The 56055-nt window shown below is 72.1% G+C and carries 57 protein-coding genes and 2 pseudogenes (2 of these 59 only partly in view); 31 read left to right on the forward strand and 28 right to left on the reverse strand.

What is annotated here, in order from left to right; all coding sequences use genetic code 11:
* From ACWC97_RS19235 to ACWC97_RS19255, 5 genes are all read right to left on the reverse strand, one after another.
* On the reverse strand, positions 1-230 hold the 5' portion of the coding sequence (locus ACWC97_RS19235) for a gas vesicle protein (RefSeq protein WP_450650465.1). It extends 238 nt beyond the left edge of the window; only the first 230 of its 468 coding nucleotides appear in the window; its start codon is at positions 228-230; the stop codon falls past the left edge of the window.
* Between the two features lie 96 nt (positions 231-326).
* Positions 327-581 (reverse strand): gas vesicle protein GvpG, encoded by a 255-nt coding sequence (locus tag ACWC97_RS19240; protein WP_352274489.1) that lies wholly within the window; start codon positions 579-581, stop codon positions 327-329.
* Between the two features lie 27 nt (positions 582-608).
* Positions 609-1322 (reverse strand): GvpL/GvpF family gas vesicle protein, encoded by a 714-nt coding sequence (locus ACWC97_RS19245; RefSeq protein WP_450650467.1) that lies wholly within the window; start codon positions 1320-1322, stop codon positions 609-611.
* Between the two features lie 3 nt (positions 1323-1325).
* The gene (locus tag ACWC97_RS19250) at positions 1326-1778 is read right to left on the reverse strand and encodes a gas vesicle structural protein GvpA (RefSeq protein ID WP_385213422.1); all 453 of its coding nucleotides are present in this window, start codon (positions 1776-1778) and stop codon (positions 1326-1328) included.
* An 81-nt stretch (positions 1779-1859) separates the two neighbouring features.
* Positions 1860-2216, reverse strand: coding sequence for a gas vesicle protein GvpO (locus ACWC97_RS19255; RefSeq protein ID WP_392281255.1), 357 nt, complete (start codon positions 2214-2216; stop codon positions 1860-1862).
* Positions 2217-2403: 187 nt separating this feature from the next.
* On the opposite strand from ACWC97_RS19255, the gene ACWC97_RS19260 reads away from it, so the two are divergent.
* Positions 2404-2961, forward strand: coding sequence for a PadR family transcriptional regulator (locus ACWC97_RS19260; RefSeq protein ID WP_450650469.1), 558 nt, complete (start codon positions 2404-2406; stop codon positions 2959-2961).
* Between the two features lie 55 nt (positions 2962-3016).
* On the opposite strand, the gene ACWC97_RS19265 is transcribed toward ACWC97_RS19260, so the two are convergent.
* The 3 genes from ACWC97_RS19265 to ACWC97_RS19275 all read right to left on the reverse strand — a co-directional run bounded on the left by ACWC97_RS19265 (position 3017) and on the right by ACWC97_RS19275 (position 5230).
* Positions 3017-3214, reverse strand: coding sequence for a DUF397 domain-containing protein (locus ACWC97_RS19265; protein ID WP_450650471.1), 198 nt, complete (start codon positions 3212-3214; stop codon positions 3017-3019).
* Positions 3215-3479: 265 nt separating this feature from the next.
* Positions 3480-4412: a hypothetical protein gene (locus tag ACWC97_RS19270; protein ID WP_450650473.1), complete on the reverse strand. Its 933-nt coding sequence runs from the start codon at positions 4410-4412 to the stop codon at positions 3480-3482.
* Positions 4412-5230: a phosphatase PAP2 family protein gene (locus tag ACWC97_RS19275; RefSeq protein WP_450650749.1), complete on the reverse strand. Its 819-nt coding sequence runs from the start codon at positions 5228-5230 to the stop codon at positions 4412-4414. Before ACWC97_RS19275 ends, ACWC97_RS19270 begins: the two co-directional genes overlap by 1 nt.
* Before the next feature lie 165 nt (positions 5231-5395).
* On the opposite strand from ACWC97_RS19275, the gene ACWC97_RS19280 reads away from it, so the two are divergent.
* From ACWC97_RS19280 to ACWC97_RS19295, 4 genes are all read left to right on the forward strand, one after another.
* Positions 5396-6019: a TetR/AcrR family transcriptional regulator gene (locus tag ACWC97_RS19280; RefSeq protein ID WP_352274481.1), complete on the forward strand. Its 624-nt coding sequence runs from the start codon at positions 5396-5398 to the stop codon at positions 6017-6019.
* Between the two features lie 247 nt (positions 6020-6266).
* Positions 6267-7280 (forward strand): SPFH domain-containing protein, encoded by a 1014-nt coding sequence (locus ACWC97_RS19285; RefSeq protein WP_352274480.1) that lies wholly within the window; start codon positions 6267-6269, stop codon positions 7278-7280.
* On the forward strand, positions 7277-8176 hold the full coding sequence (locus ACWC97_RS19290) for a hypothetical protein (protein ID WP_450650475.1): 900 nt from the start codon (positions 7277-7279) through the stop codon (positions 8174-8176). The genes ACWC97_RS19285 and ACWC97_RS19290 overlap by 4 nt, the downstream gene beginning before the upstream one ends.
* Positions 8177-8245: 69 nt before the next feature.
* The gene (locus ACWC97_RS19295) at positions 8246-8740 is read left to right on the forward strand and encodes an FBP domain-containing protein (RefSeq protein ID WP_450650477.1); all 495 of its coding nucleotides are present in this window, start codon (positions 8246-8248) and stop codon (positions 8738-8740) included.
* 76 nt (positions 8741-8816) lie between these two features.
* On the opposite strand, the gene ACWC97_RS19300 is transcribed toward ACWC97_RS19295, so the two are convergent.
* The 6 genes from ACWC97_RS19300 to ACWC97_RS19325 form a co-directional block, all read right to left on the reverse strand.
* Positions 8817-10040 (reverse strand): outer membrane protein assembly factor BamB family protein, encoded by a 1224-nt coding sequence (locus tag ACWC97_RS19300; protein ID WP_450650479.1) that lies wholly within the window; start codon positions 10038-10040, stop codon positions 8817-8819.
* 388 nt (positions 10041-10428) lie between these two features.
* Positions 10429-11082, reverse strand: a complete 654-nt coding sequence (locus ACWC97_RS19305; RefSeq protein ID WP_352274476.1) for a response regulator transcription factor — start codon at positions 11080-11082, stop codon at positions 10429-10431.
* 68 nt (positions 11083-11150) lie between these two features.
* Positions 11151-12677 carry a sensor histidine kinase gene (locus ACWC97_RS19310; RefSeq protein ID WP_450650481.1) on the reverse strand — a complete coding sequence of 509 codons (1527 nt, stop codon included), beginning with the start codon at positions 12675-12677 and terminating at the stop codon, positions 11151-11153.
* A gap of 85 nt (positions 12678-12762) precedes the next feature.
* Positions 12763-14004 carry a Clp protease N-terminal domain-containing protein gene (locus ACWC97_RS19315; RefSeq protein WP_450650483.1) on the reverse strand — a complete coding sequence of 414 codons (1242 nt, stop codon included), beginning with the start codon at positions 14002-14004 and terminating at the stop codon, positions 12763-12765.
* A 123-nt stretch (positions 14005-14127) separates the two neighbouring features.
* Positions 14128-15102 (reverse strand): DNA polymerase Y family protein, encoded by a 975-nt coding sequence (locus ACWC97_RS19320; protein WP_450650485.1) that lies wholly within the window; start codon positions 15100-15102, stop codon positions 14128-14130.
* 6 nt (positions 15103-15108) lie between these two features.
* The gene (locus ACWC97_RS19325; protein WP_450650487.1) at positions 15109-18549 is read right to left on the reverse strand and encodes a DNA polymerase III subunit alpha; all 3441 of its coding nucleotides are present in this window, start codon (positions 18547-18549) and stop codon (positions 15109-15111) included.
* Positions 18550-18779: 230 nt separating this feature from the next.
* On the opposite strand from ACWC97_RS19325, the gene ACWC97_RS19330 reads away from it, so the two are divergent.
* Complete coding sequence (locus tag ACWC97_RS19330) at positions 18780-19184, forward strand: hypothetical protein (RefSeq protein ID WP_352274471.1); 405 nt, start codon at positions 18780-18782, stop codon at positions 19182-19184.
* Between the two features lie 196 nt (positions 19185-19380).
* Here ACWC97_RS19330 and ACWC97_RS19335 read toward each other — a convergent pair whose 3' ends face one another.
* On the reverse strand, positions 19381-21510 hold the full coding sequence (locus ACWC97_RS19335; RefSeq protein WP_450650489.1) for an MMPL family transporter: 2130 nt from the start codon (positions 21508-21510) through the stop codon (positions 19381-19383).
* A gap of 78 nt (positions 21511-21588) precedes the next feature.
* On the opposite strand from ACWC97_RS19335, the gene ACWC97_RS19340 reads away from it, so the two are divergent.
* Positions 21589-22077 (forward strand): MarR family winged helix-turn-helix transcriptional regulator, encoded by a 489-nt coding sequence (locus ACWC97_RS19340; RefSeq protein ID WP_352274469.1) that lies wholly within the window; start codon positions 21589-21591, stop codon positions 22075-22077.
* A gap of 86 nt (positions 22078-22163) precedes the next feature.
* On the opposite strand, the gene ACWC97_RS19345 is transcribed toward ACWC97_RS19340, so the two are convergent.
* The 3 genes from ACWC97_RS19345 to ACWC97_RS19355 all read right to left on the reverse strand — a co-directional run bounded on the left by ACWC97_RS19345 (position 22164) and on the right by ACWC97_RS19355 (position 24342).
* Positions 22164-22331, reverse strand: coding sequence for a hypothetical protein (locus tag ACWC97_RS19345; protein ID WP_352274468.1), 168 nt, complete (start codon positions 22329-22331; stop codon positions 22164-22166).
* A gap of 155 nt (positions 22332-22486) precedes the next feature.
* The gene (locus ACWC97_RS19350; RefSeq protein WP_259928450.1) at positions 22487-23122 is read right to left on the reverse strand and encodes a response regulator transcription factor; all 636 of its coding nucleotides are present in this window, start codon (positions 23120-23122) and stop codon (positions 22487-22489) included.
* The gene (locus ACWC97_RS19355) at positions 23110-24342 is read right to left on the reverse strand and encodes a sensor histidine kinase (protein ID WP_450650492.1); all 1233 of its coding nucleotides are present in this window, start codon (positions 24340-24342) and stop codon (positions 23110-23112) included. Before ACWC97_RS19355 ends, ACWC97_RS19350 begins: the two co-directional genes overlap by 13 nt.
* Before the next feature lie 169 nt (positions 24343-24511).
* Here ACWC97_RS19355 and ACWC97_RS19360 point away from each other — a divergent pair, with 169 nt between their 5' ends.
* From ACWC97_RS19360 to ACWC97_RS19375, 4 genes are all read left to right on the forward strand, one after another.
* On the forward strand, positions 24512-25246 hold the full coding sequence (locus tag ACWC97_RS19360) for an ABC transporter ATP-binding protein (protein ID WP_385213479.1): 735 nt from the start codon (positions 24512-24514) through the stop codon (positions 25244-25246).
* Positions 25243-27660 (forward strand): FtsX-like permease family protein, encoded by a 2418-nt coding sequence (locus tag ACWC97_RS19365; protein WP_450650493.1) that lies wholly within the window; start codon positions 25243-25245, stop codon positions 27658-27660. The genes ACWC97_RS19360 and ACWC97_RS19365 overlap by 4 nt, the downstream gene beginning before the upstream one ends.
* 349 nt (positions 27661-28009) lie before the next feature.
* On the forward strand, positions 28010-28426 hold the full coding sequence (locus ACWC97_RS19370; protein ID WP_450650495.1) for a hypothetical protein: 417 nt from the start codon (positions 28010-28012) through the stop codon (positions 28424-28426).
* A gap of 491 nt (positions 28427-28917) precedes the next feature.
* Positions 28918-29328, forward strand: a complete 411-nt coding sequence (locus ACWC97_RS19375) for a hypothetical protein (RefSeq protein WP_450650497.1) — start codon at positions 28918-28920, stop codon at positions 29326-29328.
* Positions 29329-29435: 107 nt separating this feature from the next.
* Here the strand turns inward: ACWC97_RS19375 and ACWC97_RS19380 are convergent, their stop codons facing one another.
* The gene (locus tag ACWC97_RS19380; protein ID WP_450650499.1) at positions 29436-29912 is read right to left on the reverse strand and encodes a hypothetical protein; all 477 of its coding nucleotides are present in this window, start codon (positions 29910-29912) and stop codon (positions 29436-29438) included.
* Positions 29913-30051: 139 nt separating this feature from the next.
* Here ACWC97_RS19380 and ACWC97_RS19385 point away from each other — a divergent pair.
* Positions 30052-30986: pseudogene (locus tag ACWC97_RS19385) on the forward strand (ADP-ribosylglycohydrolase family protein).
* A 71-nt stretch (positions 30987-31057) separates the two neighbouring features.
* On the opposite strand, the gene ACWC97_RS19390 reads toward ACWC97_RS19385, so the two are convergent.
* From ACWC97_RS19390 to ACWC97_RS19415, 6 genes are all read right to left on the reverse strand, one after another.
* Entirely contained in the window at positions 31058-31366 is a 309-nt protein-coding gene (locus tag ACWC97_RS19390) for a DUF7677 family protein (RefSeq protein ID WP_450650501.1), read from the reverse strand.
* Positions 31367-31409: 43 nt separating this feature from the next.
* Positions 31410-31736: a DUF1330 domain-containing protein gene (locus ACWC97_RS19395; RefSeq protein WP_352274461.1), complete on the reverse strand. Its 327-nt coding sequence runs from the start codon at positions 31734-31736 to the stop codon at positions 31410-31412.
* A gap of 347 nt (positions 31737-32083) precedes the next feature.
* Positions 32084-32497: an ATP-binding protein gene (locus tag ACWC97_RS19400; RefSeq protein WP_450650503.1), complete on the reverse strand. Its 414-nt coding sequence runs from the start codon at positions 32495-32497 to the stop codon at positions 32084-32086.
* A complete protein-coding gene (locus ACWC97_RS19405; protein ID WP_352274459.1) occupies positions 32497-32907 on the reverse strand; it encodes a pyridoxamine 5'-phosphate oxidase family protein in 411 nt (136 codons plus the stop codon). The genes ACWC97_RS19400 and ACWC97_RS19405 overlap by 1 nt, the downstream gene beginning before the upstream one ends.
* Positions 32907-34628 (reverse strand): SulP family inorganic anion transporter, encoded by a 1722-nt coding sequence (locus ACWC97_RS19410; RefSeq protein ID WP_450650505.1) that lies wholly within the window; start codon positions 34626-34628, stop codon positions 32907-32909. The genes ACWC97_RS19405 and ACWC97_RS19410 overlap by 1 nt, the downstream gene beginning before the upstream one ends.
* The gene (locus ACWC97_RS19415; protein ID WP_450650507.1) at positions 34625-34966 is read right to left on the reverse strand and encodes an ArsR/SmtB family transcription factor; all 342 of its coding nucleotides are present in this window, start codon (positions 34964-34966) and stop codon (positions 34625-34627) included. Before ACWC97_RS19415 ends, ACWC97_RS19410 begins: the two co-directional genes overlap by 4 nt.
* A 126-nt stretch (positions 34967-35092) precedes the next feature.
* Between ACWC97_RS19415 and ACWC97_RS19420 the strand changes: the two genes are divergently transcribed.
* From ACWC97_RS19420 to ACWC97_RS19475, 12 genes are all read left to right on the forward strand, one after another.
* The gene (locus ACWC97_RS19420; RefSeq protein WP_352274457.1) at positions 35093-35446 is read left to right on the forward strand and encodes a zinc ribbon domain-containing protein YjdM; all 354 of its coding nucleotides are present in this window, start codon (positions 35093-35095) and stop codon (positions 35444-35446) included.
* 139 nt (positions 35447-35585) lie between these two features.
* Positions 35586-36239, forward strand: coding sequence for a DUF7691 family protein (locus tag ACWC97_RS19425; RefSeq protein ID WP_352274456.1), 654 nt, complete (start codon positions 35586-35588; stop codon positions 36237-36239).
* A gap of 208 nt (positions 36240-36447) precedes the next feature.
* On the forward strand, positions 36448-36891 hold the full coding sequence (locus ACWC97_RS19430; protein ID WP_450650510.1) for an NUDIX hydrolase: 444 nt from the start codon (positions 36448-36450) through the stop codon (positions 36889-36891).
* A gap of 623 nt (positions 36892-37514) precedes the next feature.
* Complete coding sequence (gene ureA, locus ACWC97_RS19435) at positions 37515-37901, forward strand: urease subunit gamma (protein ID WP_352274454.1); 387 nt, start codon at positions 37515-37517, stop codon at positions 37899-37901.
* A gap of 179 nt (positions 37902-38080) precedes the next feature.
* The gene (locus ACWC97_RS19440; protein WP_352274453.1) at positions 38081-38509 is read left to right on the forward strand and encodes an urease subunit beta; all 429 of its coding nucleotides are present in this window, start codon (positions 38081-38083) and stop codon (positions 38507-38509) included.
* A gap of 32 nt (positions 38510-38541) precedes the next feature.
* Positions 38542-40410: an urease subunit alpha gene (ureC, locus tag ACWC97_RS19445; protein ID WP_450650513.1), complete on the forward strand. Its 1869-nt coding sequence runs from the start codon at positions 38542-38544 to the stop codon at positions 40408-40410.
* Between the two features lie 8 nt (positions 40411-40418).
* Entirely contained in the window at positions 40419-41072 is a 654-nt protein-coding gene (locus ACWC97_RS19450; protein ID WP_450650515.1) for an urease accessory protein UreF, read from the forward strand.
* A gap of 25 nt (positions 41073-41097) precedes the next feature.
* The gene (gene ureG / locus ACWC97_RS19455) at positions 41098-41823 is read left to right on the forward strand and encodes an urease accessory protein UreG (protein ID WP_450650751.1); all 726 of its coding nucleotides are present in this window, start codon (positions 41098-41100) and stop codon (positions 41821-41823) included.
* A complete protein-coding gene (locus ACWC97_RS19460) occupies positions 41820-42608 on the forward strand; it encodes an urease accessory protein UreD (RefSeq protein WP_450650516.1) in 789 nt (262 codons plus the stop codon). Before ureG ends, ACWC97_RS19460 begins: the two co-directional genes overlap by 4 nt.
* 326 nt (positions 42609-42934) lie before the next feature.
* Positions 42935-44086 carry a cytochrome P450 gene (locus tag ACWC97_RS19465; protein ID WP_450650518.1) on the forward strand — a complete coding sequence of 384 codons (1152 nt, stop codon included), beginning with the start codon at positions 42935-42937 and terminating at the stop codon, positions 44084-44086.
* Between the two features lie 100 nt (positions 44087-44186).
* On the forward strand, positions 44187-45800 hold the full coding sequence (locus ACWC97_RS19470; protein ID WP_450650520.1) for a carbonic anhydrase: 1614 nt from the start codon (positions 44187-44189) through the stop codon (positions 45798-45800).
* A gap of 171 nt (positions 45801-45971) precedes the next feature.
* Positions 45972-46409, forward strand: a complete 438-nt coding sequence (locus ACWC97_RS19475) for a hypothetical protein (RefSeq protein ID WP_450650522.1) — start codon at positions 45972-45974, stop codon at positions 46407-46409.
* Positions 46410-46542: 133 nt separating this feature from the next.
* Here the strand turns inward: ACWC97_RS19475 and ACWC97_RS19480 are convergent, their stop codons facing one another.
* On the reverse strand, positions 46543-47193 hold the full coding sequence (locus ACWC97_RS19480) for a helix-turn-helix domain-containing protein (protein WP_450650524.1): 651 nt from the start codon (positions 47191-47193) through the stop codon (positions 46543-46545).
* Positions 47194-47344: 151 nt separating this feature from the next.
* Between ACWC97_RS19480 and ACWC97_RS19485 the strand changes: the two genes are divergently transcribed.
* The gene (locus tag ACWC97_RS19485; RefSeq protein WP_450650526.1) at positions 47345-48331 is read left to right on the forward strand and encodes an alpha/beta fold hydrolase; all 987 of its coding nucleotides are present in this window, start codon (positions 47345-47347) and stop codon (positions 48329-48331) included.
* A 96-nt stretch (positions 48332-48427) separates the two neighbouring features.
* On the opposite strand, the gene ACWC97_RS19490 is transcribed toward ACWC97_RS19485, so the two are convergent.
* Positions 48428-49600, reverse strand: a complete 1173-nt coding sequence (locus ACWC97_RS19490) for a hypothetical protein (RefSeq protein WP_450650527.1) — start codon at positions 49598-49600, stop codon at positions 48428-48430.
* Between the two features lie 367 nt (positions 49601-49967).
* Positions 49968-50776, reverse strand: a protein-coding gene (locus ACWC97_RS19495) for an IS5 family transposase (RefSeq protein WP_450650529.1) whose coding sequence is annotated in 2 segments (ribosomal slippage) — positions 49968-50437 and positions 50437-50776 — 810 coding nt in all. Because the reading frame shifts where the segments join, the coding sequence is not laid out codon by codon here.
* A 274-nt stretch (positions 50777-51050) separates the two neighbouring features.
* On the opposite strand from ACWC97_RS19495, the gene ACWC97_RS19500 reads away from it, so the two are divergent.
* The 6 genes and pseudogenes from ACWC97_RS19500 to ACWC97_RS19525 form a co-directional block, all read left to right on the forward strand.
* Complete coding sequence (locus tag ACWC97_RS19500; RefSeq protein WP_450650531.1) at positions 51051-51581, forward strand: ABC transporter substrate-binding protein; 531 nt, start codon at positions 51051-51053, stop codon at positions 51579-51581.
* 27 nt (positions 51582-51608) lie between these two features.
* Positions 51609-52438 (forward strand): IS5 family transposase gene (locus ACWC97_RS19505; RefSeq protein ID WP_450650753.1). Its coding sequence is split into 2 segments (ribosomal slippage): positions 51609-51950 and positions 51953-52438, totalling 828 coding nucleotides; the frame shifts between segments, so codons are not numbered across the junction.
* Positions 52439-52464: 26 nt separating this feature from the next.
* Positions 52465-52908 (forward strand): annotated as a pseudogene (locus tag ACWC97_RS19510) (ABC transporter substrate-binding protein); the annotation flags it as partial.
* 209 nt (positions 52909-53117) lie between these two features.
* Complete coding sequence (locus tag ACWC97_RS19515; protein WP_450650532.1) at positions 53118-53546, forward strand: hypothetical protein; 429 nt, start codon at positions 53118-53120, stop codon at positions 53544-53546.
* Positions 53546-54532 (forward strand): ABC transporter permease, encoded by a 987-nt coding sequence (locus ACWC97_RS19520; RefSeq protein ID WP_450650534.1) that lies wholly within the window; start codon positions 53546-53548, stop codon positions 54530-54532. Before ACWC97_RS19515 ends, ACWC97_RS19520 begins: the two co-directional genes overlap by 1 nt.
* Positions 54533-54534: 2 nt before the next feature.
* Positions 54535-56055, forward strand: partial view of a dipeptide/oligopeptide/nickel ABC transporter permease/ATP-binding protein gene (locus ACWC97_RS19525; RefSeq protein WP_450650755.1) — the 5' portion only. It continues 381 nt past the right edge of the window; 1521 of the gene's 1902 nt are visible here — the first part of the coding sequence; the start codon lies at positions 54535-54537; its stop codon lies off the right edge, out of view.

Consider the following 56055-nt stretch of genomic DNA (forward strand, 5'->3'; position numbering starts at 1 on the left):
ATTCCCATCTCCTTCGCCTTGTCCACCGACGCGACCAGCAGACGCAGCTTGATGGTGAGGAGTTCGATGTCCAGGAGGTTGATCCGTATGTCGCCCGCGATGACGATCCCCTTGTCCAGGACCCGCTCCAGAATGTCCGCGAGGTTGGCCGAGGTTCCCTGGCCGTAGGGTCCGTACGGGGTGGACCGGGACGGCAGGTCTCCCAGGCTCCTGGCGACGGGTTCGGTCACAGCCGCTGCACCTCGTTTCCGCTGTTTCCGCTGCTGACCCGGCGCGTCGGCGGACGCGCCGGCCGTGTCGGCCCTGCGAGGGAATGCCGGTCCGGCTCAGCCGGCACTCCGCGGGGGACGGGCCGCCCTGATCTCGTCCAGTCGGTCCAGGAGTTCGTCCTCCCGCCGGTCGAAGGTCTCCTCGTCGATCTCGCCCGACAGCAGCTGCTGTTCGAGGTCGGCGAGTGCGCGTTCGACCGGCCCGGGGTCGTAGTACTCGTCCTCCGCCGCCTGGACGACGCGTTCGATCACCCATGCCGCCCCGCGCACCGGGGCCAGGGGAAGCGTGACCAGTTGCGTGAGCAGTCCCATTCCTCGCCTCCTCGGCGGACCGCGCTGCTAGACGAAGCTGTACGCGGCCAGCGGCCCGCGCAGCCGCAGGTCGTAGTCCGGGCCGAGCTCTTCCGCGAGTTCTCGCTCCGTGGCGAGGAACGGCTTCTCCTTCTCCCGCTCCACCAGGAAGGACACGTTGAGGAAGTCGTCCCCCAGGGGCTGCGAGGTGTGTTCCTCCCGCGCGAAGCCGCGCAGCGACTCCACGATCGCGGCGGCTGTCCGGCCCTCGCGGACCTGCACTTCGCCGGAGACCAACTCGCCCAGCATGACCGGAAGGTTCGGGGCGCCGTTGCCGCTCCTGATCTCGTCGTTGAGCCTGCGCGCCTCCTCGGACTCACCCAGGATCTGCCGCAGGACCGCGTCCTCGTCCTGGCTCGCCTTCAGGTTGTACTCGACGCATCCCTCCAGCGCCCGCAGACGTTCGAGGAACCACTCGGCACGCTGCTCCAGCACCGTACGCACCGCGTCGTCGTCCGTCGTGACGAACCCGAACTGCAGGGGGAGGACCGTGCCGTCCTCCATCAGGTGCTCCTGGACGGCGTGGTGGGCGGCGAGATCGCGGCGTTTGGGCCGCAGGTCCTCCGGCGCGTCACCGACGACGGCGGACAGCTTCTCCGCGTGCACGGCGCGGAGCCTGGTGGGCGGGTCACCCACGCCGGGCACGTCGTCCAGGCGCTGCGGATGCGTCCTTTCGACCACTGCGTAGACGTACACGGCCATGGTTCATTCCTTCCGGCGCCGGGCAGTGGGCCGGCGCCTCGGCCGCTCCTGCCTCTCCTCGGTCTCTTCCACGCCCTCGTCGTCCTCGTCGCTCCCCCGGCCTCCTCTGAGGGCGTCGCCGACCATCTCGGCCGCGCCGCTCAGGGCGCCCTTCGTCTTGCCGCGGGAGCCGCTCTCGGTCACCTCTCCGACGACGTCGGTGAGTTGGGCGGGCGCCTTGCGCCCCGCCTCCAGGTCGAGGCGGTTGCACGCCTCCGCGAAGCGGAGATACGTGTCCACGCTGGCCACGACGACGCGGGCGTCGATTTTCAGGATCTCGATGCCCACCAGTGAGACACGCGCGAAGACGTCGATGACCAGGCCACGGTCGAGCACCAGATCGAGGACGTCGTAGAGGCTGGCGGTGCCCCCGCCGCCCGTGGCGACGGTTCCCGCGCCTTGCGGCACCATAGTCATGGTGCCTCCCTTCAAAGGATGGCTTCGGCCCCGGGGACGTGCCGCCCGTTCCTCGGGTACGACGCGCCGCGGGCCGACATGTCAACCGCCCCGGTCCACCCGGCCCCGCGTGTAGCGGCGGGTGCGCTCGTACGCCATCAGCTCGCCCTCGCCGTCCAGCAGGACGCGGTAGCTCGCCATGACGCTGGTGGTGGCGGGGACGCGTTCCAGTTCCAGCACTTCGACGTCCGCCTGCCAACCGTCATCGGTCGGCTTGACCGCTGACACCGATTCCGGTGCCCGGCCCAGCAGATCCCTCAACTGATCGGCCGCGCGCCTCATGGCCTGCGGCGCGGACACACGGTCCCGCCGGTCACCGGCCTCTTCGGCCTCTTCGGCCGACCCGCTGTCCGAGGACCGCCGACGGCGCCGCTTCTCTTCTTCTTCGGCTGCGGCCATAGTCATCCTCCGAACGGGGAGACAACGTACTGTCCTCACCACAAAGCAGCGCTCATTTCATGATATAGGGCTTTACCTCAACATTTCGGCGGGAAACAGCTCCCGCAATTCGCTTCACGCAGGTGCGGGAAGCCTGCCGCCTGCCGGACGACGACGGCAGCGTGACGGCAGACCCTAGGATGCGCCCATGTCACTCCCCTACGCGATCCTCACCGCCCTCCTGGAGAAGCCGTCGTCGGGGCTGGAGCTGACCCGCCGGTTCGACCGTTCGATCGGCTACTTCTGGTCCGCCACGCATCAGCAGATCTACCGGGAGCTGGGAAAGCTGGAGCGGGCCGGGCAGATCCGGGAGCTGCCGGCACAGCGCCCCGCCCGGGGCCGGAAGAAGGAGTACGAGGTGCTGCCGGCGGGCCGCGCGGCCCTCACCGCCTGGGTGGCGCGCCAGGAGGACCCGAAGCAGGTCCGTGATCCGCTGCTGCTGCGCATGCGGGCGGCGGCGGTCGTCGGCGCACCCGGCCTGGACGCGGAGCTCCGCCGCCATCTCGGACTGCACCGCCGCCAACTCGCGGAGTACCTGGAGATCGAGGAGCGGGACTTCCCGCCCGAGCGGGACTCCGAGGAGGACCGGCTGCGCCACCTCGTCCTGCGCGGCGGCATCGATCTGGAGAACTTCTGGATCGGTTGGCTGACCCGGGCCCTGGGCGAGGACGGGGAGCCGGGCCCCGGCCGGCCGGACATTCCGTAGGGACGTGTCCCGCGTCCCTACGTGGCACACGGTCCCGGCCGGACGAGATCCGCGCTCAGGAGCGGGGAGAGTCGAGCGCCCCGAGGAACGTGCGCCAGGCGGGGCCGGAGACCGTGAGCGGTCGGCGGTCGGCGTCCTTGCTGTCGCGGACGAGCACCCCGCGGGTCCCTCCGTCCGCACGGGCCTCCACACACGCGTCCTCGAAGTCGCCGCTGTAGCTGCTCCTGTGCCATCCGATGGGCGGGAGCGCCATGACCATGCCTCCTGACGGTGAGGGAAACGACCGGGGCACGGCCGCGGGCAGGGAAGTCTGCGGAACATCGCACCCGATCGCACAGGTGCCGGTAGGACCGTTCCGGCCCGGCCGCCGACCTCCCGAAGACGGCACGGGAGCGCGGTGGCCGACCGTCCACCGCGCTCCCGTGCCGTGACCCGCCGGGGGCCGACGCGGCTCTGCGGACGGACCGCCGCGCACCGCGACGACACGCGCGGAGGGCGCCCCGTTCCGGGAATCCGGGTCAGGCCCCGCCCACCGGCGCCTGTTCCAGCTCCGGCAGCAGCCGGCCGTCCAGCGGCCCGGCAGATCCCGCCACCACCCGCGACGGCTGTTCGGCGTCGCGGGGCGCGTTCCGTGCCTGGGCCCGGCTGAGCAGTACGACGCCGCGCACGGCGGCCGCCGTACCGAGCAGTGCGAGGACCAGACTGACGGCCCCGCCCTGGAGGCGTTCACCGAGCAGGGCCAGGCCGATGGCGGCGGCCGCCACCGGGTTGGCGAGCGTGACGACCGCCAGCGGCGCGCCCAGCCCGCCCCGGTAGGCGGTCTGGGAGAGGAGCAGCCCGCCCATCGCGAACGCGGAGACCAGCAGCGCGACGACGAGGAGTTCCCAGCTGAAGAGCGGACCGGTGCGGTCGGTGACCGAGACGGTCAGGGTCTGGGTGAGCGCGGAGGCCACCCCGGAGGTGATGCCGGAGGCCGCCGCGTGCCTGAGGCCGGGGCGGGCGCCCGGGCGGCTCAGCCCGGCGACGACGGCCATGGTGCCGGCGCCGACGGCCAGTGCCTCGGGCAGGCTGAGGACCTCGTGCGGGGCGCTGCCGCCCGCCGTCAGCAGCAGGGCGCCGAGCCCGAGGAGGGTGAGGACGGTGCCGCGCCATTCGATCCGGCTGACCCGCCGCCCGGCGGCCCGCGCGCCGAGCGGGACGGCGGCGACGAGGGTGAGCGCGCCGAGGGGCTGCACGAGCGTGAGCGGACCGTACTTGAGCGCCGCGACGTGCAGCAGCGCCCCGCCCGCGTTCAGTGCGACCGCCGACCACCAGGCGCCCCGGCCGAGCAGGCGCAGCAGCCCGGTACCCGGCTCGGTGCGCCCGGCGAGCCGGGCCTGCGCCACCGCGGCCGAGGCGTAGGCGCCGGCGGAGACCAGGGACAGCGCGACGGCGATCAGGGTGGCGTTCATCACGGGGCTCCGGACGAGGCGTATCCGGTGGCGGGCCGCGCCCCGGTGCGGCCGACCGCCGCGGACGGCCAGGGAGGAGGGGCCGGTACCGGTTCCGCACGCGGCAGCCGCAGTGCCGCGAGGGCCAGGGCGAGCAGCGCGGTGACGACGATCGAGTCGAGCCAGTAGTGGTTGGCGGTGCCCACTATCACCAGCAGGGTGAGGAGCGGGTGCAGCAGCCACAGCCAGCGCCACCGGGTCCGGGTCGCCACGATCAGCCCGACGGCGACCATGACGGACCAGCCGAAGTGCAGCGAGGGCATCGCGGCGAACTGGTTCGCCATCGAGTCGGTCGCCGGGGTGTCCCCGTACACCGTCGGCCCGTAGACCTGGCCGGTGTCGACGAGCCCGGTGGCGGCCAGCATGCGGGGCGGGGCGAGCGGGAAGAGCAGGTGGAGGACGAGCGCGGCGCCGGTGAGGGCGGCGAGGACGCGGCGCGACCAGACGTAGTGGCGCGGGCGGCGCCAGTACAGCCAGGCCAGGAAGAGCAGCGTGGCCGGGAAGTGCACGGTCGCGTAGTAGGTGTTCGCGAGGTGGATCAGCGTCTCGTTGTGCAGCAGCAGGTTCTGCACCAGGCCCTCGCCGGGCAGGTGCGCGGCGCGTTCGAGGTCCCAGACGTTTCCGGCGTTGCGGAACGCCTCGTCCACATGTCCGTTGGCGGCCTGTCGGCCGAGCTTGTAGACGACGAAGAGTCCCACGACCAGAAGCAGCTCGCGGACGAGGGGCGGTCGGGCAGAACTGTCCGGCTCCCGATCTGCTGGTTCGCTACCGGCGTCGATCACCCGGTGCCCCTTTGCTGACGAAGCGTTGGTACGGCGGCATGGTCTGGACCACGCCATATCGATACGCCAGTGTACCGATACGTTGGCGTATCGGTACACGCGCGTATCGGTACACTGACGTATCGAAGAACCTCGCCGCAGCTTCGCCGAGAGGGAAGAGCCATGCCGCCGCAGGACGTCGCACCGGAACCGGCCCACACACCGCGCCGATCGAAGATCACCCCGGAGCGGGCGCAGGAGTTCTACACGGCGGTTCTCGACATCCTGCGGGAGTCCGGTTACGAGGCCCTCACCATGGAGGGGGTCGCCGCCCGGACGCGCTGCGGCAAGTCCACGCTCTACCGGCAGTGGGGCTCCAAGCCCGAGCTGGTGGTGGCCGCCCTGCACGGCACCCGGCAGGCGCTGCTGCCGCACATCGACACCGGCACGCTCCCGGGCGACCTGCACGAGGCAGCGCTGGCGATCGGCACGGGCTCCCGCCGCGACACCCCGCTGATGCACGCGCTCAGCCATGCCGCGCTGCACAGCCCCGAGCTGCTGTGCGCGCTGCGCGACGCGCTGATCGCGCCCGCCGTGGCGACGATCGACGCCATGGTCCGGCGGGGTGCCGAGCGGGGCGAGATTCCGGCGGGCACCCCGGCGGCGGAGTTCGTCGCCGCGCAGCTCATGGGCGTGATGCGCGCCCGACCGCTGGTGGAGGGCAAGGAGGCGGACGCGGCGTACCTCACCCGCTTCGTGGACACCGTGATCCTTCCTTCCCTCGGACTCGGCACGTCCGAGCCGTAGGGCAACGCATCACGAGGGCCGCTCCGGCGGCCCCGACCACAGACGTGGGCCGTCGTTCCGAGCGGATGACGACGACCCGCTCGCGCCGCACCGTGGGGACGGGGGCGGCGCACCACCGGGCGGCCGGTGACTCCTCGGGGAGTCACCGGCCGCCCTTTCGCGTACCGCCCGACCTCCCCTTCTCGTCCTCTTGACGATAAACACCCCCTCCCGTTATCGTCTTAATGACGAGAAAAGAGGGATCTCCATGGCCGACATCACCAGGCGCCTGGGCTGGCGCCATCTGCGTTCCGCGCCCACCGCCCACATCCGCCACCACCGGCGCGGGCGGCTCGCCCACGACGGGCCGGGGCTGAGCTTCTGGTACCGCTCGCTGAGCGCCGCGCTGTCGGAGGTGCCGGTGAACGACCGGGAGCTGGCGATGGCGTTCCACGCCCGTACGTCCGACTTCCAGGACGTCACCGTCCAGGCCACCGTGACGTACCGGATCAGCGACCCGGCCGAGGCCGCCGCCCGGCTGGACTTCTCGATCGACCCGGACACCGGGGCCTGGCGCGGCGCGCCGCTGGAGCAGATCGCCACCCTGCTGACCGAGACCGCCCAACAGCACACCCTCGACGTACTGGCCAGGACGGCGCTGGCCGAGGCACTGGTCGACGGGGTCGCCTCGGTGCGCGACCGGGTCGCCGCAGGGCTCGCCGCCGAGCCCCGGCTGCCCGCCACCGGCATCGACGTGGTCGCGGTGCGGGTGGTGGCGATCCGCCCCGAGGCGGAGGTCGAGCGCGCCCTGCGCACCCCCGCCCGCGAGCAGATCCAGCAGGAGGCCGACCGGGCCACCTACGAACGCCGCGCCGTGGCCGTCGAGCGGGAGCGGGCCATCGCCGAGAACGAGCTCGCCAGCCAGATCGAGCTGGCCCGCCGGGAGGAGCAGCTGGTCGAGCAGCGCGGCACCAACACCCGCCGGGAGGCCGAGGAGCACGCGGCGGCCGACGGCGTACGCGCCGAGGCGGAGGCGGCCCGCACCGTGCGGCTGGCCCGCGCCGAGGCCGAGGCCGCCCGTGAGGTCGGCGCCGCGCGGGCCGAGTCCCAGGCGGCCTGGCTGCGGGTGCACGGCGAGGTGGACGCCGCCACCCTGCACGCCCTGGCGGCGACCCGGCTGGCGGAGAACCTCCCGCGCATCGACAGCCTCACCCTCTCCCCCGACGTACTCACCGGGCTGCTCAGCAAGCTCGGCTCGACCGGACCGGAGCACCGGGCGTGAGCCTCGCCCCGCGCGCCGTACTGGTCCACCGCACCACCGAGTACGAGGAGCTGCTGGCCCGGCACGGCACGCATGGGCAGGCCGCCTTCTTCCTCACCAGCCGGGGCCGGTCCATCGACGAGGTGGCGCTCCGGCACCGGCGGACCGGGCAGGCGCTCGACGACGTGGCGGCGGCCGTTCCGCTCCAGTGGCGGCGGTCGAGGGTGGAGCGCGCGGACCTCGACCGGTTCCTGTTCGGGCCGGAGGACGTGGTGGTCGTCGTCGGTCAGGACGGGCTGGTCGCCAACACCGCCAAGTACCTGGCGGGCCAGCCCGTCGTGGGTATCGACACCGACCCGGGGCGCAATCCGGGCGTGCTCGTCCGCCACCGGCCCGGGGACGCGGCCGCGCTGCTCCGGGCGGCCGTGGCGCCCGGGGGCGCGGCGGAGGAACTCACCATGGTCGAGGCCGTGGCCGACGACACCCAGCGCCTGCTCGCGCTCAACGAGATCTACCTCGGCCCGCCCGGCCACCAGACCGCCCGCTACCGGATCGGTCCGGACGCCCCCGGCGCCGCCGCCGAGGCGCAGGCGTCCTCCGGGGTCCTGGTCGGCACCGGAACCGGCGCCACCGGCTGGCTGCGCTCGCTGTGGCAGGAGCGCCGCAGCGGGCTCCGCCTGCCGGCACCCACCGACGACCGGCTGCTCTGGTTCGTCCGCGAGGCCTGGCCGTCCCCGGCCACCGGCACCTCGCTGGTCGCGGGCGAACTGGGGCGCGGGCAGGGGCTGCGGCTCACCGTGGAGTCCGACCGGATGACGGTCTTCGGGGACGGGATGGAGACGGACGCGCTGGAACTGGCCTGGGGACAGACCGTGCGGCTCGGCATCTCGGCGACCTCGCTGCGGCTGACGGTCTGACCCGCCCACGGAAACCTTCATCCATTAATCATTTGCCTAGGGGTCATAGGCGCGGTTAATTTTCCTGACATGAAAGCCGTGAGCGAGCAGGACATCCGTAAATCGTTCATCAACTGCTCCAAGGGGGAGGCCAAGCGACTGCCGCTGCCCCGCGATCTCGACGAGCTGCCCTGGGACGATCTCGACTTCCTGGGCTGGCGGGACCTCTCCGCCCCCGGACGCAGCTACCTCGTCACCGAGCGCGCGGGCGAGTTCATCGGTGTGACGCTCCGCTTCCCCTCGCAGCAGCGAGGATTCCTCCACCGGAGCATGTGCTCCCTGTGCCTCACCACCCATCCGGGCAACGGGGTCTCGCTGATGACCGCCCGCAAGACGGGCACCGCCGGGCGCGAGGGCAACTCCGTCGGCCTGTACATCTGCACCGACCTCGACTGCTCGCTGTACGTACGGGGCCGGAAGGTCCCGGCGTCCGGGGGCCGTTTCAAGGAGTCCCTCACGGTGGAGGAGCAGGTGGAGCGGACGCGGTCCAACCTCGACGCCTTCCTCGACAAGCTCTACGCCTGATCCCGCTCCCCCGCCGGGGCACACCTCCCGGGGCCGCCGCTCCGCTCCACTCCCCCGGGACCTTCCGGGTGTGCGGTCAGACCGCCGGCAGGGCGCAGAGGTTCGCGGCGTGCAGGACGGCGAGTCGTTTGCCCGCGCCGGCCACGTACCAGCGCTGGATGTCGCCGGTCCCGTCGTTGTACGTCCAGCGCAGCTTGCCGGTCGCGGCGTCGAAGGCGTGGATGCCGCCCTTGTCGTCGAGCTCGCTCGCCCCGTACAGCGTGTTCCCGGCCTTGGTGAACTGCCAGGTGTAGGCGGCCTTCCCCAGCAGTTCCTGGTTGCGCCAGACGGTCTTGCCGGTTTCCGGCTCCACGGCCCACATGCCGTGCAGGCGGTCGGAGACGTACAGGACGCTGTCGAGCACCTGCGGTCCGTTGAAGGAGGTGAAGTCGCCGGTGTCGAGCGTCCAGCGCTCCGCACCGTCGGCGAGGGAGAGCGCGCGCAGCCGCCGCCCGTCCGCCACGATCACCAGGCCCTTGTGCACGGCGAACTGTTCCCAGTTGGCGTTCTTGATCTTCTTCGTCCATATCTGCCGCCCCGTGGCGGTGTCGCGGACGGTCACGTTCTTGCGGTAGTCCGTGTAGACGAGGCGTCCCTCGGCGACCTGGGCGGTGATGCCGTGCTCCTCGGTGCCCGCGTCGCGCTGCTCGCGCCAGACGACCTTGCCCGAGGTGGTGTCGATGGCCGCGATCACGTTGTCGGGCGTCGAGAAGTCCTTCTCGAGGATGCCGGCGAGGACGTAGACGTGCCGGTCGTCGGCCGCCATCGGGCGGGGCTGGGCGTACTCCTTGCCGATCCTGCTCCGCCAGGTCTCCTTGCCGGTCCGCGGGTCGAGACCGACCACGTCGCCGTCGTACTCCGCGCTGGCCAGGAACAGCGTGCCGCCGCCGACGAGGATGCGGGCGCCGGGGATGGTGACGCCCTTGCGGGACCACTTCTCCCGCCCGCTGGCGACGTCGTACGCGACGAGGGGATCGGCCGCCACCAGGGCGAGGCCGCCGCTGACCGCGAGAGCGCCCGTGCTGCTCAGGGAGTTGTTGGCGGTGGCGGCGTTCCACAGCGGCTTCGGCGCCCTGCCGGGCGGGGGCGTGGTGAAGGAGCCGCCGTCCCCCCCGGCGCCCGGCGTCGCGGTGGCGCCGCCCTGCTCCTCGTCCGGCGAGCACCCCCAGGCACCCGTCCCGAGCAGGGCCAGCCCCAGGCCGGTACCGGCCAGCCGGAGCGCCCCTCGCCGCGAGAGCACCCGTGCGTCGTGTCCACCCATGTCCGTATCCCCGTTCCTTGTCCACGTGAAAGTCGCACGCCCCCTTGGGCGTCCCGGCCCGCTCACGTTAACCAGTGCATTTCGGCCAGCCACGCGGCGGTACGCAAACATGACAAAGCCGTGAAGGACCCGCGACAACGGCTTCGGGGAAAGGCTCGTCGGGGCCGGGGGCGGGATTCCGTCGCCGTGCACGGAGAAACCCGCCCCGGCCGTTCGGCCGTCTCAGAAGGGCTCGGCGGCGTGCAGGAGGTCCACCGGGAGATGGGGGACTCGACGCGGATGGCCCAGTCCCGGCGGCGGGCGTGCGCCTGGAAGCCGCAGTGCGGGCGGTAGGCGGCATACGCGGCTTGGGCGCGGGGTCCGGACAGCGGGCGGCGACCGCTGCGGCTCAACGGCCGCCCAGGAGCCCGGCGTCGTGCGCCAGGACCGCCGCCTGGACGCGGTTGGCGCTGCCCGTGCGCGTCAGGATGCGACTGATGTGCGCCTTGACGGTGCCCGTGCTGATGTACAGCTCGTCGGCGATCTCGGGGTTGGAGAGCCCCTGGCCGAGCAGGCGCAGCACATCGCTCTCGGCCGGGGTGAGTTCCTCGATCCGGCGCCGCGCGTTCTCGGTGTCACGGCCGGTCCGGACGTGGCGTTCGAGGAGTTGGCGGGTGATGCGGGGGGCCAGGACCGGTTCGCCCTTCGCCGCGAGGCGCACGGCGTGGATCAGGTCGTTGGGTCCGGTGTCCTTGAGGAGGTAGCCGCTCGCCCCGGCGCGCAGGGCGCGCGTGACGCTCGCCTCCTCGCCGAAGGCCGTCAGCATCACCACGTAGGTGCGCGGCGAGAGGCGGGTGATGTCCTGTGCGGCCGCGATCCCGTCCCTGACCGGCATCCGGAGGTCGAGGAGGGCGACGTCGACCTCCTGGGACCGGCAGGCCGCTGCCGCTTCCCCGCCGTCGGCGGCCTCGGCCACGACATCGATGTCCTCGGCGTTCTCCAGGATCAGCCGGATGCCCGTACGCATCAGCGCCTCGTCGTCGGCGACCAGAACTCGGATCACCCGGTCATCCTACGAGGTGCCCGGCGGGTGGGCGCGGGCGACCGCGCGGCCCCGTCCGTGAGCCCGTGTCAGACACCTCGCAGCACCGCCATCACCAGCAGGACGGCCAGGAAGCCCGCCGTGGGCAGGACGACGGCCACCGCCGCGCAGCCGGCCCCCAGGATCCTCGGCCAGGTCAGCACCTCGGCCCGCAGCGGGGCGTGCGCCCCTCCCCGGCTCCGTGCCCCCGCCGGCGCACCGGACGCCGGGGAGCCGTACGCGCCGGTCCGGTCGGGGAGTTGGGCGCGTGCGGACGGGAGGTCGCCGTTCACGTCACCGAGGGGCAGACGGGCCGTCAGCGCGAACCCCCCGTCCGGCCGGGGCCCCGCCGCAAAGGTTCCGCCCAGCATGGAGATCCGCTCGTGCAGACCGGCCAGGCCGCTGTGCGTGCCCCCGTACGAGCGGCCGCCCGTACGCGGGGCCCCGTTCGCCACGCCGACCCGGAGCTCCGCGGCCACGGCTCGGACCTCCACCCGCACGGGCGCGCCGGACGCGTGCTTCAGCACGTTCGTCAAGCCCTCCCGGACCACCCGGTGGACCGCCTGCCGGGTACGGGGGTCGACCTCGGCCGTGGCGGGGAGCGTCCACTCCAGCTCGACCGGTCCGTCGCCCGTCTGCCGGGACTGTGCGACCAGGGCGGAGATGTCCTCGTACGTTCCCCGCGCACCGGTGTCCGGGCCCGGCTCCTCGGCAGCGCCCTCGTACGCGTCCGCGAGGTCCGCGTGGCGCAGCACGCCGAGGATCTCGCGGAGCTCCTCCATCGCCGTACCGGCCGTCGTGCGCAGCAGCTCCACCTGTCCCGCGAGGGCGGGGGCCTGCCGTCCGGCGGCCAGCTCCAGCGCCCCGGCGTGGACCGAGATCAGGCTCAGCCGGTGGCCCAGGAGGTCGTGCATCTCACCGGCTATCCGGGTCCGTTCCTCCATCCGGGCCGCCGTGGCGGTCAGTGTGCGGGTCTGCTCCAGATAGGCGTTGCGTTCGCGGAGCAGGTCGACCAGGGGCCGCCGGGTGCCGAGCAGGGTCCCCGACAGGGCCGGGAGGACGAGCAGCAGCACCGCGGAGACCGCGTTGCCGGCCAGCTCCGTCAGCAGCGGCCCGCCGCCGGCCAGGGCGCGCACCACGGTCAGCGCTCCGGCCACCGCGCAGGCCGCCCCCACCACCCGCCACGCCCGCCGGGGCGGCGCGATCCGGCGGGTGGCGGACAGTACGATCAGCGGAATCGCCGCCAGCGTCCACACGTTGGCGCCCACCAGCAGCGGCGCGGCGCACACCACCGCCGCCACGGGCCGGCCGCGCCGCCCCACCACCAGCAGCGCCGCCCACACCGCCTCCAGCACCGCCGGTACCGGCCGCTCCGGATGCACCACCAGGAGTGGGACCAGACCGAGGGCCAGCGCGAGGAGACCCAGCAGGGCATCGGCGGTGACACCACCCCCCGCCGCCTCCCGTACGGCCGCCGGGCTCGCGGCCACCTCGGCGCGCGCCCACCGGACCACGTCGCCCGGTCGGCGCCACGCGGGCGGGCGGGCCCGGCCCGCGTGCTCGGGTACCTCACTCATGGTCGTCCCCCCTTCCGGCGCGAGGAACGCGCCGGGGTGGACGGTAGCGCCGGACGGGGACGCCGTGTCCCGGCGGCCCCCGCTCTCACGCGCCCGGCCCGAGCGGCAGGTCGGCCCGGAGCGCGGCGACGTCCACGCCCTGGGCGGCCAGGAGTCCGGCGACCGTGGTGTTCGGGGCCGGGGCGTCGGCCGCGGACTCGTCGAGGAGGGCGGCCAGCAGATGGACCGTTCCGACCGTGGCCGACCCGTGCTCGGCGGCCTTGAGCTGGGCGACCGCCGTGGCCCGCTCGGCGGCGGCGCGCCGCACCTTCCCCCCGGCCACAGCCTCCCCCACGGTGCTCGCCGCCCGGCCCAGCCGGTCCGGTCGTACGCCGTGCCGGCGCAGCAGCGCGGCGGCGGAGTTGGCGGCCGCCAACTCACCGGGCAGGGCCTTCCCGGCAACGGCCAGGGCCCGGTCCAGGGCGAGGATGCCCAGGAGGAGGTCCACGGGCCGTACCTCGCGGTGCCCGCCGCGTACCGCCTGCCGGTCCGTCTCGACCAGCACCGCGAACAGCACCGGGGAGCCGTACTGGCCGGACCCGGAGAGCCACGACGTCAGGGCACGCGTCAGGGGGTTGCCGCTCCTGCCCAGCGTGCCGGCCCGGCGGAGCAGCAGGACACCGTGCGACTCGGGCCTCCCGGACGCGTCCGGGTCGCCCGCGTCCCGGGTGTCCAGGGCGTCGAGCGCCCTCGTCGCGGCGGCCAGGTCCAGCCGCTCCACCACCAGCGCCTCGCGGGCGCGGCTGTCCGGCAGTTCCAGCAGCGCGCGGGCCACGTGCCGGCAGCGCACGGAGACGGACCCCTCGGCGCGGGCCGACTCCAACGCCAGCAGCAGGCAGCCGCGCAGAGCCCCCGTCATGCCGGGCAGTGGCCGGTCGTCCTCGGCGGCCGGGCGGCGCGCTCCGAGCCCGAACCGCCAGTGCGCCTCGCGCCAGGCGGCGGTGACCTCGTGGGCGTCGGCCGCGTCCGCGCGGGACACGGTCGTGTCCGCGTCGTCGGTACTCGCCCAGCCGCGGCCGCCCCGCCCCGCCACCAGTCCGCCGATCGCGCCGGGCTTCCGCATGCCCGGTGCGATCGCCGCGCCCGCGTCGCTGTCCCCCATCACCAGCGCGGCCAGCAGGTTCTCGGTCCCCACCGTCGTCGCCTCCAGCTTGACCGCGCCGCGCAGCGCCGCGACGAGCAGCGCCATGACGTCGGTCTCGAACTCGGCCCCCGTACCGGCCCCTGCCGTGGCGTCCTCGTGCATGGTGGTCGTACCCCGCTGGTCTTCCGTGGTCCGTCGGTCCATCGAACGTCCCCTCCTCGTTCCGGTGTCCGTTCGGGCTCGACTCTAGGAAGGGCCGCCGCGACACCGCGTCGGCCGACCGGCCATACTCCCTGGCCGACCGGCCACCGGGTTCGGGCGTTCGTCTCACCTCAGTCCCGCCGTGCTCGCGGGGCGCACCGCGTCCGGTCCGAAGCGGGCACGGGCCCGGTCGGCCGCGGCCTCGATGCGGTGCGCCCTGTCGTCCTCGGGTCCGAAGGACAACTGCCGGGAGACCGCACCCTCGTCGCACAGCTTCTCGGCCCGCAGGGTGAGGCAGCGGACCCGGGCCCGCTGGAGGCCGAGCGTCCCGTGCAGCGCGTGGGCGGCCTCGCGCAGCCGGGGGCTGTGGGCGGTGGCCTCGGGCAGGGTCCGGCTGCGGGTGGTCGTGGACCGGTCGGCGTACTGGACCGTCAGGGTCAGCGCCTGGCAGGCCCGCCGCTCGGTGCGGAGCCGGGAGCCGAGGCGTTCGGCGAGGTGGGTCAGGGCGCCGCGCTGCCGGTCGGGGTCGAGTTCGTCGCGTACGAAACGGTGTTCGGCGCTGAACGTGGGGGGCGGGGAGCCCGGCACGACCCGGGTGGGGTCGAGGCCCGCCGCCCTCCGGTGGAGCTGGCGCCCGGCCGCCGTGCCCAGGATGCGCTGGAGCGTGAGCAGCGGGGTGGCGGCGATCCGGTCGGCGGTGACCAGGCCGTAGGAGGCCAGGGTGCGTGCCGTCGCCGGGCCGACCCCGGGCAGGGCGGCGGCGGGCAGGCCGGTCAGGAACGCGGCGACGGCCCCGGGGTCGTCCGGGACGGTACGGATCGCGCCGGCGGCCCCGCGATGGGCGGCCAGTTGGGCGAGCAGGGGGTTGGGTCCGATGCCGACCGTCGTGTCGAGGTCGAACCGGGCGGCCACCCGCATCCGGATCAGTGCGGCGATCCCGGCGGCGTCCCGGTCGAAGTACCGCACGCTCCCGGACACGTCGGCGAGCGCCGCGTCCGGCGGGAGGGCCTGCCCCATGGGCGTGAACTCCCCGACTATGTCGAGCAGTTGACGGTACGTCGGCTCGGGTTGCGGGTCCCCGAAGTGGAGGTAGAGGATCATCGCCGCTCACCCCGCGCTTCCGGTGCTCGCGTGGTGGAAGACCCTTCCGTCGAGGGCGGTGTGGGCGGCCGGGGTGCCGGGCGGCTTGAGGTCGGCCCAGGGGTGGAGGGCGGAGCCGGTCGGCTGGGCGAGGGTGCGGCGCGTTCCGGACCGGCGGTCGGCGGCGGGGCGGGCGAGCCGGTCGGCGACGGCGGCCGGGCCTCCCTCGGCGTACAGCTCGATCAGCTCGGCCAGATCCCAGGCGGCCGTGCCGGTGATGCTGAAGGCGCGCGGCGGCCGCCGCGCCAGCGTCCCGCGTACGAGCAGCAGGCCGCTGTGGAAGACCGTATGGGCGCAGCGTGCGTGGCTGTCCTCGAAGAACGCCAGGTCGGACAGGCCCGTCGGGTCGTCGAGGGTGGCGAAGACGACCCGTCTGCCCGACCGGATCGGCGGGGTCTGGGTGGCGACCTTGACGCCCGCGACCAGCACGGTGGTGCCGGGCCGCAGTCCGGGCAGGGCAGCGGCGGGGGTCGCCCCGATGTCGGCGAGCAGGGACCGGTGCTCCTCCAGGACATGGCGTGAGACGTCCATGCCGAGTACGTCCAGTTCCGCGGCGAGCTGCTCGGAGCCGCTCATGGCGGGGAGCCCGGTGGCCGGGACGGTGTCGTGCGGTGCGGGCCCGGCGTCGGCCTCCGCCATGGGGAGTTGCCCCGCGGAGGCGTCGTGGCCGCGCCCGGTCCGGTGCAACTCGGATATTTTCAGCAGGAGTTCGCGTCGGACGCCGAAGGTGTCCAGCGCGCCGACCCGGGCCAGGCGCTCGGCCAGGGGGCGGCTGGGGCGGGCGCGCTGCCAGAAGTCCTCCAGCGAGGTGTACGGCTGCCCGCCCTCGATGCGCGCGTTCTCCGCCTCGGTGGCACCGCGGACCTGCGACAACCCGATGCGCACCCCCCACTTACCGGACACCAGTTCGATTGTGTGTGCGGCATGGGAGCGGTTGACGTCCGGCAGCAGCAGCGGCACCCCGTGGCGCCGGGCGTCCGCGGCCAGGACGCGCTTGTGGTACATCCCGGGGTCGTGGGTGAGCAGCCCGGCGAGCAGGGCGGCCATCCGGTGCGCCTTCAGCCAGCTCGACTGGTACGCGGGCAGCGCGAAGGCCGCGGCGTGCGCCTTGGCGAATCCGAAACTGCCGAAGCCCTCCAGGATGTCCCACACGTCCCGCACGGCCCGGACGGAATAGCCGCGGGCCCGTGACCGGTCGGCGAACCAGGCCCTGACCCGGCCCCGCCGCCCGGAGTCGGACAGGGCGCGGCGCGCCTCGTCGGCCATGCCCCGGTCGCAGCCGGTCATCGTCGCCACGATCGCGATGACCTGCTCGTGGAAGACGACCTGCCCCTCGGTCTCCCGCAGGATCGGCTCCAGATCCGGGTGCGGGCAGCGGGTCCGCCTCCGGCCGTCCCGGGATTCGATCAGCGGTGTCACCATGTCGGCGGCCACCGGGCCGGGCCGGAACAGGCTGATGTCCAGGGCCAGATCGCCGAAGGAGCGGGGCCGCAGATTCCGTACGAGCTCGCGCTGGCCGGGGCTCTCCAGCTGGAAGGTCCCCAGGGTGTCCCCGGACACGATCATGTCGTACGTGGCCGGGTCGTCCGGCGGCACCTGCGCCGGGTCGTCCAGGTCGAGGCGCTCGCCGGTGGCCCGCTCGATCTCGGCGACCGCGTGGGAGATCGCGGACAGCATGCGCACCCCGATGACGTCGATCTTCGGGTGCCCGGTGTCCTCGATGTCCTCCTTGTCGAACTGGGACATGGCGATGTTCTCGACGGTGGTCGGCGCCACCGGGGTGCGTTCGAGCAGCCCGGCGTTGGAGACGAGCAGACCGCAGGGGTGCATCGCCGCCTCGTGCGGCAGCCCGTCGAGGGACTCCACCAGCTCCCACAGCCGGCCGTGGTCCTCGGCCGCGACCCCGCGCAGCTCCGGCAGTTCGGCGAGCGCCGCCCGGACGTCCTTCGCCCGGATCTGCGGGAACTCCTTCGCGAGACGCGCCGCGTCCTCGGGGGCCATGCCCCGGGCCCGCGCCACGTCCTCGATCGCGCCGCGCGCGCGGTACGTCTTGTACACCGCGAGCGTCGCCACCCGGCCGGCCCCGAACCGCTCCCGTACGGCCCGGTAGACCTCCAGGCGGCGTGCCGACTCGACGTCCAGGTCGATGTCGGGCAGCGCCGAGCGCCGCGGGGAGAGGAACCGCTCCATCAGCAGGCCGTGCGCCACCGGGTCGACCGGGCTGATCCCCAGCAGGTGCGTGACCAGCGAACCCACGCCCGAACCGCGCGCCGCGACCCGGATGCCGAGCCGCCGGGCCTGCTCCGCCACCTCGGCGACGGTCAGGAAGTACCCCGCGAAACCGTGCCCGGCGATGATCCGCAGCTCGTCCTCGACCCGGTCCCACCGCGCCGCCTCACGGTGGTAGCCGCGGTTCATCATGCCCGCCGCGCACCGGTCGGCCAGCACCTTGTCCGCGGACTCGGCCGACGCGCCCACCAGCCCGGGTTCCGGAAGGTTCAACCGTCCCAGCCCGAACGCCTCGCCCGGATCGACCACGCAGGCCGCCGCCGTCTCCTCGGTCGCCGCGAGCAGCCGCCGCACGTCCGTTTCCCGGCCGCCCGCCGACTCGGCGATCCGCCCGGCGATCCGCTCCATCCCGCCCGCGTCCTTCAGCCACCGCTGCCCGCCGTCGAGCCGGGACGCGTCCCGGGTGTCGACGGGCACCAGGAGCCTCGCGGAGTCCAGGATGTCGGCGACCTCGCCCTGATGCGGATCGGCGTAGCGTACAGCGTTGCTCACCACGGCTTCCACCCGCTGTTCGGCGGCGAAGCCCGCCATCCGTGCGGCGAGCCGCAGCGAACCGGGCCCGGTGCCGGACCGCCCGTGCCACGACACCTCCATGCGCAACGACCGGCCGAACCGCTCGCGCCACGGTCCGACCAGCACCGCGGCCCGGTCCGGCCGTCCCGCCGCCAGTGCCCGTCCGACCTCGGAGTCCGCCCCGAGCAGCACGAACACGTCGTCCTCCGGGCAGGCCAGGTCCTCCCAGCCGATGCCCTGGTCCGACGCCGCCGACACGAGCCGGCACAGTTCGGCCCAGCCGCGCGGGTTCCGGGCGAGGAACACCGCGCGCAGCGGAGCCTCCGCCACGAACGCGCCGCCCCGGGCCGGGGTCCGCCGCTTGACCGGCGCCTCCCCCGACGCCCCGGGGCTGCCGGGTACCGCCAGATCCACCCCGAACAGCGGCCTGACCCCGAACCGGGCACACGCCTTGGCGAAGCGCACCGAGCCCGCGAGCGAGTCCCGGTCGGTCAGCGCCAGGGCGTCCAGGCCCCGCTCGGCGGCCCGCTCCGCCAGGTCCTGCGGGTGGCTGGCCCCGTACCGCAGCGAGTAACCGCTCGCCACATGGAGATGCGTGAAAGACATACACACCTCCTGGTTCCCGATAGCCCCCTTTGTGTCGTCCGTACCGTCTCGACCGTCCAAGCACCCTAACTCAATATTCGCACACTCATTCGAATATCGAACGGACGCCGCTTCCACCACCCTGCCGTCGGCACCGCACTCCGGCGGCTGACGGGCTCCGGCGCCGCTCTCCCCGGATGCCGGGAGTCCGGCGGCCGTAGGGTGGCGGAACAGAAGGAAGGGGGCGGACGGTGCGTGGTGTGGGGCCGCTGGTGCAGGTGTCCGACGGGCCGGGTGGGCTCGCGGTGTGGGGGGTGGCGGAGCCCGAGCGGTGGGCGGGGGTGGATGTGAACGTGATGGTGGAGGCGGGCGAGGACCTCGGGGCGGTGGATCTGCGGCTGCTCGGGGAGGTGCTGGAGCATCTGGACGACGTGGTGGCGGAGGCACGGCGGTTCGTCTGCGCGCGGCTGGACGTGCCGGAGGAGCGGGCGGCGTTGGACACTCCGGAGGTGAACGTCTACACCGACGGGTGGATGCTGCGGTTCGCGGAGGGAGACCTGCCGATCTGCGAGCCGTACGGGGTCGGGGTGGTGTTCGAGGGGCTGCGGCCGGTGCGGCTGGAGGACCTGAGCGAGGCCGAGCCGATCGAGGACTGACCGGCCGTCACCACGCGTCGCCCCGACGCCGGAGCACCGCCGGGGCGGTGGGGCGACGGGGCGACGGACCGGGACGGTCGGCGTGGCCGTGAGGACGGCCGGGCCTGCCGCGCCCGGATACGCAGGCGCCGGCCTTCATCGGGGAACTGCCGTGGCCGCCGTCCTCGACGACCACGGAGCCGCTCCCGGGTACACCTCAACTGCTGGCGGTTTCCGTTGCTTTCGCGTCGGCCGCGGGCGGAATCGGGCCCCCGGCATCCGTCTGCCGCGCCAGTCGGCCTGGCCACCACACCGCGGGACCGATGTCCCTCACGAGCGCGGGCACCAGGAGCGAGCGCACCACGATGGTGTCCAGCAGCACACCGAAGGCGACGATGAAGGCGATCTGCGCCAGAAAGGCGAGGGGGATGACGACGAGGGCCGCGAAGGTGGCGGCCAGGACCACTCCCGCGGATGTGATCACGCCGCCGGTGGCGACGAGCCCGCGGAGCATTCCCTGCCTGGTTCCGAGCCGCAGCGTTTCCTCGCGGACGCGGGACATGAGGAAGATGTTGTAGTCGACGCCCAGGGCGACGAGGAAGACGAATCCGTACAGGGGCACGGAGGCGTCCGTGCCCGAGAACCCGAATCCGTGCTCGAAGACCAGTCCGGCGACGCCCAGCGTCGCCAGGTAGTTCAGGCCCACGGTGGCGACCAGCAGGACGGGCAGGAGCAACGAGCGGAGCAGAACGACGAGGATGGCGAGGATGATCGCGAGGACGACGGGGATGATGAGGTTCTTGTCGTGCTCGGCGGTGCGCTGCGTGTCGTACTGCTGGGCCGTGTAGCCGCCCACGAGAGCGTGCGCGTCCACGGCGTGGACCCGGCCGCGGAGTTCTCGGACCGCCTTCTTGGCTGCGTCGCTGTCCGGGGCGTCGGTCAGCGTCGCGTTGATGCGGACCAGGCCGTCGACGACCAGAGGATTCCCGCCGGGTGCGTCGGTGACCACCTGCGCGTCGGCCACTCCCGGTGTCCGGCGGGCGGCTTCCCGTACTGCGGCCCGGCTGTCCGCGTCGGCGACGATGACCGCCGGCTGACCGGAGCCGCCGGGGAAGTGCTTGCCCAGGGTCCGCTGCGCCGCGACGGACGGCGCGTCGTTGACGAAGAGCTCGTCGAACGGGACCCCCTTCGACTGGAGCGCGGGGAAGAACGCGGCGCCGGCCAGCAGCAGGCCGGTGGTGATGATCCACAGCTGCCGGGGACGGCGGTCCACCCGGCGGGCGACATGGCGCCAGATCCCGTGGCCCCCGGTCCCGGCGTCGGCCGGCTTCGGCCTGGCGGGCCAGAAGGCGGCCCTGCCCATCAGGGCCAGGACCGCGGGCAGGAAGGTGAGGGTCGTGAGGACGGCGCAGACCACCCCGATCGCCCCGACCGGCCCGAGCGCCCTGTTGTTGGTCAGGTCGCTCAGGAGAAGGGCGAGCAGGCCGAGTGCGACGGTGGCGGCGCTGGCGGTGATGGCTCCGAACGAGCCACGGGTGGCGGCCAGGGCGGCTGCGGCGCGGTCGCCGGTGGCGGCCAGTTCCTCACGGAAGCGGGCCGTGAGCAGGAGGGCGTAGTCGGTGGCCGCGCCGATCACGAGGATGGAGAGGATGCCCTGCACCTGGCCGTCGACGCGGACGATGTCGTTGTCGGCGAGCACGTAGACGATCGCGCAGGCGACCCCGAGGGCGAAGACGGAGCTGATGATGATGAGGAACGGGAGGAGGACGCTGCGGTAGACGAACAGGAGGATGAGCAGGACCGCGGCGAGGGCCACGCCGAGCAGCACCCCGTCGATCCCGGCGAACGCCTCCTTCAGATCTCCCTGGTTGGCCGCGGGCCCGGCGAGTTGGGCCCGGCTGTCCGGTACGGCGTCCGCTGCGGCCCGGATCATGTCCAGCGTCTCGCCGAGCCCGTCCCCGAGGTCCGGAGACAGTGGCACGACGCCCTGGAGTGCCTCGCCGTCCTCCGAGGGGAAGGCCGGGGAGGGAGTGCCCTCCACGCCCCGGGCACCCTTCAGCGATTGCAGCGCGGCGGTCGCCGCCTCCTGCTGGGACTGCGACATGTCGCCGCCCTCGGCGGATGTCCAGACGAGGATCGCGGGCAGGGCCTCCCGCTGGTCGAAGGTCTTCAGCCGCTCGATCACCTTCGTGGACTCGGCGTTCTGGGGCAGGAAGGCGGCCTGGTCGTTGGTGGACACCTCGCCGAGCTTGCCGGCGTAGGAGCCGAAGGCTCCTCCCAGGCCGATCCAGACCACGACGAGGACGAGGGGGACCAGCCAGCGGACTGGTCGGCGCACGCGGTTCATCGATTCCCCAGGGGACGAGAGGTAAAGGTAACTCAACGATAAACTATCTCAATGGTTGAGTGATACTAGGATTGACGCATGCCGTCACGCTCACCGGACACGACCGACCAGGCCAGCGACCTGTTCGCCTACGCAACCCTGCTGCGAACGCTGAACCGCGAGCTGAACCGGACCACCCTGGACTTCGCCCATCAGCACGGCCTGCACACGACGGACATCCACGCCCTCGCCGTGATCATGGATTCCTCGGCGTCCTCCGGCGGCCCGGTGACCCCCTCGCACCTCCGGGAGGAGCTGGGGCTGACCTCCGGAGCGATCACCGCCTGCCTCGACCGGCTGGAGCGTTCGGGGCACGTCAGCCGCGTCCGCGACACCGCGGACCGCAGGGTCGTCCACCTCGTCTACAACCCCGACGCCCGTGCGCTCGCGCGCGAGTACTTCAGCCCTCTCGCGCGGGCCACCGAGACCGCGCGCAGCCGGTTCGCCCCGGAACAGCTGACCACGATCGCGGACTTCCTCCGGGCGCTCAACGCCGAGCTGGCCGCGGCGCACGAGCCGCAGGCGTGAGGGGCCCGTTTCCGCGTCACGCACGAGGAGGGGGCGCCCGGCTCACTGCCGGACGCCCCCTCCTCAGGTGCTCTCGCCGCTACGGGTCACTTCTTGCCGCTGGTCAGCCACACTCCCAGCGCCGATCCGACCCAGACGACGCCGGTACCGACTCCGGCCAGGACCCTCGTGGTGCCGGTGTAGTGGGCGAAGGTGCTGACGTAGACCGCCGCCGCCGTGGAGACGATGAGCAGCAGCCAGAGCACGGGCTTCATCAGGGGTTCCTCCTGTTGTGCTCCCCCGGCGGTCCGATGGGCGGCCGGGAGGTGGGATCTCTTACGTCGTCCACCTTCTTCCTCCGCCCCCGGTCGGCACATCGGACCGTTCCCCCGAACCGGAGGTGTAGCCCGCTACACCTCCGGGACGCGGGTCAGGCGTTCAGGTAGGCGAGCACCGCGAGGACCCGGCGGTGACCGCTGTCGCTCGGCGGCAGGTTCAGCTTGGCGAGGATGCTGCCGATGTGCTTGCTGACCGAGCGTTCGGTGATGAACAGGGTCGTGGCGATCGTGGGATTGTCCAGGCCCTGCGCCATCAGCCCGAGGACCTCCCGCTCCCGGGGGGACAGCGCGTCCAGCGGGTCCCGGCGGCTCATCAACTGGGAGACGACCTCGGGGTCCAGCGCCGTTCCGCCCGCGGCGACCCGCTCCAGCGCGTCCTGGAACTCCTCGATGTGTCCCACCCGGTCCTTGAGCAGGTAGCCGATCCCCGAGGCGCCCTGTCCGAGCAGTTCGGCGGCGTAGCTCTCCTCGACGTACTGGGAGAGCACCAGGAGCGGCAGGCCGGGGATGAGCTTCCGGGCCTCTATGGCGGCACGCAGCCCCTCGTCGCGGAATCCGGGCGGCAGCCGGACGTCCAGGACGGCGACGTCCGGCCGGTGTTCGAGCAGGGTGGGGACGATCTCGGGCCCGCTCCCCACGACGGCCACGATCTCGTGCCCGACATCCTCCAGGAGCAGAATCAGACCCTCGCGGAGAAGGACGTTGTCCTCCGCGATCACAATCCGCACGGCAGCACCACCTCAATCGTCGTTCCGGAACCGACAGGGCTGTCGATCCTCGTCGTACCGTCCAGGGCGGCGACCCGTCGCCGTACCCCGGCGAGTCCGCTGCCCGAGGCGGAGCCGGGCTCGGCCCCTCCGCGCCCGTCGTCCCGTACCAGGATGCGCAGCGTGGGACCGTCGTACCGGAGCGACACCTGCGCACGGTCCGCGTGGCTGTGCCGGGCGATGTTGGTCAGCGCCTCGGCGACGACGAAGTAGGCGGCCGCCTCGACGGCGGCCGGGGGGCGGCGGTCGGTCTCGGGCAGATCCAGGGTGGTGGGGATCGGCCGGCCCGCGGCCAGGGAGCGGATGGCCCCGTTCAGTCCCCGGTCGGAGAGGATAGGCGGGTGGATGCCGCGGATGACGGTGCGCAGTTGGACGAGTGCCTCGTCCACCGTGTCCCTGGCTTCGAGCACCATTCTCCGGGAACTCTGGGGGTCCTTGTCGAACCGGCGGTCGGCCAGGGCCAGGCGCATGGCCACCGCCACGAGTTGGGCCTGGGTGCCGTCGTGGAGGTCGCGTTCGATCCGTCGGAGTTCCGCCTCGTGGGCCTGGAGGGCTCCGGCGCGCGAGGTGGTCAGTTCCTCGATCCGTCGGCCGGCGCCGGTCCACGTACCGAGCATGACCTCCGCGATCCAGGTCTCCAGCCTCATCGTGGCGGGGGCCAGCCAGAAGAAGAGGGCGGCGAAGAGCCAGACACACACGGCGGACAGGACGATCGCCTGCATCCAGGTGGTGAGGGGGGCCGCGAGGAGGGTGAGGGTCCCGCCGGGGAGGGTCCACCACCACAGCGGGATGGAGATCGTCAGCAGCAGACTGAGCAGCACACCCAGGACGAGGACGGGAAGGACCAGCCCCACGATGCCGTGCACCAGCATCCACGCCACGTCCTTGCGAGTCCCCGGGGACCGCAGGAGTTGGCGCGTCCGCTGGTAGGCGTTGCCCTCGGGCGTCGCGTAGGGCCGGCGCACGGGGCGGCCGAGAACGCGTTCGGCGCGTCGGCGTTCGGCGTCGGCCAAGGCGCGCAACGGCCGCACCGCCCAGGGCAGGACCGGTGCGAAGAGCAGTGAGAAGCAGACGAGCGGCAACAGAACGTAACCGACGAGCGAAAGCAGAGCGGTAGCGAGCCCACCCAGGAGATACCTCGTGGATCGTAGGCTGTGGAGTGCTCTTGCCTTCAGGTCCATGGAGCAAGACCGTACTTGACGGGCGTTCCCTTGTCATAAGTGCGCGCTCCACCTGGCAGGTGGAGCGCGCTACACCCGCGGTTCGGGTGCGGGACCGCTGCCGTCCGCCCGGCTTGCCCGATTACGTTCGGTACTCGTTCTGACCGATCGAGGAACCGAAGGACCCACCATGCAACCGATGACGACGACCCGGGCCACACCGTTCGCCGTGTCCCTGGAGGAGGTCTCCCAGTCCTACGGCGAGGTGACCGCGCTGGACCGGGTCAACTGGGGGTTCCGCAAGGGCAGTCTCACCGCGATCATGGGCCCGTCCGGATCGGGCAAGAGCACCTTCCTGCACTGCGCCTCGGGACTCGACCGTCCCAGCAGCGGAACGGTACGGCTCGGTGATCTGGACATGGGAGGGCTCCGCGAGACGGAGTTGACCCGGCTGCGCCGTGAACGGATCGGGTTCGTCTTCCAGGGCTACAACCTCATGCCCTCGATGGACGTCGAGCGCAACATCACCCTCCCGCTGTCCCTCGGCGGCCGCCGGGCGGACAGGCACTGGCTGGACGAAGTGGTCCACCGCGTGGGGATGGCCGGCCACCTGGACCGGCTTCCGGCACGCCTGTCCGGCGGCCAGCAGCAGCGGGTGGCGGTCGCCCGGGCGCTCGTCACCCGCCCGGAGATCGTCTTCGCCGACGAGCCGACGGCCGCGCTCGATCCGAGGTCGGCCGAACACGTCCTGAAACTGCTGCGCGACGCGGTCGACGAGATGGAGCAGACGGTCGTGCTGGTCACCCACGACCCGGTGGCGGCGGCCTGGGCCGACAGTGTCGTCTTCCTGAGCGAGGGCAGGATCGTCGACGAGCTCACGGCTCCCTCCGCCGCGACCGTCCTGGCCCACTGGGGGACGCTGTGAGGCGCGGGATCGCCGCCGGAGTGGCGGCGGCACTGCTGTGCGCGGCAGTACTGACGGGCGCGTTCGGGGTTCTGCTGGAGTCCGCGCTGCGGGCGCACGGATCGGCCGACCGCTATGGGAACGCTGTGGCCGTCGTCGCCGCGAGCCAGCGCGTGGAGACCGTCCGGGACGACCAGACCGATGTCAGGCCGCTGGTGGAACGGGCCCGGGTACCGGTATCGGTGGCGGACCGGGTCCGCACGGTACCGGGGGTCACGGAGGTGGTCGCGGACGTCTCCCTGCCGGTGGTCACCGCCGACGGGACCGTGCGGACCGGCCGCGGCTGGGACGCGACCGCGCTCACCGCCGTCGAACTGCGCGCCGGCCGGGCTCCGCGGGCGGACCACGAGGTCGCGGTGGACTCCCGCGGCGGCCGGGCCGTCGGGGACACCGTCCGCCTCCAGGCGGGCGGCGGGGCGCCGGAGCCCTACCGGGTCAGCGGCCTGGTGGCCGGCCGGTCCACCGCGGGCGACGACGTCTGGTTCGCCCAGCGTACGGCACAGGCCCTCAGCGGCCGCCCCGGGCACGCGGACGCGCTGGTCGTGCTCGGCACGAAGGAGACGTCCGCCCCGTCGCTGCGGGCAGCCGCCCCCGGTCTCGTCGTCGCGGCCGGTGCGGACCGCGGTGACGTCGAGAACCCGGAGGTGGCCGCGGCACGACTCGACCTGATCGGCGTGTGCGCGTCGATCGGCGGTGTCGCCCTCCTCGTCGTGCTGCTGATCGTGACCGGTCTGCTGGACGTGTCCGTACGGGACCGGGCCCGCGAACTCGCCGTCCTGCGCGCCATCGGCGCCACCCCCCGGCAGGTCCGCCGGGTGATCGTCCGCGAGACGCTCAAGGTCGCGGTGCCGGCGTCGCTCCTGGGCGGTCTGCTGTCCCTGGGGCTCGGCGCTCTGCTGCACCGCTTCATGGCCGAGCGGGGTGTCCTGCCGCAGGGGCTCGGGCTCGTACTGGGGCCTTTGCCCGTCGCCGGTGCCCTGGCGCTCACGGTCCTCATCGCGGTCGGTTCCGCCTGGCTCGCGGCACGGCGCGTCTCCCTGATCCAGCCGGCCAAGGCCGTGAGCGAGACCTCCGCCGAACCGACCCGGCTACCGCGCTGGCGCATGGTCACCGGACTGGTGTTCCTGTTCGTCGGCCTCGGTTCGGCCACCACCGCGTTCGCGTTCGGCGGGCAGGTGGCGAGCGCGGCCATGGGCGGACTCGTCCTCTCCCTCATCTGGGCCGCGGCGCTGCTGGGCCCGTCGATCGCCCGAGGGGGAATCACTGTCCTCAGCCCGGTCGCACGTCTGCTGTTCCCGGTCCCGGGGCGGCTCGCCACCGACACGGCCACCGCCGCGGCCGTGCGACTCGCATCGGTGATCACACCGATCGCACTCGCGCTCTCCTTCGGCGCCAGCCAGCTGTTCGTGCAGACCACCGCGGTCAACGCCACCCGGACCCAGGCGGCTGCCGGGCTGCGCGCGGACCACGTCCTCGTCTCGGACGGGCCGGGCGTGCCCCGGGCCATGCACCGGGCGGTGGAGAAGACGGCCGGGCCCGGGGCCGTGACCGCGGTGAAACGCACCACCGTGGTGATGCAGGTGGCGGACCAGCTCCAGTCCCTGCCCGCCCAAGGGGTGACGGGCGCACTGTCGAACCTGGACCCGGGGGTGGAGGCGGGCGCGCTGAAGGGCCTGCGCGGCAGGAACACGGTCGCGCTCAGTTCGAACGTCGGCAGCAAGGCCGACGTCGGTTCGACCGTGTCCCTCTGGCTCGGCGACGGCACCGTGATCCGCCCCGAGGTGGTGGCCGTCTACGACCGGGGCCAGGGCTTCGGGGACGTCCTGCTGCCTCACGAGGTGGTCACCGCCCATGTCACCGACTCGGGCCACGACGACTACCTCCTGGTGAAGGGAGAGGCCGACCTGCGACCGGTGCTCGACCGCTTCCCCGGGACCCGCGCCGCGTCCGCCGGACAGTACAGTGCGGCCCTCACCGAGAAGGCCCGCCAGGAGGCCCTGCCCGGGCTGTTCGCCGTCGCGGCGATCTCCTTGTTCACCCTGATCGGTGTGGTGACCACCCTGGCCGTCGCCACCGCGTCCCGCCGTCGTGAACTGGCCCTGCTCCGGCTCATCGGCGCGACCCGCGGCCAGGTTCTGGCGATGCTGCGGCTGGAGACCTGCCTCGTACTCGGCACGGGGACCGCCGTCGGCTCCCTGGTCGCGGCGGTGACGCTGCTGACCTTCGGCGGCGCGGTGACCGGTCTGTCCGCGCTGTCGGTGTCACCCTCGGTCTGCGCGGCCGTACTCGGCACGGTGTTCCTGTCGGGCACGGCGGCCGTCATGCTGCCCGCCCGCCGGCTGCTGCGCCGCCGCGGGTCTCCTCGGATCGCGTAGCGGAACCGGGTCCGGCCCCTCTCGTGCTCCCCGTCCTCGGACGGGGCACGGGAGGGGCCGTTCCCGCATGTGCCGCGTACGGCTCAGGACCAGCCGGCGCACCCCGGGCGCTCCGACCGCGATGGCTCACTCGTAGAAGCAGGCAGCCCTCAACATGTCGGCGATCAAACTCCAGTCGGGCTGGTCGGGAACGGGTTTTCCTCGGTTGCCGATGCAGCCCCCGTGCGGGAGACCATGTGGTTCCGAATCAGCGGAAGGAAACCCTCCGTCGCAATCAGTGGCTACCGTCAGCCATATGACGCATATAAGGAAGATCCAGACGCGACGTATGGCAGTAACGCTGGCCGCTGTGGCAGCCGCGGTGGTACTGGGCGTGGGCGGGGCGATTGCGGCGGTCGGCCAGGACGACGGGTCGTCCGGCCCGACTCCGGTGCCCACAGGGACGTCCGACACGGGAAGCGGCGTGGACAACGGCGGTGTGGACAACGGCGGCGTCGACACCGGTGGCGGAGACAGCGGATCCGTCAGCGGTTCGGGCGGCACCGACGGCGGCAGCTCCAGTGGTACGGCTGCGGGAGGCTCGGGAGGTACCGAGTCCCCGTCTCCTACGGCCGAACCCACATCCCACCCCACGGATCCGACAAACCTGGACGACCTGGCGGAACGCATCGACGGCCTGGAGAAGAAGGTGGACGAGTTGCCCACCAAGAAGGAACTGGCCGATGCCCTCCGGGCCTTCGCGGACAAGTTGGACCAGCAGGACTGAGATCAACGGATCCACCGCGAACGGCGGCTCCCGGGTCCGTGCGGATCGCCCGTCCGCACGGACCCGTTCCACCGTTCCCCGAGGCCCCGTCGCCGAGCTGCACGAGAACGCCTCTGCCGACGGCTGGGATGCCCACCCCTTCGTTTGCGTCTGAAGGACTGCCGGGCTTTCGCCTGTGACGAGCGCCACATGGAGCGCATGCCGCACGGAGCAGCGTTTTGCAGCAGGGGTGCTGTCTGAGGGGTGGATGGGACAGAGAGCCTGTCTGCTCCGGCCCTTGTGGCTGGAGGCCGATGCTGTTTGATCTACAGGAGTTGTTGATGACCTCCATCGGTTCGCACAGGCGGAAGCGCGGATGGCTGGCTGTTGTCGCGAGTGCCGCGGTACTCGCAACGGGCACGGGGGCGGCAGTCGCCTCGTCCGTCAGTGCGTCGCCCGTGTCGGCAGCGCCCGCCGTCGCGCCCCTCCAGGCCGCCTCTACGGACAGCGCCGTGACGGTGGTTGCGCCGGGTGAACGGATCGCGGTCGCCGGCGACGCGTTGTGGCTGACGGCGAAGGGCCTGTACATCGGCGCCCCGGAGCCGTCGGGAGCCGACAGCCCCCACGTCATGCGGGTCGCAGACGTTCTCCCCGGCAAGGTGTCCACCATCGCCCGCGGCAACGCCTCCGGAACGCTCTGGGCAGGCATCTACCGCGGTCCGGTGACAGCGGCAACCACGGTCACCGTCAAGCTCGGAGCCCGAACCCTCCAGGCCAAGGTCATCACCCTCGCCGACAAGCCCGGCTGGGCCGCCTACTACGTCTCCGACGCGAAGGGCAGCGCGGACGTGAAGCCGTCGATCACCGTCCAGGATGCCGACGGCACGGTCGTGGCGTCGCCGGCCAAGTCCGGCAAGGGCTGAACCGGCTCGCAATCTCCAACGACGAGCTCGGGCTCGGCGCGGCCTCCATCATGTTGATTGCCGCGTCGAGCCCGAACGGTTCGCGCCTGTCGTGCCGCCCATCATTGCTACGACGGCCAGTTGACGACGCCGTCACGCACGACCAGCGGCTCTGTCTGGCGCGACTCGTGAAACCGGGTCCACCCCAGATCCACACTGCCGTCGAAGCGTCGATGACAGTCGCCGGCCTTGGTCGCAAGCCAACCGAGCAGCTCACCTGTGAGATCGAACTGGTCGGGGTGGATCTCCTGCCGACTGGTCAGAGCCCATGCACCGTACAGGGGGGCTTTTCTGCGCAGAAGGACGGAGACGAGTGCGCCATCCACCTTGAACGCCTCGCCGTGGCAAGCCAGAAGAGGCTGGGGATGGTCCTCGACGACGAGTACGCCGTCATCGTCCTCGTTCCAAGAAGGAAACTCGGTCACGATGTGAAGGGTCTCCGGTTCGGGGCCGAGCCCGAGGTGCCATCGGAGCTCGACGAGCTCGTCCTCGGACAGCTCGTCGCGCAGATCCAGCGTGAGCATGAGCTCAAAGATGTCAGCCATGGCCGTACACGGTAGTGCCCACTTCCGACAGCTCCGCCCCTCGTCGTTGCGGATCCCTCCCCCGGGCCGGAGATGACGGCAGACCAACAGCCGGGCAGGAGGGCCGCGGTGGGCCGCGTGGCGCGGATAGCCTGCGCGGATGAATCGGATGCAGTGGGCCGCCGGCGTCATCGTCGGCTCGGCGGTGGGTGACGCGCTGGGCGGCCCCTTCGAGTTCGGGCCCCAGGGTGCCTTCTCCGCGCGGTTCCCCGCCCCTGGCTCGGGTGGCGAGATGTGCGGAGGCGGCGGTTGGGACCCCGGCGAGGCGACCGACGACACGCAGATGGCCATCCTGGTCGCGGATTCCCTGCTCGAACGGGGCGGGCTGGATCTGCCGGACGTCTTCGCCCGCTTCCTGCGGTGGGCGGCTTCGGGCCCCAAGGACATCGGCCTGCAGACCGAAGACGTCCTGACCAGCGGCATGCCCTGGGATCTCGCCGCGGCGATCCATTTCCAGGTCAACCGACGAGCGGCCGGGAACGGCTCCCTGATGCGAGCATCGACCGCCGCGGTCCACTTCGCGCCCGCCGGCCGGGAAGCCACCATGGACGCGGCCCGGCGCATCGCCGCCCTCACCCACGGCGACCGCGCGGCCTGGGAAGGCACCGCCATCTTCCACGAACTCATCCGCGTCATAGGGGAAGGCGTCGACCCCCTCGACGCACTCCCGGACATCCTGGCTCATGTCCACCCCGACCACCGCGGCCGCTACGCCACCGTCCTGGCACCCGACTGGCATCCCGATCGGGCGACCGAGTTCAACGGTGCCGTCTGGCCCTGCCTGGGCTCCGCCGTCTGGGCGCTACGGACCACCGCCGACTTCGAGGACGCGATACGCGCGGCGATCGACCTCGGCGGTGACACGGACACCGTCGCCGCGGTGACCGGGGGGCTCGCAGGGCGTACTACGGCCTGGACGCAATCCCCGCCCGCTGGACCGAGCCCCTCCACGTCCCCCTCCCCGGATTCGACGGACGGGTGCTACGCCCGGCAGACCTGCTCGACCTCGCACACCGGCTCACCGTCGTCGCGTAGGCAGAACGCTGGCTCTCCTTGGGGCCGGAAGCGTACGGACCCGTTTCTCGAACGGCGTCGCACGGTAGTGGTCAATGGAGTTGGCACTCCCAGGGCTCGATGTCCGGCTCCCCCGGGGGCAGTTCGCCGGTGCAGTATCGGTAGATCCAGGCCGCGGCCCGGCGTTCCGCGTACTTCTCATTGAGCGGTTCGCCCTGCTCGTCCAGTTTGAGGACGTTGGCGAAGATCGCGACGCAGATCTCCATCTGAGAGGGCGACTCGCGCAGCTCCTCCCAGTAATCGATTCCTTTCAGCATCGGATGGCCCAGCGATCCTTGAGCGAGCCATCCGGCGAAGCGTCGCAGGGCTCCCGACGCGCCATGACTGAGATGCGAAGACATGCGAAGAATCTAGCCTCGGCGTTCCCGGGCCGGGGACAGCTGGTCACCTCCTGGCGGCGCGTGCGGTCGGGTCGTAGTCGGGGCCGACGCCCTCGACCAGAACCACGTCACCGGTGACATGGTCGGTGCGCAACCGCAGGATGTCCTGGTAGGCGGGAGAGTCGTACCAGGCGCGGGCCTCGGCCAGGTTGGGGAACTCGATGAGCACCATCGCGCCCGGCCAGGCGCCCTCCAGCACCTCCGCCGGAAGGCCGTGGATCACGAAGCGGCCCGCGAACGGGTCGAGGGTGGCCTGGATGCGCTCCAGGTACGTACGGATGTCGGGGTGGGTGCTGGTGCTGTGGAGGTGGGCGAAACCGTAGGCGGTCATGGGCGGGCTCCTTCGCGACGAGGCGGGATGGGGCGCGTCATCAGGATGCGGGGCGGGGGTGGTGGCGGGCCATTACCTCCGAGGTAGTCGCCCTTCCCCGGGCCGGACGCGCGCGGCAGGTGCTCGCCGGGAAGTTCACAGCGTGCGAGGACGTCCGGGGCGGTGTCGGGCACGGGGGCCGCCGCCGGTGTCCAGGACGATGTCGACCGACCCACCGGCCGTCCCGGGCAGCGCAGCCCATGACGCCCCGGCCGGTGTCCGGCCAACGGCTCCGGTGAAGCGGTACGCCGCGCCGCCGTCCGGGTATCCGGTCGTGGTCGCGGTCGGGTTTCCCCGGTTCGGCGGTTTCAGAGGGGGAGGGTGATCCAGACGCTCTTTCCCGTACCGTCGGTGTCGGGCCGGGTGACCGCGGTGCCGCCGAGTCCCAGGGTGAGTTCCATGACGGTGCCCAGCCCGCCCGTGCCCGGGTCGTGCAACGGGGGCCGGTAGGGGTGGTGGTCGTGGACGGCGAAGGCGAGCGTGTCCTTGCTTCCCGCGTAGACCACCGTGATGTTCGGTGAGCGGTCGGCGGCGTGCCGGACGCTGTTGGTGACGAGTTCGCTCAGGATCAGGAGCGCCGGGCCGACGGTGGGGTGGTGCAGGCTCACCCCCCATTCGGTGAGGGCGAGCTCGGCGGTTTCTCGGGCCATGCGGACGGCCGGGCCCGTGGCGGGCACCGTCAGCACATGCCGCCAGGGGAGTTTCTCGATCCGCGGAACCATCACATCCCCTGGTGGGCGAGGCGGAACCCGGCGACCGTCTGCGGCTGGATGCGCAGGAGCGTGTCGTGCGGGCCGTGGGTCCAGCCGAGGAGCGTCCTGCGGTAGTGGGCGGCCTCGTCCGGGTCGGTGACGACGTCGGCGGGACCGGTGACGGTGACCGTCCAGCCGGTGCCGCCGTCCTCCTTGATCCGGTCGGCCTGGTAGGTGAGGACGGTGCGTCCGGACAGGGCGGCGGCCTGGACCGGGGCCCGGACGATCAGACGGCCGTGGTCGAGGCGGTGCACCGCCGGACGGACGACCGGGATCTCCCGCCGGACGTACACCAGGCGTCCCTGGTCGGCGCCTTCGAGCAGCCACAGGGCCTCGGCGCCGGAGATCTCCCTCAGGTGGCGGGGAACGGGGCTGGTCATCAGGTGGGCTCCTGAACGGTGGTACGCGAAGAATGCTGGGAAGGAAGGGACGGCAGGAGCCCGTCGCCCTCCAGGCGGGCGCGGGCCCCGGCGATCGCTTCCGGCGTGGTGGCGTACTCACGGCCCTCCGGGCACAGCAGCGCGAGGGTGCCGGTCGAGTCGAGGACCTGCCGGTGCTCGGGCCGTATCCCGGAGGCCAGTACGGTGATGCCGCACCGGTCCAGTTTCTGGACGGCGTCCTTGAGGACGAGGGCGCCGGTGGCGTCGATGGTCGATACCCGCGACATGCGCAGGATGACGACGCGGACGTCGGCGACCTCGGAGAGCTCCAGCAGGAAGCGGTGGGCCGCGGCGAAGAACAGCGGGCCGTCGAGGCGGTAGGCGACGATGTGCTCGGCGAGCAGCGCGTGTTCCTCGCCGTTGTGGTCGTCGTGGTCCAGTGGGATCTCGTCCATGCGGGCCTGTCGTGCGACGGACCGGAGCGCCAGTGCCCCGGCTGCGGCCAGGCCGATGATCACCGCGTACACGAGGTCGAGGGCGAGGGTCGCGAAGGCGGTCAGGACGAGGATCAGCGCGTCCGGGCGGGTGGCCCTGGCCATCGCCCGCAGCGAGCCGACCTCGACCATGCGGACCGCGGTGGCCAGCAGCACGCCCGCGAGGGCGGCGAGGGGAATCCTGGAGACCAGCGGGGCGGCCGCGAAGACGATGACGGCGAGGACGGCGGCGTGGGTGAGCGCGGCGAGCCGGGAGGATGCGCCGGTACGGACGTTGGCCGCGGTGCGGGCGATGGCGCCGGTCGCGGGGACACCGCCGAACAGCGGGGCGGCGATGTTCGCCAGGCCCTGCCCGAACAGCTCCTTGTCCGGGTCGTGCTTCTGCCCCACCGTCATGCCGTCCGCGACCTGGGCCGAGAGGAGCGATTCCAGGGCGGCGAGGGCGGCCACCGCGACCGCCGGGGCCAGCAGTGGGCCGAGGGCTCCGGGGTGCAGGAAGGCGATGGAGGGGGCGGGCAGGCCGGAGGGCAGGGTGCCGATCGATGCGGCCGCGAGGTGCAGGAGCTGCACGACGGCCGTGGCGGCGATCACCGCGACGATCGAGAACGGGACCGTCGGCCGCCACCGCGCGCCGAGCAGCATCACCAGCATCACCCCGAGAGCGAGGGCGGGGGCGGTCCAGTCGGGGGCACGGACGAACTCCTCGACCGCGCGCCAGGTGACCACCAGGACCTTGTCGCCGTCCGGCTTGGCGACCCCGAGCGCGTTCGGGACCTGCTGGAGCCCGATGACACAGGCGATGCCGAGGGTGAAACCCTCCACCACCGGGGCCGGGATGTAGGCCATGTACCGCCCGGCCCGCAGCAGCGCGAGCGCGATCAGCATGGCCCCGGCGATCAGCCCGACGGTGAGCACACCACCGGGGCCGTACTGAGCGACGATCGGGACCAGGACCACGGTCATCGCGCCGGTCGGCCCGGACACCTGAAGGTTGGATCCGCCGAAGACCGCCGCCAGCGCACCGGCCACCACCGCGGTCGCGAGTCCGGCCTCGGCGCCGAGGCCGGACGAGACGCCGAAACCGAGCGCGAGCGGCAGCGCGACGATAGCCACGGTCAGTCCGGCCAGCAGATCCCTGCGCGGGTCGCGGCCCATCGCCACCAGGTCCGCACGGCTGGGCAGCAGGGAGAGTGCCGAGCCCAGGGCCCGGCCGATCGAGGTGCTCACTTGACGGTGGCCTCGGCTTCCCGCAGCTCCTCCAGCAGTTGGTGCCGACCCGCCAGCATCTCGGTCAGGATGCGGCGCGCGGCCCGCAGCAGCTCCGCGACGTCCCCGCCGGCGAGTCCGTACACCACCGTCGCCCCCTCCCGCCGGGAGGCCACGATGCCGGAGCGGCGCAACACCGCGAGCTGCTGCGACAGGGCCGAGGGCTCCACCTCGATCCGCGCCAGCAGTTCCCGTACCGGCATCGGCCCGTCCTGGAGCAGTTCCAGTACCCGGATCCGCACCGGATGCCCCAGCATCCGGAAGAACTCGGCCTTGGCCTGGTACAGCGGAACCGACACGACCTCTGGGACCTCTCCTCGACACACGTGTGCGCTGTGCCCGCGGCTACCTACGGGCACAGCCACCACAGCATGTGATGAATTGCAAATTTTCGCAATTCCGCTAGTCAGAAATATACTGCGCCGGTGACCGAGAACCTTCCCGCATGCCCCCAGTGCTCCAGCGCCTACACCTATGAGATGGGCGCGCTCCTGGTCTGCCCGGAATGCGGGCACGAGTGGCCGCCCGCGTCCGGGGAACCGGAGGACGCCACCGAGGGGCGGGTCGTCAAGGACGCCGTCGGCAACGTGCTGAACGACGGTGACGCCGTGATCGTCGTCAAGGCCCTCAAGGTCAAGGGCAGCCCGTCGGGCATCAAGGCCGGTACCAAGGTGCGCGGCATCCGCCTGATCGACGGCGTCGACGGCCACGACATCGACTGCCGGATCGACGGCTTCGGGGCCATGCAGCTCAAGTCCGCAGTCGTCAGGAAAGCCTGATCCCGAGTCCGGCACGGGTGCTGGCCCCCACGCGCGTCCGCGATTCGCGGCAGTGCCGGGTGCGGTTCGTCCTTCGCGGTGGTTCGGGCGGACGGCCCGGGGCGCTGTGCATGTCAGTGGCCTTTGGCAGGGTGGCCGCATGAGCAAAGTAGTCAACTACTCCATGGCGAACCGCGGGGAAGTCATGCGGTTCCTGCCCGCCCTTGACCTGAGCGACGAGGAATCGCGGCTCCTGGGCAGGATGCGAGAGCGGGCGCGGGCACGCCAGGAAAGTCTCGATGCCCAGGAGGTGGACTGGGGGCTGTCGGTTCCGGACGCGCTGGACGAGCTGATCACCGGTCGGGCCGATTCCACCGCGGAGTACGCCGGCAGCGCCTACTACGCGGCCCTCCAGATCATCATCGACCACAACGCGTCCGACTCCACCACCCTGGCGAGTTACCGAAGCCCCTCCACTCTCTTCTCCGCTCTGGACGACGCGTTGGGCGCGGTCGGCGTCCAGCCGGACCTGCTGCCCTACCAGTACGTCTACAGCGGTCCGCCCTCGGAGATCGGGTTCCACGTGCCCAGCCCCCTGGAAGGTTCTCCGGAGATCGGGTACTGGCCGCTGGCGAAGGCCGGACCGGCGGTGGAGGCGTACCGGGCGGTGCTGGACCGGATCGACGCCGACCTGCGGTACGACCTGGAAGAGCTGATCAAGGCCCTCGACAGCTGGTACTCGGAATGGGCCGAGGGCCAGGGCGCCTGGTGGTGGGCCGAAGACGGATCGGTCTTCTTCTCCATCACCGGCTGAACCGACCCCGGGCTGCCCCTGCCCCGTCGGCCGCGCACGGGCCGGTGGGGCAGGGGCCCGCACCTGCCGCTCCCGGTGCCCCCCTCCCGGGACCACGGGGCACGAGCGGAAACCCCTGCTCACCAGGTGTTTCACCGATGTGTCCGTGGAGGCCGCCGGGCGGGGCCCGTGAAGGGTTCGCCGGCTCGGAGCTGCGAGAATCGCGTGCATGGAGCAACAGAGTGGGACGGAGGCCGGTCCGGTCCTCCCCCAGGAGGAACCCCTGATCGTCGTGGCTGCGGCCGTTGTGGAGCAGGGACGGCTGCTGGTCGTGAGCAAGAAGGCGGCACCCGAGGTGTTCTACCTTCCGGGCGGGAAGCCCGACCCGGGTGAGACGGCGGCCGAAGCGCTGGCGCGGGAACTCGACGAGGAACTCGGAGTCCGCCCTGTCGCGCCGCGGTTCCTGGCCGACGTCGAAGCCGTGGCCGCGCTGGAGAAGGTGCCCATGCGGCTGACGGTCTTCATGGCGGGGCTCAGCGGGGCACCGCGACCGGCGGCCGAACTGGCCGACATGCGGTGGATCGACGGCGGCGAACCGGATGTCCGACTCGCTCCAGCAGTGCGGGACCAGGTCCTCCCGCTCCTCAGGCGCGACGGCCTGCCGGCCGCGTAAGGACCGGCTCCGCTGCCGATGGGGGCCCCGAGCATGCCGCGGGGTCCGCTCCTGCGTGCCGCGCGTCCGCCTCGCAGTACCTCTCCCACGGGCTGGTGAGCATGCGGGCGCGGTATGGCGGTCAGCTCCACGGCTCTCCATTCGTCCGTGTTCCTCTTCTCGGTTCTTCTTCCTTGCGGTTCCTCTTCCTTGCGGCGGGCGACGGATTCGGTCAAACGCTCGCTTCGGCATCCGTTCGGGGCCGACTCTGTGGTTATGCGGCAGCACGACGGCCCTGGGCGTGATGATCGTCTGCGGCGCGGGGTGGCTCGGCCGACGAACCGGTGAATCCGGCTCGCGCCGCTGGCTCATGTTCGTTCCCGGAAACGGGAGATCCCGTAGGCGCGGTCCACGTCCGCAGGCGCACCCGCTCGTCCATGTGACAACTGCCGGGCACGCGACGGCGCTCGGGACTCGCGGGCCCTTGTCGAAGGGGGCCACCTGCCTGCGGGCGATTCGCCGACCGGACGCACCTGCCGAGCCCGGCGGACGCGCCGTCCGGACGGTCGGGCACGGGCCGGGACCGCGTGGCGCCGCTGTCCCTCCCGGGGCCGGGGCGTCCTCATCACCGCAGAGGAGCACGGATGCACCTGATTCCCTCAGAGCAGGAGAAGCTGCTGCTGAGCGTGGCCGGGATGCTGGCCAGCTACCGCAAGGAGCGCGGCATCAAGCTGAACTACCCCGAGGCGGTGGCCTACATCAGTTGCTGGGTCATCGAGGAGGCGCGGGCGGGCAACTACACCGTCGACCAGATGATGAGCGACCCCGACGTTCCGCTGGAGCAGCGGAAGGGCGACACCCAGGGCCGGGGCGAGAGCGTCCTGACGACCGACGACGTCATGGAGGGCGTGCCCGAGATGCTCGACATCCTCCAGGTCGAGGCGACCTTCCCCGACGGGCGCAAGCTCGTCACCCTCTACGACCCGATCCGTCCGCCGAAGACCGCCCCGCTGCCCGCTCCCCTCCGCTGAGGTCGAACATGCCCTACTTCCAGCCGCTGGCCCCGAAGCCTCCGGTGACCACGCCGGTCGCGTGTCCGGGTACGTGCCCCTGCCACTCGGCCCATACCTGTCACGAGCCGGACCCCGTACCGCCCTCGTCCCTGGACCCGGGCCGGTCCCACGACTTCTCCCGGTACAAGGTGGGAGGAGTGTGGGTCAGGGACCCGGACGCGGTGCATGTGCTCAACGCGCGGAGCGAGAAGGCCCTTGTCTACGTGGTCAACGTCGGTGACCGCGACATCCAGATCGGTTCGCACTTCCATCTGGCCGATGTCAACGAGGACCTGCTGTTCTTCACCGACCTGGACACCGCCACCGCGGCCGAGGCCGCTCTGACCGATCCCCGGCTCCTGCGGTCCGAGCAGATCCTGGCGGCCCGCGAGCTGGCGTACGACCGGTCGAAGACGCCGGGGCAGGCGCCTTGGGGACACCGCCTCGACATCGCTCCCGGGGACTCCATGCGGTTCAGCCCCGAGAACGCGCCGAGCGAGGCGATCGAGGTCGTGCCCATCGGCGGGAGACGACAAGTGCCGGGCCTGCGCAAGGACAAGCCGGCCGACGACGTCGCTCTCGACTGACCGGGCCCTCGTACACCAGCTGAAGGAACGCAATGGCGAACATCACCCGTGAGCAGTACGCGAAGTCCTACGGCCCGACCGTGGGCGACCAGGTCCGCCTGGGCGACACCAACCTCTGGATCGAGGTCACCGAGGACCTGACGTTCGGTGGGGACGAGGCGATCTTCGGCGGCGGCAAGACCATCCGCGAGTCGATGCTGCAGGGGACGGCCACCAGTGCGCAGGGCGCCCCCGACACCGTGATCACCAACGTGGTCATTCTGGATGTCGCCCCCGCTCTGGAGCGGGGCGACGGCGACTCCATCGTGCGTGCCGACGTCGGGATCAAGGGCGGCAAGATCGTCGCGGTCGGCAAGGCCGGCAACAGCGACGTCATGGACGGGGTCACCCCGGGCCTGGAGATCGGCCCTTCCACGGACGTGATCTCCGGCGAGGGCAAGATCCTCACCGCGGGTGCCGTCGACACTCATGTGCACTACATCTCCCCCTCGGCCGTCATGGAGGCCCTGTCCACCGGGACCACCACAGTGATCGGCGGCGGCGTGGGCCCCTCCGAGGGATCCAAGGCGACCACCGTGACCCCCGGCCCGCAGCACCTGGTGAACCTGCACCGCAGCTTCGACGACCTGCCGGTCAACGTGATGCTGCTGGCCAAGGGCAACACCGTCGGCGAACAGGGTCTGGACGAGCAGGCGCTCGCGGGCGCCGGCGGCTACAAGATCCACGAGGACTGGGGAGCCACTCCGGCAGCGCTGGACGCCGCGCTGAAGGCCGGGGAGAAGTGGGGGCTGCAAGTCACCCTGCACGCCGACTCCCTCAACGAGTCGGGCTTCGTCGAGACCACCCTCGCCGCCATCGACGGGCGCGGGGTCCACGTCTTCCACGCCGAGGGCGCCGGGGGCGGACACGCTCCGGACATCCTCAGGGTCGCCGCCGTGGAGAACGTCCTGCCCGCCTCGACGAACCCGACGCTCCCCTACACCGCGAACACGGTGGCCGAGCACATCGACATGCTGGCCTCCGCCCACCACCTCGACCTCAGGAACAAGAACGACCAGGCTTTCGCCGACTCCCGCATCCGCTCCACGACGATGTTCGCCGAGGACGTGCTGCACGACATGGGCGCGATCTCCATCACCTCCTCCGACGCCCAGGCCATGGGCCGGATCGGCGAGGTCGTGACCCGCACCTGGCAGGTCGCCCACGTCATGAAGGAGTGGAGCCACACGACCTTCAAGGACGCGAACTTCTTCTACGGGTCCACCCGGGGGAAGGGCGACAACGCGCGGGCGCTGCGCTACGTGGCCAAGTACACCATCAACCCCGCCCTCGCCCACGGCATCGACGAGCACGTGGGTTCCGTGGCGGTGGGCAAGCTCGCTGACCTGGTGCTGTGGGACCCTCGGTTCTTCGCCGTACGGCCCGAGTTGGTCATCAAGGCCGGTGCCATGGTGATCGGCAACCTGGGTGATCCCAACGGTTCGGTGTCGACCCCGCAGCCGACCTTCCTGCGCCCCGCGATGGCTGCCGCGATCGCCTGCCGGCTGTCCTACTCGTTCGTCTCCGAGAAGGTTCTCACCTCCGGCCCCGACCTGTACGACACGGTGAGCGGCAAGGGCGTGTTCAAGGACTCGTTGAAGGAGACTCTCGGCCTCCGGCGCGAACTGAGGGGCGCGAAGCCCGTCCAGGGGGTCCGGAAGGCGGACATGGTCTTCAACGGTGAGTGCTTCGGCATCGACATCGATCCGGGCACCTTCAAGATCGCGGTGGAGATCCCGGAAGCCGACCCGTCGGAGGGACACGCCCTCACCAGGCACAAGAGCCTGAACGGCTACTGGGAACTCGACCAGCCGAAACCGCCGAGGAGCCTGCCGCTCACCCAGCGGTACCTGCTGTTCTGAGGTCCCCGGTGAGCACCTCCTCGCTCCTGCTCGCCCTGCTGGGCGATGCCCGGCTCCCCTCCGGCGGGCACACGCAGTCCGCCGGGCTGGAACCGGCGCTGCGGGCCGGCACGGCGCCGGCCCAGGTACCCGCGTATCTGCGCACCAGGCTGCGCACCGTCACCCGTGTGGAGGCGGGGACCGCCGTCGTCGCCCGCGCGGTCGCGGAGAGCGGCGGCGACCTGGCCGATGTCGAGGCCGCCTGGGCGGCGCGGACCCCCAGCCAGGCGCTGAGGGCCAACGGCCGACGTCTGGGACGCGGCTACCTCCGCGTCCTGCAGACGCTCTGGCCCGGCCCCGTCGACGCCCGCGCGCGCACCTGGTCGCGCCCCGTCGTGCTCGGTCTGCTCACCCACCGCGCCGGGATGGACCCGGCCGACCTGGCCCGCCTGGTCGGGTACGACGACGCCCAGACCGTGACGGCGGCCCTGCTCAAACTCGAACCGCAGGACCCGCTGCTGATCACCGCGTGGGTGAGCCAACTCCTCCCCGAGATCGACGAGATGGCCGCCGAGGTCGCCCCTCTCCGCCTCCCCGAACAGATCCCCGCCCAGGGCGCTCCCCTCATCGAGCGCTGGGCCGAGACCCACGACACCACCACAGAGAGGCTCTTCAGTGCCTGAGAACACCACTGCCCCCACCCGTGCCATGCGCCTGGGCGTCGCCGGTCCCGTCGGCACCGGTAAGAGCTCGCTCATCGCGACGTTGTGCCGGGCGCTCTCCGACGAACTGCGCCTGGGCGTCATCACGAACGACATCTACACCGACGAGGACGCGCGCTTCCTCAGGAGCGCCGGGGTTCTGGACCCCGAACGGATCCGCCCGGTGGAGACGGGCGCGTGTCCCCACACGGCGATCCGCGACGACGTGACGGCCAACCTGCTGGCGGCCGAGGACCTGGAGGCCGACTTCGGCCCGCTGGACCTGGTCGTCATCGAGTCCGGCGGCGACAACCTCACCGCGACCTTCTCCCCGGCCCTGGTGGACGCCCAGTTGTTCGTCCTGGACGTCGCGGGCGGCGGTGACGTCGTCCGCAAGGGCGGTCCCGGCATCGCCCGCGCCGACCTGCTCGTGATCAACAAGACCGACCTGGGCGAACACGTCGGCGTGGACGTCGAACGCATGACGCGCGAAGGGCGCGAGGCCCGGCGGGGTTCCCCTGTGGTCGCACTGTCCCGGCACGACGAATCGTCCGTCCGGCTACTGACCGACTGGGTCCGCGACGCCCTCGCGCGCTACCGCACCGGCGAGCACACCCCGGTCGACCCGGGCCCCATGGCCACGCACTTCCACGCCGGGCAGGAGGGCGTGGAACCCCGCCCGCACACCCACGTGCACGGCCAGGATCCGGCGCATGCGGGACAGAACGCGTGACCGGACCGACCCGTCTGAGCGTCGTCCGCACGGGGAGTCGCAGCCGCGTCCACCGCACGACCGGGCATCTGACGGCGCGCATCATGGATCAGGACGCCCATGGTGCCCGGGTGGGCCTGCTCGCCACGCAGGCGCTGCTGCTGTCCGGCGACGACGTCCGCATCGAGGTGGACGTCGCCCCCGGCGCCTGGCTCGACGTGGTGGAGACAACCGGCACGGTCGCGTACGAGGGCGACGCACCGTCGTCGTGGACGATCGACGCCACCGTGGGCGACGGAGCGGTCCTGACCTGGGCGGGAAAGCCGTTCGTGGTCTCGGACGGGATCGCCACCCACCGCGACGCCCGGATCCGGCTGCACGGAACCGGCAGGGTCCTGATGCAGGAGAAGATCGTCCTGGGCCGCGCCGGGCAGACCGGCGGTGACCTCACCACATCCCTGAACGCGACGGACGACACCGGACCGGTGCAGGTGGAGCACCTCGATCTGACCAGGCGGGCCCGCGGCATGCCGGGCGTCCTCGGAAGCCTTCGTTCCATCGACACCGTCACCGCTCTGGGCTGGTCGCCCGAACCGCCCGGCGAACCGGAAGCCGGCACCACCGGGCCGGGCGAGACCTATTTCCGACTGGACCGGGCCGGGGCCGTACTGCGCTGGATCGGAATCGGCCGGTTCCGGGACCGGTTGTGCGATCCCGCCTTCGCCGCCTGGTGCGAGGAAGCCATGCGCGGCCACCGGGACCGGCTCGCCGCCCGAAGCCCGAGCCACGCGGAAGCAGTCGGGTGAAGGGTCAGTGTCGACGTGCCCCGCACCCGATCGTCGAAAGCCGTCCGTGCCACCTCCCGGGACATCCCCGGGGTGCCGCAGCCGAGAGATGCGGCTCCGATGGGGTGTCCCCGCCTTCCGCGGGCACGCGGGACCGCCCCCGTGCGTGACATGGGGGTGCTGGGCACCGGACACCCTCGCGGTCACTCCTCGGGAGTTCCAGCATGACCTCATCAGGGTGGTGTCGTTTGCCTGATGTGAGGTGAGCCCGGCTGTTCCGGGCCGTCGTTGCAGCAGGAACCAGGAGAAACACCGTGCCCGTTCCCCGTACCGTCCCCCTGCATCGGGTGGAATTCCCGACGCCCGGGCCGCCCCGGCTCGTCGAACTGCCGAACGGCGCGCCCGTCTGGCTCGTCACCCGGTACGACGACGTGCACCAGGTACTCACCGATCCCCGTTTCGGGCGCTCACCGGTCCATGAGCCCGGCACGCCGTCCGTCGTGGACAGCCCCAGCCTGCTGGACAGCCGCGAAGCCATCGGCCAGCAGGACGGCGACGCGCACCTGCGCCTGCGGCGCGCGGTGGGCCGGGCCTTCACTCCGCGCTCGGTCGAGCACATGCGACCGTGGGTGGCGGAGGTCGTCGACCATCTGCTCGACGGCCTCACCAAGCAGGGGCCGCCCGCCGATCTCGTCACCGATTTCGCACTGCCCCTGCCCTGCATGGTGATCCACCGGCTGCTGGCCGTGGAAGGCGTCCCCACCGAGCGCCTGCTCATCTGGGCCGAACACGCCTTCGCCGGCCCCTCCGTGACGAAGGAAGCGGGCGACCGTTCCCGGGACGAACTGACGGCGTTCGCCGCCTCGCTGATCACCGAACGGCGCGACGCGCCCGGCGACGACGTGGTCAGCTGCGTCGTCCGGGCGGCCGACGGCGAGGGCGGCATCCCCGAGGCCGCGCTGGTCAATCTGATCGCCACCATGGTGGTCGGCGGTCATGACACCACCATGACCATGCTCAGCAACGCCCTGCTCTATCTGCTGACCGAACAGCCCGCGGCCTGGGCCCGGCTGGCCGCCGACGAGCGGTCCGCCGAGGTCCTGACCGAGCGCCTGCTCCACCTGATTCCCCTCAACGACCACGAGGAAGGCTCCGGCCGCCTCCTCGCCGCCACCGCCGACGTCCGGCTCGGCGGTGCGACGATCCGCGCCGGTGACCTCGTCACGACCGACCGGATCGCCGCCAACCGCGACCCGGCGGCCTTTCCGGGCAGCCCCCACGACAATCTGTTCACCCCCTTGCCGAAGCCCTCGCTCGTCTTCGGCGCGGGTCGGCACTACTGCCTGGGGACCTGGCTCGCCCGCGCCGAACTCCAGCTCGCCCTCCACCGCCTCGCCCGCCGGCTGCCCGCCCTGCGCCTCGCCGTCACCACCGACTCCGTCGTGTGGCGGCGCGGCACCATCAGCCGCAGCCCGCTTCATCTGCCCGCGGTCTGGTGAGGACGGCCGCTCCCGGAGAACCCCGGGCCGGGCGGTGACCCCGGTGCGGACGAGGGCCGCCAGGATCAGGGGCGCCGATCGGTGCTTCTAGACTCCGACGATGATCGAGATCCTCGAAGACCTGGACCTGCTGTCCTGGCCCAGCCTCGACCTCTCCGGCATCGAGGTGAACGGCATTGCCCTCGGGGCTCCGGCCTCCGTCGTTCCACGGCGGCGCCTTGTGGGCGGCATGTCCTCCGTCGTCGTCCGGTATCGCGGGGGGACCGACGCCGAAGGCGAGTACTACGCCGCCGATGGGCGGAGACTGACCCTGGACGAGGTCGTCGACGACGTCGTCCGGTCGGACGGATTCCTCTACGGCACCGACCAGATCAACTACAAGGTGCGCGCCGGATCGGTGGTCGGCATCGCGATCAGCGGCCCGCATCTGGCCCACTTCGCGCACCTGACCTCGTACGAGGAGTTCCTGACGGTGTTCGGCCGACCGGATCGAATGCACGAGAAGGAGGCGTACGGCGACCTCATGAGCTACGAGACGTACTACTGGGGCGCCCGGAAGCATGTGACATGGGACGTCTGGGAGAACCGGGTGAGCTTTGTCAACCTGGGCGACTTCGAGGGGAACAGCGGGGATGTGGGGCACGATCTGACGCCCCGCCTTCTCGCCCGTACGCACCGACGGAAGCGGTCCGGCAGCCGCACCGTCCCCTCGTGCTACGCGTCCGCGAACCAGGGTGCCCTGGGCCCGGTGGGTCGCCGTGCCCGCCCGGTGGGACCGGGTGGGCACGGCGACGGTCAGGTGCCCGTACGTGCCGCAGCCGCCCGTGCCGCCTCCCGGGCCGGTTTCCGTGGGCTGTCCGGAGCAATCCGGCCCGCACCCGCTCGTGCCTGCTGCGACGGCACCACCACCCCGCTCGACCATGGGCCCGGTCGACACGTAGTGACGTGTCCGAGCGACACCGAGGAGAACCGGCCGATGGACAGAACCGGACGCCCGGAACGCAGATCGCTGCTCGCCGGCGGACTCGCGGGCGCCGTGGTCGCGCTCGCGGGGTGCTCATCGACGAGGGCCACCCCGTCGGCGGCCGGCGCTTCGCCGGAAGCGCGGCCCACCACACCCGCCACGGCGTTCGCACGGCTGATGGAAGGCAACAAGCGCTGGGTCGGCGGAGACCTTCAACACCCCGACCGGGATCCGAACCGGCGTCAGCTCGTGGCCCAGGAGCAGGAGCCCTTCGGCTCGGTCCTCTCGTGCATCGACTCCCGGGTGCCGCCCGAGCTCCTCTTCGACACCGGCCTGGGTGACCTCTATGTGATGCGCACCGGTGGGGAGGCGGTCGGCCCGGTGGTCACCGGATCTGTCGAGTACGGGCCCATGACGAGCGGCACCCCTCTCGTCGTGATCCTCGGGCATCAGCGCTGCGGCGCCGTCAAGGCGGCGTACGCGTCCCTTCGTGACGGCAAACCGCTGCCCGGCAATCTGCAGGCGATCGCCGAGGCACTGCGGCCCGCGTACGAACAGGCCGTCCGGGAGGGCGGCGCCAATCCGGTGGAGACCATGGCCCGCGCGCAGGTCACGTTGACCGCGGCCGATCTGCGATCCAACCAGGACCTGGCCCCGCTGGTGAAGAAGGGCGCCCTCGCCGTGGTGGGTGCCTACTACTCGCTCGACACCGGCAAGGTGGAGGTTCTGGCCGGCGCACCGGTCGGATGAGTCGAGCGGCCGACGCCGTCGATTCACCCGCCACGACAACGCCCTGGACGACGGGTCTCGCCGGTACCCGCCCCCGGCGGTGCGGCCCGTTCTTCGTAAGCTGTCCGCGGGTGATCACACGGCCCCGGACACCGGCCACCGCCGCGTGGCCCGGAACGGGGAGGGGCAGAAATGCGGAAAAGGCGGGGTCTCTGGCCGCTCGTCTACTTCCTGATGGGCTGTGCGTGCCTTCCGGTCGCCGTCGTGATGGTGATGGGCACGATCGCGTCGAGGAACGTGGCCGGTCTGATCCCGGTCGTCGCCCTGGGCTTTCCGGGTGTGGTGCTGACGTTCCGGGCACCGGTGTTCGGCGTCCGTTTCGGGCCGGACGGACTGCGGTACTCCGGGCTGCTCAATGCGCGCTCCCACGCGTGGGCGGACATCCGGGAGGTGCGGGTGACCGTCCTGAAGGGCTCGATCTACTGGTCCGACGTCCCGGAGCTGGTACTGGCCTCCGGCGGGACGGACCAGCTGTACATGCTGTCGGGCCACAGCTTCGGGAAGAACCGGAACAAGCGGGTCGCGCGGCTGGTCGCCGAGTTGGAGGCGGCGCGCGCGGCCGCTTCCTGACTCCGGCGGAACATCACAGGAGTGTCCGGCCCGCCCCGACCCGACCGCATGCGACCGTCCGGCGCTCGCATCCCTCCGTCCGAGGACGGCGTCCGTCTCCGCCGTACGGTCGGAACATGCCGTGGGCGCACCGTTACGACTGCTGAGCGGCGTCGGCGGCGCTTCCGTCACCGGTGCCGCGACCGGCGGGCGGAGGGGTGCGCGGTCGCGGGCGTTCTCCCTGCGGACCGAACATGACCAGGTACTCCACCGGTCCGTCGGGGCCGGCGTTCGCGACTCCGTGGGGGGTGCGGGTGTCGAACTCCACCACGTCCCCGGCCGTCAGGACGAGGTCCTGGCCGCCCAGTGCGAGCCACAGCCGTCCGTACAGGACGCACAGCCACTCGAAGCCCTCGTGGGACACCTGCCGGGGCCGTCCGGGCGGCTCCGCGGCGGCGGGCAGGACATGTTTGTGGGCGTGCAGGCCGCCGACGTACCGGGTCAGCGGCACCACCGCTTTCCCGTCGCCGGAGCCGTGCGGCGGTGCGCTGCGGGGCCCGGCCTTGGGGACGGGGGCGGGTGCGGTGCCGGTCAGTTCGTCCAGGGCGACCCCGTACTCCTCCGCCAGCAGGAGCACCACCTCCAGGGTGGGCTTGCGCCGACCGGTCTCGATCCGCGACAGCGTGCTGGGCGAGATGCCCGTCGCGCGGCCGACATCGGCGAGGGTGACGCCGCGGCGCTCACGCACCGCCCTCAGCCGGGGCCCCATCTCCGCCATTGTCCGGGACACGCTGTCGCCCGCCACCGTTCCCCCGATCCGCCGTACCTGTGCGCGGCCCTGTCGCCCGTCCTGTCCTGCAAGCTTGCCAGAATGGCAACGCCGATCGCGCCGAGCGGCCGCCGCGTCGCATGATCGACGGGTACCTGTCGGACACCGGTGAACCGAGGAGACGTCCATGAAGTCCGAGCCGACCGCCCCACTTCGCCACCGCACCGTCGAGGCCCCCGCCGGGCGTCTGCACCTGGTGGAGCAGGGCACTGGCCCGCTGGTCCTGCTCGTGCACGGCTTCCCCGAGTCGTGGTACTCCTGGCGGCGCCAGCTCCCGGCCCTCGCCGCGGCCGGATACCGGGCGGTGGCCATCGACGTACGGGGCTACGGCCGCTCCTCCAGGCCCGCCGCGACCGATGCCTACCGCATGGTCGACCTGGTCGAGGACAACGTCGCCGTCGTGCGCGCCCTCGGCGAGGAGGGCGCGGTGGTCGTCGGCCACGACTGGGGGGCCAACATCGCCGCCGCCTCCGCCCTGCTCCACCCCGAGGTCTTCCGCGCGGTCGGCCTGCTGAGCGTTCCGTACGCACCGCCCGGCGGCCCCCGGCCGTCCGACGTGTTCGGCCAAATCGGTGGCCCCGACCAGGAGTTCTACGTCTCCTACTTCCAGGAGCCCGGCCGTGCCGAGGCCGAGATCGAGCCCGACGTCCGGGGCTGGCTCGCGGGTTTCTACGCGGCCGTGTCCGGCGACACCATGCCGGCCGAGGGCGAGCCCGACCCGCACTTCGTCGCCCCGGGCCACCGGCTGCGCGACCGATTCCCCTCCGGCCCGCGACCGGCCTGGCTGAGCGAGGCGGACCTCGACTTCTACGCCGGGGAGTTCGAGCGCACCGGCCTGACCGGCGCCCTCAACCGCTACCGCAACATGGACCGCGACTGGGAGGACCTCGCACCGTACCGCGGAGCCCCGATCAAGCAGCCCGCCCTGTTCGTCGGCGGCGCGCTGGACGCCTCCACCACCTGGATGGCCGACGCCATCGACGCCTACCCCACCACCCTCCCCGCCCTGTCCTCCTCCCACATCCTGGACGGCTGCGGCCACTGGATCCAGCAGGAACGCCCCGACGAGGTCAACAACCTGCTGACCGACTGGCTCGCCACGGTGCGGGACTGAACCGGGCGCCCCCGCCCTGCCCGGCGCGGCGGGACGGGACGGGGGCCCGCGGTGTGCGGATGTCAGGGACGCGGGGAGGGATTCCGCCCGTCGCAGTCAGCGCTCCTGGAGAAGGGCGACCGCTTCGGCGAAGTCGGCGCGTGCGGGTTCGAAGGATCGTGCCGCGACGAGGAACATCGACCGGTCGATGAGGGCGCGGGCGAGGCGTGCGCGATCACCGGACAGGCGGCGGGCAAGCGCCACCCCCTCGTCGAAGTACGGCGTGAACCGCTCCTCGAACAGGTGGGGGCGGCCGCCTTCGCGGACGGCCGCGCGGACGGTGATCCTGCGCCGGACATCGACCAGTTCGGGCAGCCGACCGTCCTCGCGCAGTCCCGCCGCCTCCGCTTCCAGGCCCGGCAGCATGCCGAGAAAGCCGTCCCGGACGTGAGGCGACCATCCGGTATCCGTACCGAACGGCGGCATCGGGGACTCGGGACTCGCGGCGGGTTCGGCCGCCCTCCCCGACAGGACGAAAAGTGTCTTCCACCAATCGAGGATGCAACTCCAGTTCTCCGGCTCGCCCCTGGTCGCGAGCTCCTCCAGGACACCCAGTGCCTCTCGCCGGGCGGCCGCGGCCCCGGCGCCGTCCCGGGCGGCCTCCCGCATCCGGGAGAAGTGGACCAGCTCCCAGGTGAGTATCGCCAGGGCGGTGCGCTGTTCGGCCACCTTGCGCCGGGTCCCCTCGAGGAGCTCGCGGAAGACGGCCGATGCGGCGTCGTGCAACCCGGCGCCCTCCAGGTTCGCCGCCCACCGGACCATGTTCCGGACGGAGCGCTCCGACAGTCCGCTCCGGACGGCCTTCTCGTCCAGCTCCGCGGCCTCCCTGAAGTTCCCCTCCTCGGCCAGAACGTTCGCCAGGGGCTCGTTCCGGCCGGCCTCGGCCAGTTCTTCACAGACCGCGCGCCCTTCCGCCCTGAGCCCGAGGGCGAACAAGGAGGCCCGGTGGGCATCCAGGGCCCGGCGCAACCGCTCCGCCCGGTTCGGCGCCCCGGCCTCCATCCTGCGCGCGGCCCGGGACGCCTCGGCGGCCAGCGCGAGGTCCACCTTCGGATCCCAGCCCTGGCGCCGCAGCGCGAGCAGGGCATCGACCAGCTTCGGCAGGTACGCCTTCGGACTCACCTCGGCCAGAACCCGGTACGCACCCACCAGCTCGGCCCCACTCGGCCGACCGGACCCCAGCAGCAGAACACGGGCCCGCAGTACCGCGTCGTGATCGATCGTCACCATTCCCCCTGTCTCCGGATGACGTACGAGGGAGATTCTGAGAGCTGGGGGACGGACCGGACAAGGCTCGCGAACTGTGCGTTCCGTCCTACGAAAAACGGCGCTGACCTGTCATGATGGACATGCTCCCGTCCTGAATCCACGAGCGGGACGCCACCTCCGAAGCCCCCAACACCGCTTGTGACGGCCTGATGTCGACCGGTCGGCCACCCAAGTCCCGTACAGCATCACATTGTTGGCCGCCCGGCTGATCGCGACGAGGCGTCCCGTGGTCCTTCGCCGACCCTCCTCGTCGGCCCGTACGCGGCGACACACGTGCCGCGCGGTCGTGGGCCGGTCATTCGCACGGAGCGGGGCCTTACTGATCGTTTCAGAATGAAGTTCGGAGTCGTCTCAAACAGATGATGCTGCAGGCGAGTTGGAGTAGGCCAAGGTGAAGGTCGGCGCGTATCTCGTAGCGGATCCGGAGCCGCTTGAACTGGTGGAGCCAGGCGAATGTGCGCTCGACGACCCAGCGGGTCTTCCCCAGGCCGGAGCCGTGGGCTGTTCCTTTCCGGGCGATCTTCGGTGTGATGCCGCGGGCCCGGAGAAGGCGGCGGTACTTGTCGTAGTCGTAGCCACGGTCGGCGAACAGCCGGCCCGGCCGGTGCCTCGGCCGCCCGCGGACCCCGCGGATGCGGGGTATCGCGTCCAGCAGCGGCATCAGCTGAGTGACGTCGTGACGATTTCCGCTGGTCAGCGAGACGGCGAGCGAGGTGCCGTGCCGGTCGACGATCAGGTGGTGCTTGCCGCCCGGACGGGCGCGGTCGACCGGCGAAGGTCCGGTGTGAGCCCCCCTTCGAGGGCCCGGACATGAGAGCCGTCGACTGCCGCGTCGTCCATGTCCAGCAGGCCCGCGGCCCGCAGCTCGGCCAGCAGTACCTCGTGCAGCTGCGGCCAGACACCGGCCTCGGTCCAGTCCCGCAGCCGACGCCAGGCCGTCACACCGCTGCAGCCGACCTGTTCGGCAGGAACGTCCCGCCAGCTCACGCTCTTGCACAGCACGTAAACGATGCCCCGCAACACAGCCCAGTCATCCGCCGGCAACCGCCCGGGATACCGATGCCGCCGCGGCGGACGAGCAGGCAACAGCGGGGCCACACGCTCCCACAGGTCATCAGGCACAAGATCAGCAGACACCCAACAGATCCTGCCGACACATCACCCAACCGCCAAGACCCACAACGAACTTCATTCTGAAACGATCAGTTAAGCCTCGCCGCGTCCGGTGTTGCCGTGGGCCGGGAATCCTGCGTCCCCGGGAGCACCGACCACCGGGTCCCCGCGTCCGTCTTCGGTGCGGCGCACCATCGGGGGGCCGGTTTTTCGTGCGGTGCGACCAGTCGGAGCCGGTACGGCGCTGCCTACTGTTCCCTCACTCGGCGGCGGAGTGCCGCTCCCTCGGAGGTGGACCATGGGCGGCACCGCAGGCACGGAGACCAGGAACGGAAGGGCCCGCGGGAGCCGGGCGGCGGCAGCGGTCGTCACGGTGCTCGGCCTGGTCGGCACCGCGACCGCGTGCGGCGGCACGTCCGTCGGTGACGGGTCGGCGGTCACGGTGGCCGTCGGGGGTGATCCCGGCAGCCTCAGCCCCACCACGGCACTGGCCAGCACGGCGCTGGCGATGAACTCCTTCGCGTACGACACCCTCGTGCACCTGGACGTCGAGGGTTCGCCGGTGCCGGGAGTGGCCGAGAAGTGGTCCGCGACGACCACCTCGGCGACGTTCACCATCCGTCCCGGGGTCACCTGCGAGGACGGTTCGGCGCTCACCGCCGAGGACGTGGCCGCCGAGTACAACCACATCGCCGACCCGAAGAACCGGTCGCCGCTGCTCGGTCTCTCCGTCCCCGTGACCGCCGTCGCCAAGGCCGACGCGGCGGCCCGGACGGTCACCGTCACCACCACGAAGCCCGCACCGTTCCTAGGCAGTGTCTTCAAATGATCATCACTAGTGGATCATGGTGTCGTGATACGTCGCCATGAACTGTCTGATGCTGAGTGGGAGTTCGTCCGGCCGTTGCTGCCCGAGTCTTTGCGGGGGCGGAAGCGGCTGGACGACCGCAGGGTCCTGAACGGGATCGTGTGGAAGTTTCGGACCGGTACGGCCTGGCGGGACGTGCCCGAGCGCTATGGTCCATGGGCCACGCTGCACACGCGTTTTCGCAGGTGGGCGGCGGACGGGACGTTCGTCCGGATGCTGCGGGCCGCGCAGGGCAAGGCAGACGCGGCGGGCGACATCGAGTGGCTGGTGTCGGTCGATTCCACGATCGTCCGAGCTCACCAGCATGCCGCCGGCGCCCGAAAAGGGGGCTCCGCGACCCGGCCCTCGGCCGGTCCAGAGGCGGCCTGACCAGCAAGATCCACCTGGCCTGCGACGGCCAGGGCCGTCCGCTCGGCTTCGTCGTCACGGGCGGCAACACCAACGACTGCACTCGGTTCACTGCCGTGATGGAAGCGATCCGGGTGCCCCGGACCGGCCCGGGACGGCCCCGCGTCCGGCCCGATCACGTCCTGGGCGACAAGGGCTACAGCTCGAAAGCGATCCGCGCCTGGCTTCGCCGTCGGGGCATCGCCCACACGATCCCCGAGCGAGCCGACCAGGTCCGCAACCGGGCCCGGCGCGGCAGCCGCGGAGGCCGCCCGCCGGCCTTCGACCGCGAGACCTACAAGCACCGCAACGTCGTGGAACGGTGCTTCAACCGCTTGAAGCAGTGGCGCGGGATCGCCACCCGGTACGACAAGACCGCCGAGTCCTACGAGGCAGCCGTCACCCTCGCATCACTCCTGATGTGGGCGTGACATTTTGAAGACACTGCCTAGTGGAGATGGCCCGGCTGCTGCCGCTGGTGTGCGAGGAGAGCCTGGCGAAGCCGGCCGCGCTGGCCCGGACCACCAACGCCAGCGGCCCCTACCGGCTCGCCGAAGCGGTCCCGGGCGACCACTACACCTACGTCAAGCGGGACGGATACGACTGGGGGCCCGGCGGCTCCACCGGGGCGGGCCTGCCCGGCAAGGTGGTGGTCAAGGTGGTGGCCAACGAGTCGACCGCCGCCAACCTCCTGATGGCGGGCCAGATCAATGTCGCCCTCGTCAACGGCGCCGACCAGGACCGGCTGGACGCCGCCAAGGTGAAGTACCGGAGTCTGGAGGCGCTGTTCGGGCAGCTCATGTTCAACCAGGCGGCCGGCCGCCCGACCGCCGACCCCGCGGTGCGCGAGGCCCTGGTCTCCGTACTGGACCTGAAGCAGCTGGGCGATGTCGCCACCGGCGGGAAGGGCGGACACCGACCCGCACGGGCGAGATCGCCCCCACTCCCTGCACCGGCGACACGGTCGGCGGCAACCTCCCCGCCCACGACCCGGCGAAGGCGGCCACCGCACTCACCGAGGCCGGCTGGACGAAGAGCGGCGGCACCTGGGCCAAGGACGGCAGGCCACTCACCATCGGGCTCGACTACGCGACCAACCTGGGCCCGCAGGTGGCCTCGGCGGTCGAGCTGGCCGTCCAGCGGTGGACGTCCTTCGGCGTGCGGGCGACGGCGAAACCCACCGGGTCCGGCAGCATCGTCGGCGTCCTCGGCGGCGGCGACTGGGACATCGCCTGGGCGCCCGTCGGAGTCACGTTTCCGGACCAGCTCACCCAGTTCTACGACGGTCCGCCACCGCCGAAGGGCAACAACTTCGGTTCCGTCGCCAACCCCGACTACCGCCGGCTCGCCGCCGAGGCGGCCGCCAAACCCGGCGCCACCGGCTGCGCCCTGTGGGACGCCGCCGAGGCCGCCCTGGTCAAGCGGGTCGACATCGCGCCGATCGTCAGCAGGGCCAACCGGTACTACGCGAAGGGCGTCACCTTCGAGGTGGACGGCAACGGCATCGTCCCGAGCACCCTGCGCCGGAGCGCCGACTGATGGCGACGGTCACCCCGGACTCCCTGGCGGCGAAGGCCCGCGCCCCCTGGGCCGGATTCGTCCTGCGTCGCACCTGGCGGCTGCTGGTCTCGCTCGCGGCGCTGGTAACGGCCGCGTTCGCGATGATCCATCTGATCCCGGGCGACCCGGTGCGGGCGGCTCTCGGCCCCACCGCCGACCCGGCCCTGGTCCAGGCCCGCAGGCAGGCGCTGGGCCTGGACCAGTCGCTGCCGAAGCAGTACGCCGATTTCGTCGGCAACCTCCTCCAGGGCCGGCTGGGCGAGTCGATCGGCGCCCAGATGCCGGTGTCCGAGATCATCTCCGGCCGGTCCCCGGCCACCTTGCAGATCGCCGTCCCCGCGTTCGTACTGATCCTGCTGATCGCCGTGCCCGTCGGCATGACCGCCGCGGTGCTGACCAGGGACGGCCGCCGGCGGCGCGGCGAACTCGCCTTCACCGGGGTCACCGGACTCCTGGGCGCGGTGCCGGAGTTCCTGCTGGCGGTGGGCCTGGTCGCGGCGTTCGCGGTGGCCTGGCCGCTCTTCCCGGTCGCCTCGCGGGGCGGTCCGGACTCCTACGTACTGCCGGTGCTGGCCCTGACCGTCGTACCGGCGGCCTCGCTGTCGCGCATCGTCCGCGTGGAGACGCTGCGGGTGCTCGGCGAGGACTACATGCGGACCGCGCGGGCGAAGCGGCTCCCGGCCCGGCTGCGCTATCTGCGGCACGCGCTGCCCAACCTGCTGGCCTCCTCGCTCACCCTGGGCGGTCTGATCCTCGGCTCGCTGCTCGCCGGGACCGTTCTGGTCGAGTACGTCTTCGCCTGGCCCGGCCTCGGCACCACGATCGTCCAGGCGATCACCGAGAAGGACTATCCGCTGGTCCAGGGCGTGGTGCTGGTCTACGGGGCGGCCGCGCTGCTGATCACCTTCGTCGTCGACATGGCCGTGGCCGTCGCCGACCCCCACTCCACCGTCCGCGGGAGTTGACGATGCCTCATCCCCACCACGACAGCTCACTGCGGCACCGGCTCGGGCGCACCCTGCGGACGCCGCTCGGCGTCACCGCGCTCACCGCCTGCCTGCTGGTCGCGCTGGTCGCCGTTCTCGGTCCCGTACTGCTCGGCGACCGGGCGGCGCGGATCGACACGGACGCGATCAACCAGGGCAGCAGCGCCGCCCATCTGCTCGGTACGGACCAGCTCGGCCGGGACATCGCGGCCCGCGTGGTGGTGGCGACCCGGCCGACCCTGCGGCTCACCCTGCTGGCCGCCGTGATCGGCGTCGGCGGCGGGCTGCTGCTCGGTGTCGCCCCGGCGGTCGTGGGACGGCGTCCAGGCCGGCTGATCACCGCGGTCGTCGGTGTGCTGGTGGCCTTTCCCGGCCTGCTGTTCCTGCTCTTCCTCGCCACGGTCTTCGGGGTGGGCACCACCGGGGCGGTGTTCGCCGTGGGGCTGGCCATGGTCCCGCCCATGGCGCGGCTGGTGCAGAACCTGACGGCGTCGGTCGCGGGCTCCGACTACGTGGCGGCGGCCCGGATCCTCGGCGTGGGCCGGTTCAGGATGGTGGTGCGTCATCTGCTGCCCAACATCGCCGAACCGTCGGTGCTGTTCGCCACCCAGGCGACCGGCGGCATCCTGGTCGCCTTCTCGGGGCTGTCCTTCCTCGGGCTCGGGGTGCAGCCGCCGCAGTACGACTGGGGGCGGCTGCTCAACGAGCAGCTGAGCCGTGTCTTCGTGAACCCGGCGGCCGCTCTCGCGCCTGGCGCGGCTGTCGTCCTGACGGGGCTGATGTTCGGTCTGGTCGGCGAGGTGCTCGCACAGGCCGGTGGCCGGCGGGCGCCACGGACGGCGGAACCGGCACCGCCGCCGCAGTCGTCGCCGACGACCGGGGAAGCGGCGGTCGCCGGCGGCGACGGGGCCCTGGTCCGGGCGCGCGGTCTGCGGGTGACGTTCCCCGGCGGGCGGCAGGCCGTACGCGGGATCTCGCTGGACATCCACGCGGGCGAGGCCGTCGGCCTGGTCGGCGAGTCGGGATCGGGCAAGAGCCTGAGCGCGCTGGCGCTCGCGGACCTGGTCCCCCACCCGGGCCGGGTCTCGGCCGACGCCCTCCGCTTCGACGGCGCCGACCTGCGGGCGGATCCCCGGCTCGGCACCGGGCTGGCCATGGTCTTCCAGGACCCGATGGCCTCGCTGAACCCCGCCCTGCGGGTGGGCCGCCAGCTCGCCGAGGTGGCAGAGGTGCACCTGGGTGCGAGCCGCGCCCGGGCCGCCGCGCGCGCCGTCGACCGGCTCGGTGCCGTCCGGATCGCCGCTCCGGAACGCCGCGCCCGGCAGCGGCCGCACGAGTACTCCGGCGGGATGCGGCAGCGGGCCGTCATCGCGATGGGGCTGATGGGGAGGCCGAGGCTGATCATCGCCGACGAGCCCACCACGGCCCTCGACACGGTGGTCCAGAAGCAGGTCCTCGGCCTGCTCGCCGAGGTCCGTGAGGAGTCCGGCGCCGCACTGCTG

The sequence above is a fragment of the Streptomyces sp. NPDC001108 genome (assembly GCF_053598535.1).

Excerpts from the sequence above, each read along its gene's own strand:
- ACWC97_RS19245 (WP_450650467.1), bottom strand. The coding sequence starts at position 1,322 with ATGGCCGTGTACGTCTACGCAGTGGTCGAAAGGACGCATCCGCAGCGC.
- ACWC97_RS19405 (WP_352274459.1), bottom strand. The coding sequence starts at position 32,907 with ATGACCAGCCCCGTTCCCCGCCACCTGAGGGAGATCTCCGGCGCCGAG.
- ACWC97_RS19335 (WP_450650489.1), bottom strand. The coding sequence starts at position 21,510 with ATGAACCGCGTGCGCCGACCAGTCCGCTGGCTGGTCCCCCTCGTCCTC.
- ACWC97_RS19360 (WP_385213479.1), top strand. The coding sequence starts at position 24,512 with ATGCAACCGATGACGACGACCCGGGCCACACCGTTCGCCGTGTCCCTG.
- ACWC97_RS19250 (WP_385213422.1), bottom strand. The coding sequence starts at position 1,778 with ATGACTATGGTGCCGCAAGGCGCGGGAACCGTCGCCACGGGCGGCGGG.
- ACWC97_RS19380 (WP_450650499.1), bottom strand. The coding sequence starts at position 29,912 with ATGGCTGACATCTTTGAGCTCATGCTCACGCTGGATCTGCGCGACGAG.
- ACWC97_RS19240 (WP_352274489.1), bottom strand. The coding sequence starts at position 581 with ATGGGACTGCTCACGCAACTGGTCACGCTTCCCCTGGCCCCGGTGCGC.
- ACWC97_RS19265 (WP_450650471.1), bottom strand. The coding sequence starts at position 3,214 with ATGGCGCTCCCGCCCATCGGATGGCACAGGAGCAGCTACAGCGGCGAC.
- ACWC97_RS19400 (WP_450650503.1), bottom strand. The coding sequence starts at position 32,497 with ATGGTTCCGCGGATCGAGAAACTCCCCTGGCGGCATGTGCTGACGGTG.
- ACWC97_RS19295 (WP_450650477.1), top strand. The coding sequence starts at position 8,246 with ATGAAAGCCGTGAGCGAGCAGGACATCCGTAAATCGTTCATCAACTGC.
- ACWC97_RS19485 (WP_450650526.1), top strand. The coding sequence starts at position 47,345 with ATGAAGTCCGAGCCGACCGCCCCACTTCGCCACCGCACCGTCGAGGCC.
- ACWC97_RS19340 (WP_352274469.1), top strand. The coding sequence starts at position 21,589 with ATGCCGTCACGCTCACCGGACACGACCGACCAGGCCAGCGACCTGTTC.
- ACWC97_RS19270 (WP_450650473.1), bottom strand. The coding sequence starts at position 4,412 with ATGAACGCCACCCTGATCGCCGTCGCGCTGTCCCTGGTCTCCGCCGGC.
- ACWC97_RS19355 (WP_450650492.1), bottom strand. The coding sequence starts at position 24,342 with ATGGACCTGAAGGCAAGAGCACTCCACAGCCTACGATCCACGAGGTAT.
- ACWC97_RS19470 (WP_450650520.1), top strand. The coding sequence starts at position 44,187 with ATGATCGAGATCCTCGAAGACCTGGACCTGCTGTCCTGGCCCAGCCTC.
- ACWC97_RS19255 (WP_392281255.1), bottom strand. The coding sequence starts at position 2,216 with ATGGCCGCAGCCGAAGAAGAAGAGAAGCGGCGCCGTCGGCGGTCCTCG.
- ureC (WP_450650513.1), top strand. The coding sequence starts at position 38,542 with ATGGCGAACATCACCCGTGAGCAGTACGCGAAGTCCTACGGCCCGACC.
- ACWC97_RS19325 (WP_450650487.1), bottom strand. The coding sequence starts at position 18,549 with ATGTCTTTCACGCATCTCCATGTGGCGAGCGGTTACTCGCTGCGGTAC.
- ACWC97_RS19430 (WP_450650510.1), top strand. The coding sequence starts at position 36,448 with ATGGAGCAACAGAGTGGGACGGAGGCCGGTCCGGTCCTCCCCCAGGAG.
- ACWC97_RS19500 (WP_450650531.1), top strand. The coding sequence starts at position 51,051 with ATGGGCGGCACCGCAGGCACGGAGACCAGGAACGGAAGGGCCCGCGGG.
- ACWC97_RS19490 (WP_450650527.1), bottom strand. The coding sequence starts at position 49,600 with ATGGTGACGATCGATCACGACGCGGTACTGCGGGCCCGTGTTCTGCTG.
- ACWC97_RS19280 (WP_352274481.1), top strand. The coding sequence starts at position 5,396 with ATGCCGCCGCAGGACGTCGCACCGGAACCGGCCCACACACCGCGCCGA.
- ACWC97_RS19260 (WP_450650469.1), top strand. The coding sequence starts at position 2,404 with ATGTCACTCCCCTACGCGATCCTCACCGCCCTCCTGGAGAAGCCGTCG.
- ACWC97_RS19310 (WP_450650481.1), bottom strand. The coding sequence starts at position 12,677 with ATGAGTGAGGTACCCGAGCACGCGGGCCGGGCCCGCCCGCCCGCGTGG.
- ACWC97_RS19315 (WP_450650483.1), bottom strand. The coding sequence starts at position 14,004 with ATGGACCGACGGACCACGGAAGACCAGCGGGGTACGACCACCATGCAC.
- ACWC97_RS19390 (WP_450650501.1), bottom strand. The coding sequence starts at position 31,366 with ATGTCTTCGCATCTCAGTCATGGCGCGTCGGGAGCCCTGCGACGCTTC.
- ACWC97_RS19345 (WP_352274468.1), bottom strand. The coding sequence starts at position 22,331 with ATGAAGCCCGTGCTCTGGCTGCTGCTCATCGTCTCCACGGCGGCGGCG.
- ACWC97_RS19475 (WP_450650522.1), top strand. The coding sequence starts at position 45,972 with ATGCGGAAAAGGCGGGGTCTCTGGCCGCTCGTCTACTTCCTGATGGGC.
- ACWC97_RS19425 (WP_352274456.1), top strand. The coding sequence starts at position 35,586 with ATGAGCAAAGTAGTCAACTACTCCATGGCGAACCGCGGGGAAGTCATG.
- ACWC97_RS19285 (WP_352274480.1), top strand. The coding sequence starts at position 6,267 with ATGGCCGACATCACCAGGCGCCTGGGCTGGCGCCATCTGCGTTCCGCG.
- ureA (WP_352274454.1), top strand. The coding sequence starts at position 37,515 with ATGCACCTGATTCCCTCAGAGCAGGAGAAGCTGCTGCTGAGCGTGGCC.
- ureG (WP_450650751.1), top strand. The coding sequence starts at position 41,098 with ATGCGCCTGGGCGTCGCCGGTCCCGTCGGCACCGGTAAGAGCTCGCTC.
- ACWC97_RS19395 (WP_352274461.1), bottom strand. The coding sequence starts at position 31,736 with ATGACCGCCTACGGTTTCGCCCACCTCCACAGCACCAGCACCCACCCC.
- ACWC97_RS19320 (WP_450650485.1), bottom strand. The coding sequence starts at position 15,102 with ATGATCCTCTACCTCCACTTCGGGGACCCGCAACCCGAGCCGACGTAC.
- ACWC97_RS19300 (WP_450650479.1), bottom strand. The coding sequence starts at position 10,040 with ATGGGTGGACACGACGCACGGGTGCTCTCGCGGCGAGGGGCGCTCCGG.
- ACWC97_RS19520 (WP_450650534.1), top strand. The coding sequence starts at position 53,546 with ATGGCGACGGTCACCCCGGACTCCCTGGCGGCGAAGGCCCGCGCCCCC.